We start from the raw sequence: 52,716 nt of genomic DNA, 5'->3' as shown, positions 1-52,716 counted from the left end.
GCGGAGCTGGTTCACCTGTGCCTGGCGGCGCGCGAAGTCGATGAGCTGGCGGGCGTCGGCGACGTGGCCCGCGCTCGCGACGCCGACGTGGTCGTCGGCCTTGTGGAGCTTCTCGATGCTCTCGGGCTCCATGAGGGGAGAGCGGGCGCGCTTGTCGGCCGCGAGGACGACGCCGTCCTCGGCGCGGATCCCGACGCTCGCCGTCCCTCGTTTCACCGCCTCCCGGGCGTACTCGACCTGGTAGAGTCGGCCGTCCGGAGAGAAGATTGTGATGCCGCGGTCGTACGCCTGTTGTTGGGATTGGCCCTGCATGATATCACTCGGTATCGAACGTCGTCGCGCCGACGCGGCCCGACTCGACCCGCACGTCGCACGCGTCTCCGCGCACGACCGCGGGCCGCTCGGCGCCCTCGAACGCGACGTCTCGCTGTGTCGAACTGGGGGTCGCGCGACCCATATATCTTTCCTCACAGGCACGCACCGTCCCCGAAATCCCCCTGACGAGGATTCCGACCGGCTCGTCGTCGACCTCGCTCACGCAGGCGATCGCGGCGCGCGCGTCGTCGACGTGCCCGTGTCTGACGCGGACGACGGCCTCCCCGGTCCCGTCTGCGTGGGCGAACGACAGGAGCGTGAGGTCGGCGTCGGCGCTGCCCGCGTCCCCGAGGAGGTTGCCGGCGCTGTACCACAGCGCGCGCTGGAACGCCCGCCGCCGGATCGATGCCTCCGCCCGCGACTCGATCCCGACCGCGAGGTAGCGCCACCGCGGCCGGAGGTGCTTCGGGAGGTGTTTCACGGGGCGATCACGCCGGGAGCTCCCGGATCCGCTCCGCGACGATCACCGCCACCTGGTCGTGGACGCGCTCGACCGCGGTCACCGCGAACCCCTCGTCGGTGAACGCCTCGACCAGCGTCCCGACCGTCGCGGGGTCGTCGACCTGGGGGCTGTAGAACGGCGCCTCCGGGTCCGGCTCCTCGAAGAAGGCGACGTCGCCGAGGACGATCCGGCGCGTTCCCGTGTCGGCCATCACGCCGATCGCCTCGCGCTTCTCGTCGTCCGCGAGGTGGTGGAGCGCGAAGTTCGAGGTGACGACGTCGACGCGCTGGTCCGGGTCGAGGCCGGGGTCGCGGAACTCGCCGTACGCGAACTCGACGTTGTCGTGCCCGCGCTCTTCGGCCTTCCGACGCCCCTCCTCCATCATCCCCTCGCTGATGTCGCGCGCGAGGACGCGCTCGGCGTCCTCGGCGACCGGGAGCGCGATGGCGCCGGTGCCGGCGCCCAGGTCGAGGACCACGTCGTCGACCTCGGGCGCCGCGTGGTCGATCACGAGGCTCGCGCAGGCGTGGTACTCCTCGCTCTTCGAGTCGTCGTACGCCGCCGCCTTCTCGGAGAACCGCTCGGCGTGTTCCTCAACCGTCTTCTTCATACCTGCCACGTCGGACCCCCGGCTCTATGAAGCCCTCGGAGCGGCGGTCGCGGTTACGCTCGACGAGGTCGCCCCACGCACGGAGCCCCTCGCGGACGAACTCGGCGTCGAACCCGACCGCCTCGCCGACCGCGACCAGTTCGCGGGGCGCCCGGAGTTCGAGGTGCGAGCGCGCGTTCGCGCTCACGACGTACGGCGCGTCGTAGTGGGAGACGATCTCGCGGAGCTTCCGGAGGTCCGCCAGCGCCCGGACGCGCTTCCCGCCGGTCGCGCGCAGCGCCGGGCCGAAGTCGAACTCGACGCGGACCCCGTTGTCGCGCGCCGCCTTCGCGAGGACGTGGTTGAAGTCGCCGCCTCCCGCCATCGGGCGGACGAGGGCGTCGACGCGAGCCTGCTCGACCGCGAACCGGTTCAGGGCGTCGTCGCCCCCGACGACGCAGACCGCGGTCCGGTCGGAGCGGTAGTTCCCGACCGCGCCGGAGGCGCTCGTGGGGTCGTCGGCGTCGATCTCGACCGCGTCGACGACGTCGATCCCGTACTCCTCGCGGAGGGCCTGCGGGTCGCGGACGGGACTCTCGTCAGTGTCGGCGGCGGCCGATCCGCCGTCACCGGCCGAATTTTCTCCGTCGACGGCCGGATCCAGCGCGTCGCGCGTCCGCACCACGATCCCGTCGTAGCCGTGCCGGGCGGCGGTCGCGGCGTGGCGCGCGACGGTCGCCTCCCCGTCGGGGTAGGCGTGAACGGCCTCGTACATGAGGGCCCGTTTCGCGGCCGAGCGTATCGGCGTTGCGCTTTCGGCGCTCCCGATCCGCGGGTCACCCCTCGCGGGCGGACTCCTCCGCCTTCTTCCACTCGCGGCGCGGGTCCTCGCCGGTGAACCACGTCGCGATCTCGTCCGGGTCGTCCTCGCGGGCGGCCCGACGCCGGCCCCACTCGACGACCGCCTTCGCCAGCGTGATCGGGAGGAGGTACGGGAGGAGGACGGCCCCGACGCCGAACGCGTCGGCGACGCGGTCGAGCAGCCCGGGAGCGAGGGCCGCCTCGACGACGAAGACGCCGACGGTGACCGGGACGACGGTGAGCATTCCGATGACGAAGTAGAAGAAGACGACGCGCTGGGCCGCCTCGACGACCATGTACGGCGACCGCTCCTCGTACGCCCGCTCGGCGAAGAACTCCCGGCGGACCTCCGCGACCTGCGCGCCGCAGACGCCGAGCGCCGCGAGTCCGACCGTGGGCGTGAGATACGACAGCGCGTCCCACCCCACCGGGACCAGCGGGAACAGCAGAAACGCGAACACGCCCAGCGACCGACGGACGACGCGGAAGTTCCGCCGGTAGATCGGCGGGAGCCACGAGACGAGGCGAATCGGAGTCGGGTCGCTTTCCCACACCTCGTCGCGCTCCGCGTCCTCGTCGTAGCCGGTGATGTAGAACGAGCGGTCCTCCAAGACGATCGGTCGCTCCGCGAACATCGCGGCGGCGGCGTGAGCGAGGACGAGGGCGGCAACCTCGATCCAGTACACCGCGAGCAGTTCGCCGACGCGCCAGCCGAACGCGACGACGCCGGCGAGGGGGAGGAGGTTCGTCGCGACGACGAGCGCGAGCGCCCCGCGGCTCGTGGGGGCGAGCGGGCGCGACGGGCCGCGGTCGGGCCTCGGCGATCCGTCGGAGGGCATCGTGTCGTCTCCGGTTCGCGCCGAACATAAATCTCGCCACCCCGCCGCCCTTTTTGTCCGCCCGCCGGGACACTCGCGTATGGCCGCCGACTTAGAGGAGAAGACCGACCGCTACGAGCGGATGCTCGCGGACGCGTTGGCGGTCGCGGAGCCCCGCCCTCCGGCCGACACGCCGCTGGGCGAGGCCGCCGCGGACGTGACCGAGATGGCCGAGTCGTACCTCGACGACGGGCGCCACTTCCGCGAGGCCGGCGACCCGGTGAACGCGCTCGCGTCCTACTCGTACGGCTACGGCTGGCTCGACGCCGGCGTGCGCCTCGGGCTGTTCGCGGTGCCCGACGACACCGAGTTGTTCACCACGTGAGATAGCGACCCGGGTTCTCCCCACCGTCGCGAGCGGCCCCGAGGGACGCGCTTAAGCGGTGACGCCCGCCACTGGTGGCATGGACGAACTCGCGGACCTGACCGAGCGGCTCGTCTCGATCCCCTCCCACGAGGACGAGACGGCCGCGGGCGACGCCGTCGAGGAGTGGCTGCGCGCGGAGACGGACGCGACCGTCGAGCGCGACGACGCCGGAAACGTACTCGCGTTCGCGGGCGCGACCGACGACCCGGATGCCGACTCGCTCGCCTTCGTCGGCCACCACGACGTGGTACCGCCGGCGCCCGAGCAGACGACCGGAGACGGACTCGACGGCGACTACGTCGTCGAGCGCCGCAACGGCCGGATCTACGGCCGCGGGACGGCAGACATGAAGGGGTCGGTCGCGGCCGCAATGTGCGCCTTCCGGGACGCGACGCCGCCGGAGGACCGGGAGCTGGTCTTCGCCTCGTTCGTCGGCGAGGAGGTCGGCGGCGAGGGCGCGCGCCACGCCATCGACGCCGGGTTCGCGCCGGACCGAGCCGTCGTCGCGGAGGGGTCGACGAACTACTCGAAGCCCGGCGTCACGGACGTCGTCGTCGCCCACCGCGGACGCCGCGGATCGCGGCTCGTCGCCCGCGGGGAGGCCGCGCACGCCTCGGAGCCGGAGGCGGGCGTGAACGCCATCTACCGCGCCTGCGACGCCATCGACGCGGTCCGCGACCTCGACGTGCCCGACGCGACGGTCCTCGGCAACGACGTGTCGGGGTCGCTCGCGGTCACGATCGTCGACGGCGGCGAGACGTGGAACGTCATCCCGGAGCGTTGCGAGGCGACGGTCGACGAGCGCACGGTCCCCGGCGGCCGTGCCGACCTCGCTGGCGTCGCCGGCGCGACGCCCGGCGTCGAGCTCGTCGTCGACCAAGACCTCCCGCCGATGGCCTGCGACGACGCGGCGTTCGCCGACGCCGCGCTCGACGTTGCCAGCTCGGTCCACGACCAGCGCGGCCTCGACGCGCCCGAACACGTCACCAAGCCGCACGCGACCGACGCGGGGTGGCTCGCGCAAGCGGGCACCGACTGCCTCGTCTGTGGCGCCTCGGAGCCGGGGGAGGCGCACACCGACACCGAGAGCGCGAGTCTGGACGTCCTCGACCGCTGTTACCGGATTTATACCGGGATCGCCGAGCGGGAACTGTAGCAGTCGGAACCGGGGGTCCCGCGCGCGCGGCGCGGCGGTCGAGCGACGGTTCGCGGCCGCCTCGCGCGACCCCGTATGGAAGGGGTTTTATGCGCTCCGCGGAAAGTGTGCGCCACTATGGGAGACAAGTCGAAGGCTCAAAAGAAGCGTCTGGCGAAGGCGGAGCGCCAGAACACCCGCGTCCCCGCGTGGGTCATGATGAAGACGGACATGAACGTGACGCGAAACCCCAAGCGGCGCAACTGGCGCCGGAACGACCTGGACGAGTAAATGTCGACGAACGACTTCGAGGAGCGCGTCGTCACCGTCCCGCTCCGCGACGCCAAAGAGAAGCCCGTCCAGCAGCGCGCCGACTACGCCATGAAGATCACGCGACAGCACCTCGCCAAGCACTTCTCCGTCGACGAGGGCGACGTGATCATCGACGGCTCCGTCAACGAGGCCGTCTGGGAGAACGGGCGACAGAACCCGCCCAGCACGGTGCGGGTCCGCGCGGCTCGGTTCGTCGAGGACGGCGAACCGGTCGTCGAGGCCGAACACGCCGAGTAACGTGTTACGGGCGACCTTCACCGGCTCGTCGTACGTGGGCGTGTTCGCCCGCGCCGTCGACGACATCCTGCTGGTCCGGCCGGACGTCGACGAGGAACTCGCCGAGGGCCTCGGGGCGGAACTCGGCGCGGAGCCGCTGCTGACGACGGTCGGGAGGTCCAACACGGTCGGTGCGCTCGCGACGGGTAACGAGCACGGCGTGCTCGTCTCCTCGCGCGCGACCGAGCGCGAGAAGGACCGAATCGCCGACGCCGCCGGCGCCCCGGTGCGCGAACTGCCGGGCGAGATCAACGCCGCCGGCAACGTCGTCCTCGCGAACGACTACGGCGCGTACGTCCACCCGGACCTCTCGCGCGAGTCGGTCCGGACGATCAAAGAGGTCCTCGAGGTCCCCGTGACCCGGGGCGACCTCGGCGACGTCCGGACGGTCGGCACGGCGGCGGTCGCCAACAACGCGGGCGTGCTCTGTCACCCGCAGTCGACCGAGTCGGAACTTCAGGCGGTCGAGGAGGCGCTCGACGTCCGCGCCGACCTCGGCACGGTCAACTACGGCGCGCCGCTCGTCGGCTCCGGCCTCGTCGCTACCGACGAGGGGTACGTCGTCGGCGAGGACACGACCGGCCCCGAACTCGGCCGGATCGAGGAGACGCTCGGCTTCATCGAGTAGCCCGTCCGCTCGCGGCCCGTCTTCTCCCCGTCGCCTCCTCCCACATTTAAGAGTCGCAGCGGAGTTGGAGACGGTATGTCCGCTATCGAGTGTCGCAACCTCTCCAAGTACTACGGGGACGTCCGGGGAATTGAGGACGTCTCCTTCGCCGTCCAGAACGGCGAGGTGTTCGGCTTCCTCGGCCCGAACGGCGCGGGAAAGACGACCGCGATTCGCACCCTGCTGGGGTTCCTCTCGCCGACGAGCGGCGGCGCGACCCTGCTCGGGAACGACGCGGCGGACCCCGTCGAGTCCCGCCGCGCCCGCGAGCGGACCGGGTACCTCCCCGGCGACCCCGGACTCGACCGCGACCGCACAGCGAAGGCCTTTCTCGACCATCAAGCGGCGCTCCGGGGCGCGTCGAGCCGCGAGGACCTCGTCGACCGGTTCGGGCTCGACGAGTCGCGCCGGATCGCCGAGCTCTCGCGGGGGAACAGACAGAAGGTGGCGCTGGTCGCCGCGTTCATGCACGACCCCGACCTGCTGCTGCTCGACGAGCCCACTTCCGGGCTCGACCCGCTGCTTCAAGAGGAGTTCGCCGCCCTCGTGCGCGAACGCGTGGACGACGGGGCGAGCGTCCTCCTCTCGTCGCACGTCCTCGGCGAGGTGGCCGCGCTCTGTGACCGCGTGGGCGTCCTCCGGGAGGGGCACCTCGTCGCGGTCGAGTCCGTCTCGGACCTCCGGTCGCGCGGCGGAAAACAGGTCCGCGTCCGCGTCGCGGAGGGCGTCGACCGGGACGACTTCGAGGTCCGGGGCATCATGAACCTCCGCGTCGGCGAGACGGTCTCGTTCACGTGGACCGGCGAATACGACGACCTGATCGACCTGCTCTCCGGCTACACCGTGCTCGACCTCGACGTCGTCGACGCGCCCCTCGAAGAGGCGTTCATGACGTTCTACGACGGCGACGTGCCGGGCCCGACGGGGAGCGGGGGCGGCGAGAGCTCAGGTTCCGACGCGGCGGGAAGTGGGGCGGTCGGCTCCGGAGGTGAGGGCCGATGAGCGATCGTCCGGCTCCGTGGCTCGCGATCGCGCGGTACGACGCCACCGGTCGAGCCCGCGGGTCGCTCGTGGTGACGGGGCTGCTCTCCGCGTTCCTGTTGCTCTTCTTAGCCTTCTTCCCCTCGTTGTCGACCGCGGGAATCGACCTCGACGCGTACGTCGACGCGTTCCCGCCGGCGTTTCGAGAGGCGTTCGGGATCATCGCCATCTCCTCCATCGAGGGGTTCCTCGCGGTGGAGTTCTACCAGTTCGCGTGGCTGCTCTTGGTCGGCCTCTACCTCGCGTACCTCGCCGGGGGGACGATCGCCGGTGACGTCGCCTCCGGCCGGATGGACCTCACGCTGTCGGCGCCGGTCGCGCGCCGCGACGTGGTGATCGGACGGTTCCTCGGACTGGTCCCGCTCGTCCTCCTGTTGAACGTCGTGCTCCCCGTCGTCGCGTACGTCGGCGTCCTCGCGGTCGGGGAGACGATCGCGGTCGAACGGCTCGTCGCGGTCCACGCGCTGGCGGTCCCGTACCACCTGACCTGCGTCGCGGTCGGGATCGCCGTGTCGACGCTCGCCTCGCGGCCGGGGATCGCCCAGCGGGTCGCGCTCGGCGCGCTGTTCGCGCTGTTCATGTTCGAGTCCGTCGTCGCGAGCACCGACTACGCCGAGGCGGGAGACCTCAGCCCGACGGCGCATTACGACCCCTCCGGGGTCCTCGTGTTGGGCGAGTACGACGTCACGGGCGCGGCGGTCCTGCTCGCGGCGACGACCGTCCTCGTCGCCCTCGCCGTCGTTCGGTTCCGCCGCGCGGATCTCTCGGGGTAAAAGGCCGCGCACCGAGACCGCTCCGCCGTCGTTCGAGGCCGATCCGTTCCGACCCCGGACGCCTCGCCGCCTGTCCCTTTTTAGGAAGATACTTCCCTGTCCCTGCCGGATCGGGGAACATGAGTACCTACACGGTGAGTGGACGGTTCCAGAGCCGAGACGGCGACCAGCCGTTCACGAAGGACGTTGAGGCGGAAAACGAGGACCTCGCCCGCGAGCGGATCTACACCACGGTCGGGAGTCAGCACAACCGCAAGCGTACCCAGATCGACATCGAGGAGGTGTCCGAGGCATGATGGGTGGCGGACAACAGCAGCTCCAGCAGCTCTCGCAGGAACTTCAGGAACTCGACGAGGAGATCGAGGCGCTCGAAGCCGAGATCGCGGACTACCGCGAGGAGAAGGCCGACATCGACGACGCGATCGAGGCCATCCAGACGCTCGACACGGGCGCGACCGTTCAGGTCCCGCTCGGCGGCGGCGCCTACCTCCGCGCGGAGGTCCAGGACATCGACGAGGTCATCGTCTCGCTCGGCGGTAACTACTCCGCGGAGCAGGAGCAGGACGACGCCATCGACGTCCTCCGGCGCAAGCAGGAGGCGCTCGACGACCGCATCGAGGAGACCGAGGAGGAGGTCGAGGAGCTCGAGTCCGAGAGCGACGAGCTCGAACAGCAGGCCCAGCAGATGCAACAGCAGATGCAGCAACAGCAGATGCAGCAGATGCAGCAGGCCGAGGAAGGCGACGGGGAGTAAGACGGAGACTATACCGTGTTCGACGGACTGAAAGACAAGCTCTCCGGCTTCCGCGAGGACGTCGAGGAGTCGACCGAGGGTGAGGACGAAGCGGCGCCAGACGACGAGGCGGCCGCCGAGAGCGACGAGACCGACGCCTCGACCGACCCCGTCGGAGAAGACAGCGACGCCGCCGCGGTCGAGACCGGTTCCGACGAGCCGACCGCGGACGGCGACTCGTCGTCGAACGACGACGAGCCGAGCACCTTCCAGCGCGCGAAGGCGTTCGCGACCGGCCGGATCATCATCGAGGAAGAGGACCTCGAGGAACCGCTGTGGAACCTCGAGATGGCGTTGCTCGAGAGCGACGTGGAGATGAGCGTCGCCGAGCAGATCCTGGACAGCGTCCGCGAGAGCATGCTCGGCGAGTCGCGAAAGCAGGTCGAGACGACGGGCGAGCTCGTCGAGTCGGCGCTTCACGACGCACTCCTCGACGTGATCGCGGTCGGCCAGTTCGACTTCGAACAGCGGATCTCGGAGGCCGACAAGCCGGTCACCATCGTCTTCACCGGCGTCAACGGCGTCGGAAAGACGACGAGCATCGCGAAGCTCTCGGAGTGGCTCGCCGACCGCGGCTACTCCTCCGTCCTCGCGAACGGCGACACCTACCGCGCGGGGGCCAACGAGCAGATCCGCGAGCACGCCGACCGGCTCGGCCGCGACCTGATCAGCCACGACCAGGGCGGCGACCCGGCGGCCGTCATCTACGACGGCGTCGAGTACGCGGAGGCGAACGACATCGACGTCGTTCTCGGCGACACGGCGGGCCGCCTCCACACGAGCGACGATCTGATGGCCCAGCTGGAGAAGATCGACCGCGTCGTCGACCCGGACATGACGCTGTTCGTCGACGAGGCGGTCGCGGGCCAGGACGCGGTCAACCGCGCGAAGGAGTTCGACGACGCCGCCGCGATCGACGGCGCGATATTGACGAAGGCGGACGCCGACTCCTCGGGCGGCGCGGCCATCTCGGTCGCGTACGTCACCGGGAAGCCGATCCTCTTCCTCGGCACCGGACAGGGGTACGACGACATCACGCTGTTCGACCCGGAAGACCTCGTCGAGAGCCTGCTCGACGAGGAGTAGCGCTCGGTCGCCCCCGAGCGACCGGCTTCTTCGCTCTCCCCGGCTCGCGAGCGGCGGCTCTGGGGGCGCACAGCGGCCCGATCGGTCAACGGTCGACCGGACCGATTCGTCGCTTCGATCAGTCGTCGCCCGCCTTCGGCTTTCGATCCGCCGACGGGCCGTCGAGGGGTTCGGGATCTCCGTCGGTCGACCGCCGCTCGACGCGGGTCACAATCCGCGCCCCGACCGTCGCCGAACCCGCGCCGAGGACGGCGCCGACGACGACGTCAGTCGCCCAGTGGATCCCGAGGAACATCGTCGAGTAGACGACGGCGGCGGCGAGGGTGCCGGAAATCCCGGCCCACCGCGGGAACCGGCGCCGGGAGCGCCACGCGACGGCGGCCACCGCCACCGAGAGCGAGGCGTGGAGCGACGGGAAGACGTTCGTGTTCGACGCGACCGCGGCGGTGAGCTCCTGCGTCTCCGGGTAGAACTGGTACATCAGCCCGTCGACCGAGTCGAGGTACTTGCGCGGCCCGTACCCGATGAACAGCGTGTAACAGAGGGTTCCGACCGCGTAGTTCAGCATGTAGGCGACGAGCAGTTCCTTCAGGTGTCGCCGTCCGCCCGCTCCGGCGAGGAAGTACACCGTCGGCCCGGCGACGAGGAGGACCGCGAACCCGAGCATGTACGCCACCGAGAAGGGTTCGAGCGTCGCATCCGGCGTCGCGCGCTGAAGCGCGGCCACGAACTCTCCCTCGATCGCGTACAGCTCGCCGGTGATGCGCCAGTCGAGCGCGCGGGAGAGCCGAATGCGGTACCCCTGGGTGAGCTGTTTGACCGCTAATAACCCCAGCGCCGCCGCGAGGTACGGGGCGACCTCGCGAGCGCGGCCGCCGAGGTCGTTCGTCGCGCGAGACAGCTGTCGAGGCCCGACACAGAGGAGGGCTGTGACCGCCGTCCCGACGGCTACCGAGAGGCCGGTGAGGGCGGTCACTCTGAGGAGCGCCATCGTCGTTTCCTCATCGTCTTCGCGACACATGAGTGACACGATGTTCGAGTACACCCGTCCAATTCGCTCAAGATCAGCGCGAGCGGCCGACCGAGCCGCTGATTCCCGCACCTTCGGCTGTGGCGGAGAGATCTCACCACTGCTGTGTGCGATGGCCCCGGCGTGACGAGGCACAACCTCGGAGGATGGATTCGATGCGTGCCTTCTATTCACGTCAGTCTGGCAGAATCGAAAGGAGAGCTGGTATATTAGCATCTGTTGTAATCCTCAGATGCTGACAGTAACCAGCTGCTGAATACAGAGGATACAACTGTCACCGACCGGTTGCGCTCAGTTATATTCCCACGCAGCGTTCAAGGCCGTATGGTCACGTGGCAGCAACGCTCGGTGACGTGGTGGTGGGATATGGGTGCCGGGGTCGTCACGGCGGCGGCGGCACTCGCCGCCTCCCTCCTTTATTTGCTCGTGGCGATGGTTGTCCCGTTACGGCTGTCGCCAGACGCGCAGTACTGGGTCGGACACGCGCCACAGTTCGCGTTTGTCGCGGGATTTGTGCTGGGCGCAATCGTCTGGCGACGGGTCATGTCTCGGGTATCTACTCCGGAACAGGGGGCCTTCGTGGGTAGCGCGATGGCCCTCGGAATCGTGGCACTCGTCCCAATACTGGCAGGAGTGTACGTACTACTGTTTCCACTCCTCTTCAGTATCGTTACCGGGCAGGGGTTACACTACGCAATACAGCTCTATCCGGAACCGCTGTGGACTGCTGTCGATGTTATTCGAACCGTCGCTACTGCGTGGAGTCCGCTGGTCGGTGCCCTGCTCGTTCCCCTCGGAGCGGTCACAGGGTGGGCCTCTCAGCGTCGCCGTCGGTTCAGTGGGCACTGACTGTGTTGACTCGTGAGCGGGCCGGTGTCCGCGGGCACGTTTGCCACTCACCTAACCGACTCGCGCGATATATTTAGTATGCCGCCGAAAACAAATCATCGTTTGAGGATTCCAACAGAGCCGCTTGCGATTATCAAGGTGACTCACAGGTGCGGTCGCCTCGATTGTCTTCGTGAACCCTCCCGTTTCGCCTCTGGACATATCGCTGCCGACAGAGCTCGGATCGATATTGAATGGAGCGAATTGGAGACCGATTCATGCTGACTGATGGAGGGTAACTCCCATTGAGACGTACGCGGCGTCGCGAACAGCGAACTCAATCGGTCGTCATCGAATCCGGGAGTTGCTTAGGCGGCAGGAGCAAGCAGACGGCGTTTCCCCCGGAATTCCGCGATTCGAACAACACCTCTCCGCCGAGCGATTCGACGCACCACTTCATCACGAACAGGCCGATCCCGGAGCCATGGGACGTGCTCGTAGTGACGGTCGGCGAAAACAGCGCGGCGATCTCCTCGGGTGGGATCGGCGGATTCGTGTCTTCGATGCGGATCTCCGCGCGACCGGTGTTGGGCGACGGGCCGACCGTTATCTCGACTGCCGGCGCCTCGTCGTTGCTGTGGACAATCGCGTTCTCAACGGCGTGTGCGAGCGCGTACTCGAACGCATCGTTGACGTCTATCCACATCCGTTTCCGTTCGCTGACTCGGATGTCCGCGTCGGGGTGTTCGGCGCCTATCCGATTCGCGATGTCCCGCACGGCGCCCGCGGCGGAAACCCGGGCGACGCTCGTCTGCGAGTCGGTCACCGCGTGTTCGATTTGTTTCACGGACGTCGCAATGTTCCCGAGCTTCTCTCCTCTGGAAAGAATGGTTGAGACCACTTCTTTGGGCGGTTCGCTCTCAGAGCCGTTCATCAACTGCTCCGCACATCCGATGATAATCGCGGCCTCGTTCCGGAGGTTGTGCCGAAGGACCCGCCAGAACAGCTCCGCTCGATGGTGGGTGTCGTAGTGACGCGTAATGTCCCGTACCTCGACGTGGACACAGCGGTCCGCCGTCGGACGCTGTCGAGAAGTAAACACCTGAATCCAGATGAGTTCGCCGTCCGCTCGTTTGGCTCGCCACACGAACTGCTGCGGGCTTCCGTTGGCGGCCCTAGAGAGTCGATTGTGGAACTCAGACTCGGTGTGTGGGTACGTGTTTGCCGTGTATTCGGCCACGGAGAGCTCACGCAGTTGGTCCGAACTGTAACCGAGGATTTCCTCCAGTCGCGCATTCGCGTCGATAACAGCCCCGGAGGCGGCGTCATAGATCGCCACACCGGTGTGGAGCGTATCGAGTACCGGGGATAGCGTCCCGCATTCGGGCGAGGACATACACCTGGGGATTTCACCGAGGCACGGTTTTCGTTGCTATGAGTGATATATATCGCTCCGTACGAAATCAGCGGCCGAACGGGCGTTCTCTGATCAAGAGAGAATCGAATTTGTATCAAACCGACTACGACATGATCGCCAATCTCCGGAGTTCCATCCGGATCCACGCCATAGCCGGATCATTTCAATCTGAAAAACCGTGATCTAAATGTCGGAGTGGACTCGTCTTCGTCGAGCGAGAACGGGCACCAAGGACCGGTCACGACGAGTATATATCCCACCGGTCGGCTTCTGACGCGTCCGTTCGCCTATTATAAGGGTTCAAGCACAGGCTGCCGAATAACTCGAACGAGTAACAGATGACAACAGATACCAACCGGAGGTCGAAGAACGACGAGACGACCGGGCGGAAATCGGTGAGTCCCGCGTTCACCGGTCTGGTACACCAAGTCGACAGGCGGTCGTCGGGTCCCGATCGGGTCACGGTGTTCCCGGCTGAGGCGACCGATGACGAGCGGCTGTCGACGTGGGTGACGGTGGATGTCGACTCCGTCGTCAAGCCCGAATGCTTCCGATAACCCCCCGGATGTACCGCGACTGCGGCGGGCGAGACGGTCGCGAAGCCCGACGCTGCCGGTCCCCGTCGAATCCGAAGCCCCGATCGACGCGGACTCGGATCTTTCGCCCGCCACCGATTCGGACGCCTCTACCGGTGACGGACGAATCCGAGGTGATCCGTCGGTGGGCATGAAACGACGGGAACTCCTCAACAAAACGCTGGACCGAGTCGCGCTCGGGGTCGTCGCTTCCTCGGTCCTCGAACTGTCCGATCTGTGGTCTGTGGCGCTGTCTCTTTCTGCGAGCGAGCCGACGCGGCCGACACCCATCGACGGGAAAGATTCGGTCGCTCGGGAACGGACCGCGGACGGCTACGCCATGACGTACGAGTGGACGGACCGGTCCGGGCGTGAGTGGCGTCTGGAGTTTCCGATCGAACGGTCCGCGTACAGAGAAGCGGCCGACGAGACGCACGGATATCTGAGTGGCTTCGAAGCGGCGAAGGCGAGCGCTCATGCCGAGCGGCTCACGGAGACGCTCGTCAACGCGAGCGCGATGGGCGAGAGTGCTCGACGGTCGCTCCCTGAGTCGGTCCTTCTCGACGGAGCGATCGGACTTGTACACTCGCTCGAATACGCGACGGATGCGGAATCGATGGGAGCGCCGGACTATATCCGAACCGTCGAGGAGACGCTTGTCGATGGCTGCGGTGACTGCGAGGACCTCACGTATCTGCTTGTCGGGATGCTTTCGCAGCCGGCGATCGGCTACCGGACCGCGATGGTGATCCTTCCCGGTCACATGCTGGTCGGCGTTCACAGGGACGACCTCCCGGCGGTGTACGCGGACGCGCCCACCCTCCCGGGAGGGACGTACGTCGCAATAGAGTGCACCACGTCTCGCCCGATTGGTGAGTTCAAAGACGAGCCCGTGCTAGCGGTGTACGGCGACGGCGTCGAATACATCGACCAGTCGGCGATCACCGACACGGGTGAGGAGTTCCTCCGAGACCCGACGCAGTTTCAGACGATTGCTGACGCGTCGGCGAAGCGCCCCCACTGACCGGAGCAACCGTGGTCAACAACTCCACCTTACTTCGCTCAGTCTACCGACTTCGCTCGGTGGGGGAGGATGTTATCCGTGAGCTTAGCCTCGATACGGACGGTTTCAAATATTATATATTAGTATATACAACTATTGATCGGGCTTCTTGTAGTTAGCGTAGCATCTGTAAGTCATGGAATCGGCTATGGTCCTTAGCTGTCCAGTTTGTAACGCCGTTCGCGCGCTCGAAGGGCGACGAAGCGAGTATTCGAAACAGGATCTGTACGCTCGCGTGAAGCCACATCTAGGTAGACACGATCTCAACGAGCCCAAAATGGCGATTCGAAAGTACGGGATCATTTCTAACGCTACTGAAATTGTCATCCCCTCAGAGACTACTCAGCGACTTCCGATCGGAGAGTGGATGGAACGCGACGACACATGGCTTCCCGATGGTGCCCTGTCCGGTGGCGAAGGGTCTCTGTCAGCACCCGAACCGTCAGTCGAGATCTCATCCCGCTAGTCCGATGTCGAAAGATAACCGATCCCAGTCAGGTGAACCCGAAAAATGAGTGCTACTCTCTCATTTGTAAGGTGTCGTTTCCGCTGACTCAAAAATGATAGGAATCTTTTAGTTTGACAGATACAGGAGCCGCGTCACGGTATCCACGTTCTCCTTGCGGGTGATTCTGTGACCGACAGAGACCTCACAGACCCAGAGTACTACCTCAACAGAGAACTCTCCGAACTGGCGTTTCAGGAGCGAGTTCTTCGAGAGGGAATGGACGATCGGAATCTGCCGCTCGAACGGCTCCGATTTCTCGCGTTCTTCACAAAAAACACGGACGAGTTCTTCATGAAGCGCGTCGGCGGACTCAAACAGCAGATCGACGCCGGCGTGACGAAGACGACGCCCGATGGACGGACACCGAAAGAGCAGTGGGTCGAAGTACTCGACACCGCACGCCCGCTCTTTGCGCAGCAGTCGGAATACTGGCAGTCTGTTCTCAAACCGACGCTCGCCGACGAAGGGATCGAGATCTGTACCCCTGACGAGTTACCCGAAGGAGATCAAGAACAGCTGCGGACGCACTTCGAGGAGTCTATTCTGCCGACACTGACGCCGCTCGCATTCGATCCCGCTCACCCGTTCCCGTTCATCTCTAACCTCTCGCTTTCGCTCGCTGTGCTCTCGTCGAACGGGGGCGAAGAGCCGACATTCACCCGGATCAAGATTCCGCCGAATCAACCCCGCCTCATCAGCGTTTCTGGCGAGGCTGACAGGTACGTTCTCATCGAAGACCTCATCGAACGTAACCTTGACCTGTTGCTCCCTGATCTCGATATCCGTGACGTATCGAAATTCAAGGTGACGCGAAACGCCGAGGTGCGGCGGAACGAAGAGGTCGCCGAAGACCTCGTCGATATGGTTGAGGAGGTCATCGAACAGCGACGCTTCGCGACGGTGGTTCGGCTGGAGGTTGACGCCGATATGCCCGATGAGTCACTGACGATTCTCAAAGATCAGCTCGGGGTCGACGACCGAGAAGTGTTCCACCGTGAGGGACCGATCGACTTCGAGGACTTCTTCGAGCTCATCGATCTCGATCGCCCCGATCTCAAGCCGCCGGCGTGGTCACCAAAGCCTCATCCCCGATTAGGCTCACTGGCGAGTGATACTAGAGACGAGACGAAGAGTATCTTTGACGAAGTTAAACACGGGGACATTCTCGCGCACCACCCGTATCACTCGTTCGAGGGGACGGTTCAGCGATTTCTCAACGCGGCCGCGACCGATCCCGACGTGCTCGCGGTGAAGGCGGCGATCTATCGAACCGCGAGCGACTCGAAGGTAATTCAGAGCCTTATAAATGCCGCCGACAACGGCAAGCAGGTCGCGGTGATGGTCGAACTGAAGGCTCGGTTCGACGAGAAAAACAACCTCGAATGGGTTCGGCAACTCGAAGAGGAGGGCATCCACGTCGCGTACGGGACTGTAGGGTTGAAGACGCACACGAAGACGGCGCTCGTCGTGCGTCGAGAGGACGATGGCGTTCAGCTCTACTCGCACATCGGCACCGGAAACTACCATTCAGGAACTGCGAAAGGGTACTCCGACCTGGGGTTGTTGACCGCTGATCGAGACATTGGGTTCGATCTCACGAAGGTGTTCAATTTCTTCACCGGACCGACGCTCGACGACCGCTTCCGAAAACTCTTGATTGCACCCGTAACGATGCGTGAGCGGTTCACGGAGATGGTCAGACGAGAGGCCGAGCATGCTCGTGCTGGTCAGCGGGCACGGATCGTGGTCAAAATAAACGGGCTTGAAGACCCGTCGATGGTCGAGGAACTCTATCGTGCTTCGATGGCCGGCGTCGAAATCGATTTGATCGTTCGAGATATCTGCCGGCTTCGTCCCAGTATTGAAGGACTAAGCGAGAATATCACCGTCCACTCGATCGTCGGCCGATTCCTCGAACACGCTCGGATATTTTACTTCGAGAACGGAGGCAGTCCCGAGTGGTACATCGGCTCCGCCGATTGGATGACCCGGAATCTCGATTATCGAGTAGAAGCGGTCACGCCGGTCGAAGACACGCAACTGCGCGAACAGCTCCGATTCATTTTGGAGGCGTCATTAACAGACAATCGCCGTCGGTGGGTGATGCAGAGCGACGGAACCTACGAAGCGGTCTCTTCGGACGACGACCCGGTTCGAGACATCCAAGAGATACTGATGGCAGCTACGGAAGCAGCACTCGATCACGGCTACGGACCGGGGATGATTGTCGATACGGATCTAATCGAGGAAGCGCTTCTCGTTGAAGATGTCACGGAGATCGAGACGGACGCGAGATCCGAGGTGTCGGACGAAGCCGATCTCGATACCGATGAAAAACAAACTCACTCGGATGGGGGAGACGTGTCCGTGTTCGACGTATACTCCGATCACTGATACCGTCCTGATAGCGAGACGTACGACTGGGCTGTTCGGACGGCGGAGGGCGACCGACGATACTTCAAAACGCGCGACGGAGCACGGAACCGTCTTCAGACTGAGTACAAGTGACTACGTTCATGAGGAGTTCGCTATTTGAGAGTCAGATACTCTCCGATCGATCCTTGATCGATGAAGGTCTCAGTGTCGCTACCGGTGTACTCGTTCTTTGTGCGGCAACCGTAGTAGCGTACGCTGTCCTTCGAATCGGCTACGCTGGTGACGGAATCAGCGCCGGGGCCTACAATTTCGCTTCGAATGTCGTTCTGTCCGGTAGCGTCCTCGGTGGGGCCCTGATCGCTGGAGTGCTCGGTTGCGAGCGTGTGAGCATCTTGATCAGCGTTCTGTTGGGACTGGCTCCAGTTGTGGGAATCTGTCTCGGCTCATTGGTGACTGTTGCTCTCGGTATCGGGTATTACGACTCGGGACCGGCTTCTCTTTTCACCGGCCTCCTTCTGTTCTGTTCCGTGGCGAACGGAATCGCATGGACACTAGGCCGAGTGTTTCGTTAATCGCCCGCTATCGTTCCACTTCGGATAGTGGCTAAGAGGGTCACAAAAGAACTAGTTTGGGAAATATCTCTCTTCTATCGAGGATCGAATAAATAGAGCCGCTCAGGCCGGATCGACAATTTTCGAGTTGGCGCGTTCTTGATGCGTCTTCGCCTCTACGGTGTGGAATTCGTCATTCCGGTAGTCGTACGCGGTGAGCGTTCCGCCGTAGACGCAGCCGGTATCAAGGCCGACGGCATGTTCTCGCTCCACCGGGTGGTCATGAACAGTGTGGCCGAAGAAGACGCGATAGGGCCCCTCATAATCATCATACCAAAACGGTCCGTCGTACCCATCACCATGCGGGGAACGCATCGTCAGCAGCTCTTCGACGGTGTGGTCAGCCAGCGACCGTTGAGGATCGATGCCACCGTGGACGACGAGCACTTCGTCGAATGAGATGGCAACCGGAAGTGATTGGAAATACTCGCGGTCACTCTCGCGGAGCCAGTCCGGGTTCTTGTCGCCGCGCACAATCTTCTGCTCATTGTTTCCACGGACACTGACGAGACGCGAATCCTCACGAACGAGATCGATAACACCAGGACTGTCCGGCCCTTTTCTGACGAGGTCACCGACGAAGACGACAAGATCGTCGCCCGCTAATTCGAGGTCGGTGAGGAGCCGTTCGAGAATCTTTCGGCTCCCGTGGACATCTCCGACGATGTAGATCTTCCCGTAGCTGTCGATTTTGAACCGTTCATGTTGTGCTTCAACACCGTTACCGAACTGTGGTTTCGTGTTCATGTGGGTGGGTCCAGAGCCGAAACAGTTCGTCTGAGGATCGGACTCAAATAGAGGTATTACGCTCCCGAATTAATCAGTTTGTATTAGTAGACTATACTGCTATGTAGTTCTCGATGGCGAAGTGTGCGGGTTGACTGACCCTTTCTCGACTGTTCTATTGCGTTTATTCTGCGGCTCTAACATCGAGGTAAGAGCTTGAGGCCGCCTACCGCGACGGGTCGTCTACTAAGACTGTCATCCGTGATCCGCCGCTGCGGCCGCGCTCTCGCTCGAAGCGTACGACTCGGAGTGATAGAGCGCGTCACCGGACTCTGGATCGAACAGGTGTAGCCGAGCTGGGTCGTACGCGATCGAAACCGTGTCGTCGGGGCGGATCTCGGACCGTGCCTTCGCCTGGATCTTACAGGGTGTCTCCCCGATCGAGCAGTGTAACAGCAGGCTATCACCGAGCGGCTCGGTCACGTTCACGGTCGCGTTGAGCGTCTCGTCGCCCGTGTTGGGCCGGTCGGTCGCCATGTACAAATCCTCCGGACGCACGCCGAGTACGGCCCGCTGTCCGTCGCGAATCGACGCATCTCCGCTCTCCTTCGCGCCGTTCCGAACACCCCCGTCGGCGTTCGGAAGCTGGATCGTAAACGCGTCGTGAACGGCGGTCCCGTTCTCGATGTCAACAGGGAGCATGTTCATCGCCGGGTCGCCAATAAACTCGGCGACGAACCGGTTTGCCGGGAAATCGTACAACGTCTGAGGCTCGTCGACCTGCATGATCCGCCCGTCGTTCATCACGACGACGCGCTCGCCGAGTGTCATCGCCTCCGTCTGGTCGTGGGTCACGTACACGGTTGTTGTCCCGAGTGAGGTGTGTAGCTGTGCGAGCTCTGCGCGCATCTGGATGCGGAGCTTCGCGTCGAGGTTCGAGAGCGGCTCGTCCATCAGGAACGCGTCGGGATCGCGAACGATGGCCCTCCCGAGGGCCACTCGCTGGCGCTCCCCGCCAGACATCGCCTGCGGCTTCCGGTCGAGCAGGTCGGCGATATCGAGCGTCTCCGCGGCCTCCTCGACGCGCCGGTCGATCTCCTCGTCAGTGAAGTCGCCGCTCGATTTCATGCCGAAGGTGATATTTCGCCGCCCGGTCATGTGCGGGTACAGCGCGTAGTTTTGGAACACCATCGCGACGTTCCGGTCCTTCGGTTCGACGGCGGTGACGTCTCGACCGTCCATGACGATCTCGCCGTCGGTCGCGTCTTCGAGGCCGGCGAGCAGCCGGAGCGTCGTGCTCTTGCCGCAGCCGCTCGGGCCAACGATGACGAGGAACTCCCCGTCGACGATCTCGAGGTCGATCCCGTTGACTGCGACGACGTCGTCGAACTCCTTCCGGAGGTTGTGTAGTGTTACGGTTGTCATTGTCACTTCTGTTGGATACTGAACGTCTCTAACAGCGGCTTTCGGAACACGATCATCAGGAGCAGCGGGGGTAAAAGCGTCAGCGTGGAGCCGGCCATCACGAGCGACCACGAGAGCTGTCCGCCCTGTACGTCGCCCTGTAACAGCTGGAGGCCGACCTGCGCGACCTGGTTCGCCTCGGAGTCGATGATGATCAGCGGCCAGAGATACTGGTTCCACGCGTAGACGAACATGATGATCGAGACGCCGACGAGGACCCCCTTCGACATCGGAAGCAGCACGAACAGCATGAACTTCAGCGGGCCGACGCCGTCCAGCTTCGCCGTCTCGACGATGGACGTCGGGATCGACAGGAAGTGCTGGCGGAGGATGAACACCGTCGTCGCGCTCGCGAGGTATGGGACCGTGATTGCGAGGATCGTGTTGCTCCACCCGAGGTCGTTCATCAGCTGGAACAGTGGGATGAACCGGACGGGAACCGGCAGAAGCAGTGTGAACAAAATAAACAGGAACACGAGGTCCTTGTACGGGACCCGGTAGTAGACGATCGCCATCGCTGCGAACACCGAGATGATGAGCTTCCCGACGACGATCACGACCGACATCGCCAACGAGTTCCACATGAAGCGGCCGAACTGATAGTCCACGAGCACTTCGCGGTAGTTCTCAACGGCGTAACCCCCGGGGAGGAGGTCGACGACGCTGGTGACGACCCCGGACTGTTTCGTGCTGACGGCCAGCGCGACGGCGATCGGGAACACCACCGCCACGACGAGGAGCAGGAGCTGGAAGTGGGTCCCGAGATCGTCTTCGTGGATCCGCTGCGTCTCGTAGTTGCCTCTCAGCGCGTCGACCCGCTGTTTCGCGTATTGGAGTACTCCAACCATCTTAGCCACCGTAATATGAGTATTTGTCCGTAATCTGGAACTGGACGAACATCAGCACGCCAACGATGACGAACAACACGACCGACTTCGCGGAGGCGATGCCGAAGTTGAAAAAGGAAAATCCTTCTTGGTACAGGTTGAATATCAGGATGTTCGTCGCGTTCGACGGCCCGCCGCTCGTGAGGAGGTCGACGAACGCGAACGTGCCGAAGAAGGCGTAGATCGTGTTGATGATGACGAGGAAGAATATCGTCGGCGTCATGATCGGGATGTACACAGACACGAGCCGGCGCAGCCCGCCGACTCCGTCCAGTTCGGCGGTCTCCGTGAGCGTGTCCGGCACGTTGTTCATCGCGGCGATCATGAATATCACATTGTAGCCGATCTGTTTCCAGATGGCCGCCAACGCCACGACGACGAACGCCTGCGACCCGTTGTTGAACCAGTCGACTTCGACGCCGAGCGACTCGATGGGCCCCGTCAGCACGCCGAGTGTTGGGTGAGTAATAAAGAGGAACACGAGCGCGCCGACCGCCGGCGGAAGCGCGTATGGCCAGATCACGGAAATCAGGTAGAGCCCCTGACCCGTGTCGACCTCGTGGATGAGGAAGGTCAGATACAGCGACACGACGACGACGCCGACGACGACGACGGCCGCGAAGACCACCGAGATGATAATGCTCTGATGGTACCCCGAACTGGTCAACAGCTCGACGTAGTTCTCGAGCCCGACGAACACCTCGGCCCGTCCGAAGCTTGAGTCGAAGAAGCTGGTCCGAAACGCCAGCGCCGTCGGGTAATAGAGGAACACCACCGTGACGAGGAGCGTCGGCAGCAACAGCAACCCCGACTCGATCCGACTGTCGAATATTTCGCGTGTGGACATTCGTGTGAGATGACGTTGTGTGGGTTGGATGGGGCGTGGGTTCGAATTGTTTAGAGCTGGCGTGCGTCGGTCGGCCTCGTCAGTTGTAGTAGCCGTCCAGCACGTCTTCGACCTCCGTTTTGAGCGCTTCAACCTCGGCGTCCATGTCGTCGGCGTTCAGGATGTCGACGGACTTGTCCTGGATCACCGTCTGAACGTTCCGCGCCGGCCCGAGGAGCGCGCGCTTCGTTGCCGGGTCGCTCGCATCCCCGCTCTGGAGCTGATCGAGAGCGACGCCGTACATCGGGTTCTCTTCGAACCAGCCCTCCTCACGAAGCGAGTCGACCGACGGCTGCGTGATCGGGTAGTACCCCGACCCCTTGTGCCACTGCGTCTGGACCTCCGGTTCGGACATGTACTGTAAGAGCTGGCCGATGTCCTCGTACCGCGACTCGGGGAGCCCGTCAGGTACGTAAAACGAGGCGCCACCGATCACAGGACCGACGCGCGTGTCGCTGATGCTCGGATACGGGGCGGCGCCGACCTCGAAACCGTCTGAGTCTGCAATGAGTCCGGCGACTGACGCGGTGCTTGTCAGCAGCATCGCCGACTCCTGTTCGGTGAAGAGCGACGTGGCTTCGCCCCACGCCTCAATCCCCGGATTCGTGTAGAGGTCGTCTTCGGCCATCCCCCTCCACCACTCGAACATGTCGTAGGCCGCGTCCGGCGTTCGGAACTCGGAGGGCTCGCCGGCGTGGCCGTTCTCGGCGTCCGTCATCAGCTCGCCTTCGAACCCGTACCACGTCTCAACGAACCACACGTGGTTCGGCCAGGTGATCCCGAACTGCGTCACGTCTTGGTCGACGAGTTGCTCCGATGCGCTCCTGACCTCGGCCAGCGTCTGCGGCGGGTCGTCGGGGTCGAGCCCGGCCTCCTCGAAAGCGTCCCGGTTGATGTACATGATCGCGTTGGAGTTGTTGAACGGGAGCGAGGCGAGCTCACCGTCAACGGTGAAGAACTCAGCGACGTTGTCGAGGAAGACGCCCGAATCGAAGTTGTCGGGGAGGATCTCCTCGACGGGTCGGACTTGGTCCGTGTCGAGCACCTGCTGTGCGAACAGGCTGTCAACTTGGAGCATGTCCGAGACGTTCCCGGAGTCGAACGCGGACAGGGTGTTCGTCAGGACGTTCTCGTAGCTGTCTTGGAACTCCATGTTAACTGGTTTCCCCGTCTCGTCTTCGAAGTCAGACCCGATCTGGTCGAGCGTCTCCCCGTTCGTCCCGCCCATAGCGTGCCAGACGGTGAGTTCCTCGGCGATCGGAGAGAACTCCGCTCCGCCGCTGCCGCTGCTGCCTCCGAGACAACCGGCAAGACCTGTCGCCGCGGCGAGCGCGGCGCCAGTGGTCGTGAGGGTGTTCCGCCGTGAGATACCATTTGAACTCCCGCGAGTTGGAGCCATACACGCCAACCATTCCGAACGAAGTTCATAACCGTTGATAATAGTTCTCCCGAGCGGCACGGTTCAATCCATGTTAACATACACTAGTCAATAGGTATACATACCTCCACGTATCGCTCCGGAACATAGCCGACGGTTCGGCGGCCGAAGCTCACTCCGACAGCAGCGTCGAGTAGTCGGCGATGAGCCCGTCGACGCCGGCCTCGACGAGGCGTTCCGCCTGATACCACGTCTCGACCGTCCAAACGTTGACCGCGCGGCCGTCTGTCCGAGCGGCTTCGACGATGTCGGTGCCGCCGAACCGCGAGTCGTCGAAGAAGGGAGTCCGTCGGACCATCTCCGCAGGCGGGTGAACCGCCGCGGCGTCGTACCGCTCGGCGATGGAGATCCCGTCCTCAACCGAGTCCCACAGGATCGGCGCGACCGGGTACGTCGACCGCTCGGCTGCGACCGCGACCGCCGCTTCGTAGAATGACGAGAGGAGGACCTCGTGATCGGTCGCGTCCAGTGCTGCGAGAACTCGGTCGACGAATGGGCCCCAGATCGATTTCCGCGCTTCGAGATCCCTCTCAGAGAGCTTCTCCCCGAACCGGAGCGACCCGCTGCCCGGGTTCTTCAACTCGACGTTGACGCCGACATCCGTCGGGATCGCAGCGAGCATCTCATCGAGCCGGGGCACTGTCTCTCCGCTTCCGAGCACCTCTGCGCTCGTGACCGTCTCCGTATCCGTCTCCCACACGACGCCGTCGACGTCCGTAACCCCCGGCTCGTCCCCGTCGCGACCCGCGAGCTCGTCGTCGTGGAACACCACGACATCGCCCTCACTGGTGGCGACGACATCGAACTCGACGAAATCGGCGCGGCCGCCGGGGCCGTCCTCACGCGTTGCCGCCCGCGCCGCTGTAAGCGTGTTCTCGGGGTTTTCTCCCGCAAAACCCCGATGCGCGACGAGCGTCAGGTTGTCCGTTGGCGAGGGAGGTGGGTCGTCGGTCACAGTTTGGGTGTCCTCATTGGTCCCGCCGTCGGTCAGTCGACGTGCGCCACGCGCGACGGCGAGGCCGCCGATCCCCGCCGCGCCCGCGGTCCCGACTAATACTGCTCGACGACGGTGGGAGCTGGCATCCGGGCAGGCGTCCCCGTCGACGCTCCTCACGTCGGCCCCGGCGGCGACGCCTTCTTCAATCTCCTCGCAGCGAGATCCAGACGAGACCCCACACGCTGGACACGCTAACCGATCAAAGCGATCCATAGGCTGATAACGAGATCGTGGTAATTAACGGCTGCTATGAGTGGTATTGACCGATACGTAATCGGCGAGCGAGCGTCCCGTCGACTTGAGAACTTATATGTGATGTATATACGTCTCAATAGCTCAACACGGGTCTGAGAGTACTTCTCAGATTGCCTACCAAGACCGCTATGCCTGAAGTAACAGCTATACCGATCCCACTCGCTTGTGGAGGTGTGACTGAATCCGATGAGCGGACGGACCACCAGATCGCGTTCGTGTGCGTCCAAAACGCAGGACGGAGCCAAATGGCGGCGGCGTTCGCTGAGCGCGAGCGCGACCGTCGCGGTGTGGGCGATCAGCTTACGATCGTTACCGGTGGCACACAGCCTGCGAACCACGTCCACGAGATCGTCGTCGAAGCAATGAGAGAGCGAGACATCGATCTCAGCGACCGAACGCCGCGAGAGGTGACGCCAGACGAGCTACAGGCGGTCGATATCGTCGTCACGATGGGGTGTTCGGCATCGGATGTATGCCCGGCAACGTGGAACGGCGAGAATCGCGATTGGGGGCTCGACGATCCCCACGAGCGCCCGATCGAGCAGGTTCGGGAGATCCGTGACGAGATCGAAGAACGTGTCGTCTCGCTGTTCGACGAACTCCTGTCGCAAACTCCGTCCGCGGAGTGACAATTGGCAGGGTCGTCAGCCGGAATGACCCCTGTCGACCTCCGCTAACAGCAGCCGTCGTCGTCGGCGCCGCAGACGCTCCCGTAGTCGACACCGGTCTCGTCGCCGATCGCTTCGTTACACTGCATCACCATCGTGGTGAACGCGAACTCCGAGGAGGACTCTTTCGCCGCCGCAAGCTCTTCGCCGAGCGCCTCGGCGGCCGCGACGACCTCTTCGTCTGTCACTTCGGACTCGCTGGCGTCCTGACCGGAAGCGCTCAACAGCACCCACCTCCGGTGGACCGCGCGAACTCCTCGCCGATCTCGTCGCTGATGGCGTCGTTCGTTCGCTTGAGCAGTTCTATCAGATCGGCCTGTGCGGCCTGCTGACGCTGGATCGTCTCGTTGTTCGACATTTCGGTCTGGAGCTGCTTCAGCTCGGCCATCACCGACTCGTCGAAACCGCCGCGTTGCATCTGCTGTTGCTTTCGCTGGTACTCGCGGAGCAGCGCCATCGCGTCGTCATCGTCCTGTAACGCCTCGTCGGCCGCGACGAACCGCTGATACGTCTCAGACTCGTCGAGCGTGTCGAGGAACTCGTGGAGCGCCGCCTCAATGTTGGCTTCTACGTCTTCCTCAGTAGACACGCCCACGCTGTCCTCGGCCGCACCTTCCACGTCCTGTGCGTCGCTCACGAGGGCGTCACCTCCGGTGCGTCCGCTTCGACAACGTCTGCGAGTCCGGTAATCTCCTCACCGAAGGCGCTGAGTTCGTCGAGCCCAATCGGTTCGTCCTGCCGGAGCGGCGCCAACATCAACGGCGCGTCGAACCGGTCACGGATCTCGTCGAGATACTGCGCCTGCTGAGCGCGCCGATTCGCGAAGAAGGCGTTGTCGCCGTACTCCTCGGGGAGGAGGTAGTTGGCGACGACCAGCGAGGTCTCGATGCCGACCTGATCTTTGAGGTCGGCGGCGGCCCGGTAGGCTTCCATCATAGGCGTGTACTCGGGGTACATCACGAACGCGAACGTGCTCCGTTCGGGGTCTTTCATCGTCTCGATGACCTCGTCGTACTGGTCGCCTTTGGCGGGGGCAGCCCCCTTCGTCAGCGAGCCGAGGTCCATGAACCCCTTCCAGTCGGAGGGAAGTTCGAGCAAGCGAAGGGTGTGGCCTGTCGGCGCCGTGTCGAAGACGACCACGTCGTAGCCGTCCTCGTCGAAGTAGCTCACGAACTTTTCGAGCGCGGCCATCTCCTCGGCACAGGGCGATTCCAATTCCTCTTCGACGTTCGCGATCGCGGCGTCGACGTCGATCTGCGTGTCCTCTTTGTCCTCGTACATCTCGGTGACATGGTCGAGGACTTGCTCGCGGTACTCCGCAAGCGCTTTTTCTTGGTCGATTCGCGCCGCGTCGAGGTTCTCCTGGCCGACCGAGGTGGGTTCGTGGCCCACGGGCTCACCGAAGATGTCCTCTAAGTGCGCGGCCGGATCGGTCGTGACGACAAGCGTCTCGTGGCCCGCCTCAGCGAGTTTCGTCGCTGCCGTCGAGGCGACCGTGCTCTTGCCGACGCCGCCCTTCCCGGTGAAAAAGAGGTACTCCGTCTCCTCGCCCGGCGTGAGCTGGTCGACAACCGCGTCGGCGTCCGCCATCGAATCGAACTCGACCGCACCGTCAGCGTCCACGTCGGTCGCGGTCCCGACGTCGACGGTCGCCTCCGTGCCGTCGTAGAGGACACCGCCCACGTCAGCGAGCAGGTCGAGCCCGGCTATCTCGCCGGGCTGGAGCGGGTATGTCGCCGTCGCGTCCGCGTCGAACTCCTCGCGGGCGCGCTCGATAACGGCCTGCTCGTCCGCGCGTTTCCCCTCGAAGAAGGGGTCCTCGCACACCGACTCTGGGAGGTAGCCGTTGAGGATCAACAGCTGCGACTCGATCCCGAGGTCGCCGAGGTCGCTCGCGCTGCGTTCGATCTCGTCGATCGAGGAGTCCTCCGGCTTGCCGACGAAGGCGAAGGAAGTGCGCTCGTCGTCCTGGAGCGTGTCGATCGCGCGCTCGTAATCCTGTTTCTTGTCCTCCATCGAGGCCGCCGGCCCGATACAGGTCGAGCCGCCCTTCTCGAGTTCGGCGTTCCAGTCGGAGGGGAGCTCCATCAGCCGGATGGTGTGGCCCGTCGGTGCGGTGTCGAAGACGACGACGTCGTACTCCGGGCTGTCCATGAAGTCGACGAAGTTGTCGAAGGCGGCGATCTCCTCGACGCAGGGGCTGTTGAGCTGCTCTTCGACCGTCTGGATCTCCTCTTCACCGAGCAGTTCGCGCATCGGCTCGATCGTCTCCTGGCGGTACTCCTCGGCGGCGGTGTCCGGGTCGATCTCGATCGCCGAGAGGTTCTCGATCCCGTCGATCGCGGTGACCTCATGGCCGATCGACTGCCCGAAGATGTCCGAGAGATTCGGGGCGGGGTCGGTGGTCACCAGCAGCGTCTCGTAGTCGTTGTCGGCGAGCCACGTCGCGGTCGCACAGCTCACCGTGCTCTTGCCGACGCCGCCCTTCCCGCTGAAGAAAACGAACTCGGTTTCGTCGCTACTCGGTTCGACGACCTCACGCGCGCTCGTCGCTGTCGACTGTGATTGTGCCATTTATTAGGCCTCCTGTGGCGCGGCGTTGCCGTCGATGGCCGCGGTCAGTTCGTCGTACGAGAGGTACTCGCCCTCGGCGACGATCTCGTCGTTGACGACCGTGATAGGGAGAATCGACGGTCCGTCCTCCTGAACGCGGTCGTAGATCCGCTGCGTTTCGAGGAACTGATCGATGTTGTGCTGCATGTTCGCCCGGTTGACTTCGAGCTCGTCGAACGCGTCTTCGAGCTGGTCAAGCGCCGCGCTGACCTCAACGAGTTCGTCGTCGGGGTCGGGACCGCAGACGCCGGTGGAGCAACACATCGCTTCTTCGTACAGGGTAAGTTCGGTCATGATTGAGTCGGATCGCGGTCGTACGTCTGACGTATCGTTCACAGCAGGACACGTTTGTTTGTCCTCTCTGTGGCCGATTCATTTGAACAAACTCTCATACAATTATAAGCTCTTCGGTCGGATATCTCCACATCGGTCGCACAGTCATTTCATCTTGAACGGCCGAGACCCCCCGATCACCCGATAAATCCGTTGGTGGCCCACGATCCTGGGTCGTCGACACACGTCGTGGTTCGACACTTCGACGCCGGGGCACTCACGAGGACGAGCGCACTTTCGACATCACCGTTCTGGATCTGCCGCGCCGCAGTCGGCGGAATCCAAACCGCGTCGCCGGCTTCGAGTTCGACGGATTCGTCGTCGATAACGACGGTAGCTTCACCCTCTAAGAGGACGTATATCTCCTCGTGATCCTCCGCGGCGTGGTCATGCGACTTATTCCGCCATCCGGGTTCACAGCGCGCGATTGACACGCCGACCTGCTCGCTATCGAGCGAGTCAGTAAGCGGCCGCATCGCGCCCGAGGTGGTCTCGATGTCGGTGTAATTGACCCGTTTGTAGGAACCGGTCACGGCGAACACCCTGTAGCGGCGCATTCGGTCGTATCGTTGCTCGAGCCTGCCGAGATGGTCGTTGTCGACCGCCAGACACCTGCCACAAGTCTCGTCTCTTTCACACGAGACAATATTTGAGAGATTACTATATTGTTTTCGCTGTCCAGCTATCAGTTGAGACGGCGCTCCGCAACGTTTAATCCCAGCTTGGTTCAATTGTTTGTATGTCATCTACCGAGCGTTTACAGCGGTACGTCGCCGACGAATGTGGCTCCTGTACAGATGAAGATCTCGCCGACCGGTTAGCGGAGCTAGAAGAACTGAACGAGAGCGTCGGCGGGTCGGACCTGGAGACCGATATCGAGCTACTGTCGGCGCTCGGCAACGAGACCCGATACAAGATCGTTCGGATGCTTCACGCGGCTGATGACGAGGAGCTATGCGTGTGTGAGCTCTCGCCGCTCTTGGACGTGAGCGACAGCGCAATCAGCCACGCCCTCTCGCAGCTCACTGATGCTGGCCTCGTCACGCGCCGGAAGGAAGGGAAGTGGCGGATGTATCGCGCCACGCCGCGTGCGAACGCGGTCCTCGTCGCTCTCGACGGGTCGCGGTCGCTGTAAGAAGGTTCCCGGCTCAGAGTAGCCCGGCGAAGACGGTGTTGAACAGCACACCGACGGTGATCCCGATCGTCACGACCGTCGTCGCGTAGATCGCGAGCAGCCGGCGTTCGAACAGCTTGTTCAGGAGGATCAGGTTCGGGATGCTGATCCCCGCCCCGCCGATGACGAACGCAATCACCGTTCCGATCGGGATCCCCGCCTCAGTGAGCGAGTGCGCGATCGGCAGCATTCCGCTGATGCTCACGTAGATCGGCGCACCGGCGAGTGCGGCGATCGGGGTCGCGAGCGGGTTCCCCGGCCCGGCGATCCGCTGGAGGAGCTCCGCCGGTACGGCGCCGTGGATCAGCGCGCCGATCGCGATCCCGACCGCGATGTACGGGAGTGTGTCGCGGAAGAAGGAGAGCGCGCCCTCCCCCGCGGCAGTCACGCGTTCCTTGTGGGTTCTGTTCGTCGCCGTCGTCCCGCACTCGCTACATCCGCCAGCGTCGGCTGCCCCCGACGTGTCCGAGGGAGTCGCTCCGCCGTCGGTCGCGATTTCACGACCGCCCGCGGTGATCCGGACGTCCTTGATATACCCGTCGAGTTCGAACGTCCCGATGATGAGTCCCGCGACGATCGCCGCGAGCAGCGCCGTCGTCACGTACGCGACGGTCACGCCGGTCCCGAACAGCCCGAACAGCAGGAACACGGCGATCCAGTTGACGATCGGGGAGGCGAGCAGAAACGAGAACGCCATGCCCGTGGGGGCGCCGGCCCCCAACAGGCCCGCCAAGACCGGGACGGTCGAACACGAGCAGAACGGCGTCACCGCGCCGAGGCCCGCCGCGAGGACGTTCCCGCTGCCGTGGTCGCGTGCGCGAAGCATCTCTTCGACGCGCTCGGGCGGGAGGTACTCCTGTGCGAGCCCGACGAGGAACGACGCACCGATGAACAGCGGCGTGAGGACCATCGCGAGGTGGAGGAAGTAGTCCCACGAGTCGAGCAGCGCCGCTTCGGTCCCCGGCGGGATCATCGGTCTTCACCTAGCGCCGCGGCCAGATCGAGCAGCTGGAGACTCGCCGTGTCCGCGATCCGGTAGTACGTCCACTTCCCCTCCTTGCGCGTGGCGACGATGCCGGCGTCACGGAGCTTCCTGAGGTGCGACGCGACCGTCGACTGGGGCGCGTCGAGAACGGTCTCCAACTCGCAGGCGCAGAGCTCGCCCTCTCGGAGCGCGTGAACGACCGCGAGTCGCTTCTCGTTGGCCAGCGCCTTGAACGCCGACAGCTCCGCCTCGACGACCGCGTCGTCCGCCCGTCGAGTCTCCGGGAACGGCCCGTCACAGCAGACGCCCTCCTCCATCCGTCGGAGCGTCCCGCTCGCGGATTCGGAGCCCGCTTGAGCCGCCGCGTTCTGTTCCTGCGACATTATCGATCAGTCCTCCGTACGGTCGGCGCGCTCGTCCGGCGCGTCCGCCTCGTTTTCGTCCGAGTCCACCTCCTCTATCTGCATATCACAGCAGCTCTCATTATCATTCGACTCGCCACCGAGCAGTCGGTCGAGTATCGACATACACATCGATATATCTCGATATGACTTAATTCATTTGGTGTACTGCTCAGGTGTCCCGCGAACGCGCCCAGACCGACATCACATTCAAATGAACGGTATCGGCGCACTCTCTTATTGAGTCGACGGAACGATTCGATACGCAGTAAACAGGAAAAAGAAGCTCTAAAAGCCTTTAATGAGAATTTAGCACTGATTACAACCCCAGCCCGAGTGGTTCACCTTATTCGCGACACGGCGGGACAAGCAGACTCTTTTATATTTGAAGATAAACTAAATCATATGTTGGATCAGGTAGCGGCTCTTGGAGACCCCAGATGGACCACAAAAACGGGATATTGATTGGTGAGTCACTGAGTGAAGAGAGTAAATGCCGGCGCGACGACGTTATTGACACCGGCGCATTCGGCATGCAGGCCAGCGGGTCGGACGTGGTCTTCTTCCAAGGTGTCCTCCCGGATATCAACCGGACAGTACGGGGATCTGAGCCGATCGACAAGCAGATCGAGATGTGTCTGGATCAGCTCGAACTTATGTTAGAAACCGTACCGGGTACCTCGTGGACATCATGAAGGTTGAGAGCCAACTCGGAGACCTAGACGCGGCGGCAGCAATCCCTTTGACGATGAACAGAGTATGTTTGTAGTCATGTTGGTGTGGTAACTTTGCGATCGACCCCACCATTTCTTGAATGAGTGGTTCCGGTAGCCCCCCTTTCAAAGATGGTCCTCGCATGCAGTCTCTGTGCGAAGCGTACCAGCTGGGGATCACTATCCGAAACGAACTCAAAAAAGCCGATCTCGTCACCGCGTTCGAAAACCTCGATCACTCGATAGACACGATCGAAGACGGGTATCCAGCGTGGCATCCTGCGCCACTCTCCTTTCGCGCGATAATCCTCTCATTTGTGTTCATGAAAATAACGGGTGACTCGTACGCCGAGTTTTCTCGACGACTCACCCGGCAACCGGAAGTAGCGACTATCCTCGGCTTCAGTCGAGTACCCGATGAATCAGCGTTCTCGCGGGCGTGGCGAAATCGATTCGACGACGCAGCCCACGAATACGTCCACGCTGCTGCCCATTTCGTTGTTAAAGAAGTCCACGATCGCGACATCTCAGCTCCGAAGGTGCGGCCAAAGGCAGAGATCGTCGACGACACGCGAGAAGATACAGATCCAGTCGAAGACGAATCCTTCTCACAGGAGAAGATTATCCAGACGACGCGCCTCGCGCGTGATCACGCCTATGGACACTTCGACTCTGGTCGGGCGTCGAACGCCTCGTACGAGGACACGCAATTTTTCGAGTTACAGACGTTCATGGGGATGGTCCGCTGTGGCACCTCGCAGGGAGCGACTCGCTTCCAATATCGGCGCGGGAAAGAGTACGGACCGCATGGTGATACCCACCTCCGCGCAGTCAAACAATTTGGCCCCGAAGAACTCGTGAGGGGATTCAACAAAACGACGGATCGCTTACTCTCGGTGATCGCCTCTAAAGCATCGTTCCGGCGTCCAGTCACAGCCGCGATCGACATCACGACTATTCCCTACTACGGAGAGGTCGAAGAGATGCCGATGGTCAGCGGGACCAAGGACAGAGACGGTCGAGCGTTCAAATTCGCAACACTCTCGATCATTGGACAGAATATCCCGCTCGTTCTCGCCGTGGAACCGGTTCGAGAGAGCTCTGAGTGGGATGAGAACCCGTCGAATCAGATCCATCGTACTGTGCGACGGCTCGTTCGACGAGCAAAAGAGCACGTTCCAATCGAGACAGTGCTGTGTGATCGAGAGTTTGACTCGATACAAGTGTTCCAGACGCTCTCAAACCTCGATGTGAACTACCTCATTCCGAAGCGGGTCTCCAGCTCCGAACGGGAGGTGCTTGACCAAATGGACAAAGACGACCAGGAAGTCGCTGTGGAGTCGGCCTCTGTCCATGTGGAATCTGGATCGCATCCAATGCGTCTCCTGTATGTTCCCTCAACGAGTGGCGATGGTACGGCGGTCTTCGCGACGAATCTCCGAGTCGATCCCGAGGAGGCCGAGTCGTTCTGTCAGCGCTACAGCCGCCGGTGGCAGATCGAGAGTGAGTACAAATCGATCAAAGGTGACTTTCTCGCCAAGACCTCCTCGAAAGACTACCGCGTTCGATTGTTCTACTTCGTATTCGCGGTCCTTTTGTACAATATCTGGCGGCTCACCGACTTCTTGCTGAAAGCGGGCGTGGGAGGTGAGATGGACTACGCACCCGTGTTGACTGCGGGTGAGTGTGTTGAACTCGTTGCCTCGTCGTTGATTCCACATGACTAACCGGCTGATCCCCCCTGAGTCCGCCGTTTGGGAGTGACAACCCTAATCAGGAGCGCCAGAATCTACGCAATTTTGAACGCTCGTCTAGTAGATACAACCAATAGGGATCCAAATCAGGACTGATCGGTGAGAAGAACCACGAATTGATGCTAATTCGACCTGAAACTGGCCTATCCTCCGAAACTGTGGGACGAGGAAGACCGCGGCTTTCGATATAGCGACATACAGTTTACTCGCACGCTCTCGAACAGAATGAGTCGCCGTCTAATCGACCGAGTTCGACTGCGTCACGGGAAAAGCCGGTATACGTTCGCCTCGTAAACCTCTCGCACCTGATCCCCCCAGTTGTGGGTGTAGGTGTCGATCACGTCGTCGGCGACGTCGCCGCGGAGGTACTTCACCACGCCGCGGTCGCCCGTCCGGTCCCGGAGGTGCGTCGTGAAGAAGTGTCGGAAGTAGTGGGGCGTGACGTTCTCGTCGGCGCCGCCGCCGGTCCGATACCACCCCTCCTCGCGGGCGTGGCGCTCAACGACGTGTCTGACAGCCTCTGGTCGGAGCCGCTCGCCCCACCCTTCCGCAGTACCGACGAACAGCGGCTCCGCGGGCGACGGCGAATCCGGCCGAACGGCGAGCCACGCCTTCAGCGTCCGACGGAGCTCGTCGTCGACCGGGATCACGGTCCCGCGCTTCCGCTTGTTCGCGGCCGTTCGAACCTCCCCGTTCAGCTCCTCGCCGACGGTCGCCTCGGCGGTCACGAATATCGAGTCCGGCCGCTCGGACAGCGCCGGCCGGCCCCCGAGCGAGTACGCCGCTTCGAGGTCCGGATCGGTGACCGCCAGGTCTCGTAGATCGAGGTTACACAGCTCGCCGACCCGCATTCCGGTCTTCAGGAGGGTGACCACGACCGCGCGATGGAGCGGGTGGCGGATCCCGGCGACGAACGACCGCATCGCCGGGATCGAGACGTCGCGACGCGCCGGGTCCTTGTCGACGGTCTCGTCCATCTCCTCCATCACCAGCGTCATCGGATTGCCGTCGAAGGCGCCAACCTCCGTCATGTACCCGTAGAACCGGTGGAGGTACGCCGCGTACGTCGCGACCGTGCTGTCGGTGACGTCCCCCCGCAGCGAGTGCACGAACGACATACAGTCGCGGTGCGTCGCCGCCTTCGGGTCCGTAGCATCGAGGAACTCCTCGAACCGCCGGAGGACGCGTTCGTACGCCTCTCTGGTCCGGTCGGTCTTCCCGTGATAGGTGAGGTCCTCGAGGAAGTACCCGACCGGGTCGTCGGGGTCGGGGTCGGCGCGCGCGCTACTCATCGGTCAACACGTACCCTCCTTCCCGGCCGCTGTACCGAACGCGGTTGCGCTCCTGGAGCTCGTCGAGCGTCGCCTCCAGTTCGTCCTCCACGTCGCCGACCACGGCCTCGACGAGTTCGTCCCACGAACGGGGTCCCGATTCGAGAGCCGCCCGGACGCCCCTTTCGAGGTCGTGACCCCCGGGGTCAGCGCCCTCGGAAGCGGCTTCCTCGCTGTCGCCGGTGTCGTCCGGCGCGAAGCCTCTGCGTCCGGCCTGTACCATCGTCCTGACGAACTCGCTCAACGACATGTCGAGCTCGTCGGCGTGGTCGCGCCAGACGTCCTTCTGTTCCGTCGGCACGTACGTCTTCACCGACTGTCGATCGCCTCCCATAGCTCTCGGACGACGGTTCTCACGGCCGCGACTTCAATCTATCCCAGATTTACGGATAAGTGACCTTATCTCGGTAAGTGGTACTCTATTTTCCGCGCTGCGGAATACTTATCCGTATTTATAACACTATCCGCAGTGGATTTAGGGTACAGATATCCGGATATATTTTAGGAAACCATCGCCCGCCGAGATTCCTCCCGGGAGACGCGGCTGGATCGTCGCGAAGCCCGGTGCCCACCACCTGTGGCCGGAGTACGGCCCTGGTTGTTCTCGTCGTCCGACGACGACTCGGAACAGATCGTTTGAGGGGCTCTCGGTCGGGCACCGCGACTCGTGTCGTATTGTGGCTCCGAATCGAGGGAAGAATTCGGCCTGACTCGCACACGTATATTCTATGCCGCTATACGATACGCGGAGTCACACGCGGATCTCGGAGTCGGTCGTTTCGCGATCGAGCGCCCGGAGGACGCGAGAGACGGAATCGTCCGTCTCGGCCGCGTTACGCATCAGGACCGTCTCGCTGGGGAAGAGGTGTTCGCCGACGGAGAGGCCGTGCTCGCGCGCCGTGGAGCCGGTAACCGTGAGGTACACGCCGAGGCCGACCCGGGCGATCGCGGCCTCCTCCTCCTCGTCCGCGGCGGGATAGACGAACTCGACCCCGTCGAGCGCGTCGGTACCCAACACCGCGGTGACCAACCGCTCGTATCGCGGGGAAATACACAGCGGCCCCTCGTAGTCGGCGAGGTACGCGCGGTCGAACGTCGTGTTCGGTGCCCGCCGGTCCTCGCGGCCCATCAGGGTGTGGTACACCGTGTCTCCGAGCCCGGTCACGACGCGCACGTCGGTGTCGACCGGGTCGATCCGGTCGTTGATGTCCGAGATGTTGCCGAGCCCGGTGTCTCGAATCCCGACCACCTCTTCTAAGACGAGGTCGGCGGAGTCGAATCCGAGCCCGAACTCGTGGGTTCGAAGCGCGCGAAACGGCTCCTCGCGACCGACGAGCTTGACCGTCACGTCGCCCAGATCGACCGTCGCGGCGTCGAAGACGATCCGTCGCGGCTTCCCGTTCCGGTCGTCGCGCATCAGCGTGAACTCCGGCTCTGCCGTCGTCGTCGGGTCCGAGTACTCGGCGAGCCGGTCGTAGGGGCCCGCCTCGGCGTCGACCGACCCCTTCGTGACGGCCTTCTCGTATCGGAGCGTGTTGCTCACGCTGTCCGCGAGCCGGTCGAGACGTTCGTCGCTTGCGACGGCCGCGATCCGCTCTAAGACCGCTTCGAGCGGGCGACCCTTGCGAGGGACGGCGACCGGAACCGGATCAGTCATTGACCAATCTGCGGCCGCGCGCGTAAAACGGGTTGCGTTTTGAACCGGCTTGATCGAGGCCGACGGCGCCGTTTCACGTCGGCCGTATCTCGTCGAAAATCGTCGATTTAGGGGCCGAAAGCCTCGTTGAGGCGCGAGCGGAACTCGTCGAGCTCGTCGAGGTGGTCGTTGATCTCGTCTAGCTCGGCCGCCACGTCGTCGAGATCCTCGCCGAGGCGGTCCTCGATGTCGGTGAGCCGCGTGTCGACCTCCGCGAGGTCGTCCCACAGGTCGTCGAACTCCTCGTCGAAGCGGTCGAGCCCGGCCTCGACGTCGTCGACGCGCTCCGCCGCATCGGCGGCGCGCTCCTCGGCCCCTTCGGCCCGTTCCTCGGCGTTCTCGGCGCGCTCGGCCGCCCTGTCGACTTCCTCGTACAGCGTCTCGACGTCGTCGCCCAGGTCGTCGACCGCGTCTTCGACCGCGTCGGCCTGCCCCTCGACCCGATCGACGTCGGCGGCGAGGTCGTCGACGTCGGTCTCGACGGTCGAGACGGCACTCTGAACCGACTCGACGGCCTCGTCGACGGACGCGACATCGTCTTCGACCGCCCGCACGTCCGCTTCAACGCCGTGAACGTCGCCTTCGACAGCCTCGACGTCCTCTTCGACGGCGTCCACCCGCCCGTCGACCGCGTCCACCGCCTCGGTGGCGGAGTCGACCGCGGAGTCGACGCGGTCGACGTCCGACGATATCGACTCGCGCTCGTCGGCAGCCGCGTCGAGGCGGTCGTCGAGGGCGTCGACCTCGGACTCGACGTCGTCGACGCGTTCGTCGATCCCGTCGAGGATCTCCCGCGCCGTCCCCTCCCCGTCGATGAATTCGGCGAGCGCGTCGGCGTACGCCTCGATGTCGGCCACGCTCGACTGGAGGCGGGCGATCCGCACGTCGACGCTGCGCGGCACGCCGCCCTCGAACGCCCCTTCGATCGTCTCGATATCCTCTTCGTCGGCCGCCCCAGACCTGATCTCGGCCGCCAGCGCCGCCGCGAGGCCGCCCTCGCCGGGCAGCGTCGCGGGCTCGTCGGTCTCGTCGGCTGGTTCCTCGTCCGCCGCTCCGTCGTCGAGAACCTCTTCTACGGCCGTCTCGTCGGCTTCAGCCGGTTCCTCGGACGCCTCGTCGGCCGCCGGTTCGGGTTCGGTGTCGGTCTCCGTCGCCGCGGTACCGATCGGCCCTCCCTCGTGCGCGGTCACGGCTGCCGTTCCCTCGTCGACCGCACGAGGTTCTGGAGCCTCGGGCTCCGGCTCGTCGCCGTCGTCGGATTCCGCGTCGACTTCCGGCTCGTCTCCGGCTTCCGCTGATTCGTCGGGTTCAACGTCTCTCTTCTCGGTTTCAGACGGCTCGGCGGGTTCTTCGACCGGATCGTCCGGCAGCAGCTCGTCGTCCTCCGCCATGCCGGGGAGCGTCGCGCGGTCGCCGGAGAGCACCTCCCGTACCGCGTCCGTGTCGCCGGCGCCGAGGACGTCCTCTATCTCCTCGCCGACCGGGACGTGTTCGATCACCGGCGTCCCGAGGAACCCGTCGAGGTCGGGGTCGTCGTCGCGGATTCCGAACACCGTCTCCACGCTCTCGTCGGGATCGATCACGCGCTCGAACTCCACGCGGTGGTCCTTGTACGCCGTCCAGTTCTCGCTCTCGTACTCCGGGTGGAACCCGACCCGGTCCATCGGGAACGACTCCGGGATCCGGTCGACGATACGTACCCGTACCGGGTCTTCGCGGTGCGAAGAGAGGGTGTACATCACCGCGGGCACGGGGAACGCGTCGTCCGTGAAGGATTTCTCGACGCGGATCCCGTCCTCGTCGACGGTCGTGGCCGCCTCCGCCGTCCGTTCGCTCATATCCGCACGTCCCGGAGCAGGGGCTTAAATTCCACGGGCCGCGTTTCGTGGTTGATAACCGAAACGTCGCGAAAACGCCCGCTCGGCTCCAGATTACAGGTCGAGCCGGTCGCCGATCTCGACTATCTCCAACCGCTCCGGCGACTCGTAGCTCCGGACGTGGTCGTGGAGCGCGGTCGGGTCGGCGGTCAGCCCCTTCCACATGTCCCAGTGGGTCGGCACCAGCCGGTCGAGCCCGAGGTCGTTCGCGGCCGTCGCGATCTCGTTTTCGTCGCTGTACCACTTCGTCTGGACCGGCTCGCCCGTCGCCTTGTCTGGAACCGTGCCCTCGGAGCCGAACGCGAGGATGCCGAGGTCGATGTCGAACCGATCTGCGAGGCCCGTAAAGGACGGCGAGGGCTTGCTGTCGCCGGCGTGGAACACCGTGCCGGCGTCGTGTTCGATCACGTAGCCGACGGGATGGGTGGCGTCGGCGTCGCGCGTCTCCACCACGTGAACGGTGAACTCGCCGATCCGCAGCTCGTCGCCCTCCCGAACCTCGGTGAAGGCCGCTTCGCTCACCGCGTACTCCTCGGTCCAGCGCTCCTCATCGCGCGCGACCGCGAGCGAGTCGTCGGGTGCGACGAGGTCGGCGTCGGTGTTCTCTAAGATCGGCGCCTGCGACGGACCGTGAACGTGGTCCGTGTGCTCGTGGGTGGCCAGCACGGCGTCGGCGGCCTCGACGTCCGCGGGATCGAACGGGATCGGAACCATGCGGATCGTCCGCGGCGGGTCGCCGGTGCCGACGTACGGGTCGATCCAGAGGACCGTCCCCTCGCTCCCCTTGATCGCGAATCCGTTACAGCCCAGGTACCACAGCGCCACGGTGTCGGGGTTGGCGTCCGCGACCGCGCGCGGCAGCCAGTCTCCCCAGTCGGAGTCGACCATGGGCGTCGATGCGGAAGCTGCGGGGGTAATTATTCCGAAGTGGTCCCGCGTTTTCGAGCCGAGTCCGAATTACGTCGTCTGTTCTACAACGCAACCCTGTCTGGATTCGAACTTATGTATCTCATATCGCTATATAGAAATCGGCAAGCGGGAAGTTGAGACTATACCGGTTTCAGCGGGGCTGTGATGCGTGAATTTGGCCGGGTCAGTCAACGCAGACCACCTCAAATCACTCCCCAAGCGGCCATTCCTATCAGACTTCCAATCGTATGGACGAATTATCGCGACTTTCAACAGTGTAGCCACTCAGACGGCGCGCTAACCTGGGCTGAGTGTCTCTCTACCCAATTCCAGTCTCCTTCTTCAGCAGCGTCAGCGTGTTGTCGGCTGTTACGATCGGTGAATGTTCGTACTCACCAGTCAACTCAACCTGCACGAGCAGATCGACAGCCCGCCAGATCGAGTACAACAGGCAGGCGAATGCGAAGTAGAAGAACCGTAGCCCGAAATCCTTGGATGTCGTCGCCGCCATGAATCGCTTTATCGACCTGTAGCCGCTCTCAATCTCCCACCGATACCCGTACTCCGTGAGGTGCCCACTCCCGCCATTCGTCATGAACACCGAATACTGTCGATAGTCGTCGTGCTCGGAGTCCTCTTTCCGACGGTAGATCAGCGTCGTCTCGTGCCATTCGTTCTTCCCGAGATGGAGCTTCCGGTCGGTCTCGTAGCGGTCCTGACCCCGTTGGAGCAACCGCTTGGCCTGGGCTTTCTCGCTGGTCTGCATCCGCTTGGGAACGACATAGGAAAGCCCGCGCTGGCTGAGCATCTCCAGGACGTGCTGGCTATCGAACTCCCGGTCCATCAAGACGTTATCGACGTGAACGAGGCCCTCAGCCGAATCAAGCAAATCCTCGACGATTTCCAGTCGTGTCTCCCCCTTCCGGACGGGGCGCGCGTCCAGCACAATCGGGACGGCATTCCCGACCAACTGCACCGTCGCCCACTGGTAGGCGTATTCGTCGGTCTTCTCCTTCGTGCCGATAATCTCGTCTTCGTAGCCCGTTCTATCGCCCGTGAACGGGTCAGCTTCGGTAATATCGATGGCGACGATCCCCGCTCGAAAGAACTCCTCTGTCTCCACAACTTCGTTCAGGAGCCGAGTGATGGCCTGCCGGTACATCTCCCTGATCTCCGCGATAGAGAGGTCACGAACTTGCTCGCGATGGGCGTGCCCCAGCGGTGTCCGATCCCGAGTCGACTCGTAGAGGAAACTACGAGCACCTTCGTTCGCAGCCAGCCGCTCGCGAAGTCCGAGATATGTCTGCAGGCCCCAGTAGGCGTTCTCGTGGATCTCACAGCCCTCGCCACGGTCCAAGGAGAATGCCGGGAAGACGACACGGCTGACGTGATTGCTTATCTTCGCTGCTTCTTCCAAAACAGTCTGGTCGTCCGGATCGGTCGCCTCAGACTCGTCATTATGGTACTGGAGCTTCCGTTCTGGGTCACGAGGCACCGTAACACCGGCATTCTGTGCGTTGATGAGAATCGTCTGAGCCGTTCTCTCGACTGTCTCACGGAGGTCGGCACTGAAGCGCTTGTTCCAACTGCGCCAGAGTGTCGACTGATCGGGGACGGAGTCGAACCCGAGCGAGCGACGGGGTCCTGAGCGCTGGTGGAGATACTCGACAAGCGCCGTTTCGTGGCTCCAGCCATGTATCTCTTTCAGCAGGAATGCCCTGAAGAGCTGTGGCATCTCGTATCGAGTCAGACCGGAGTACTGGTCGTGGGGACTGAAATCCACGTAGGACAGTGGATACTGACAGACGAATCCCTCGACCGAATCGTGGGCGTCGTGCTCGAACCAGATTCCCGAGACAGTCCGGAAATCCTCCGTGAGCGCCGTCAGTGAACTCTGGTCGTACAGTGGTGTCGAGTCGTAGGCCGGCCAATCGAGATGCTGTGTTGTCGCTATCGAACGGAAGACATCGCGTCGAGAGACGGCAGTCGGTGCCATCAGGGACACGTCTGCCGTTCTCGACCAATGATATGACGTTCTCCCCAATGCTCACGTGTGGGACTCAGGCCTTCTCAGTTTCGGGGGCGCTCACAGACAGCAACCCCGTCGCTATCAGCCGCCGGGTGATCGCCCACCCCGTTATCGAATCCGCGGCTAAAGACACCTCGTTCGTGCTCACGGCCGTCTGCCCTCGTTTCGGTGAACAAACTTACCCAAATCGCCTCACGGTCGGCCAGTAACGATATGTATGGAGGTTCCCAGTCTCAACTTCTGCCGAGGCTTGCTCGACCTTCGGGGTCAGCGATACTTCGAGAAACGGTACAGGCGGATGCCGAATAATAGCTCTACTTGCTCGGAGCAGCCGTATTACGAAATGCCAAATCGATCATAACACAACATCCATCTCTTCAGAATATCCATCGCCAATATGGCAGTTCCATTCTGGCGTTCGTCTGATCTTCCTCCGGCGAGCGTTCTGAAGTACTACCTCTACAAATCGACGAAGGCTGTCGAGTTTTACCGCCCGATTATGTACCTCTTCTTTCTCGCACAAGGGCTCAATTTCACGCAAATTGCCATCCTCGAAGCGATATACAATCTGACGACGTTGCTGGGTGAAATTCCGACGGGCTACATCGGTGACCGTGTCGGTCGGCGCAACAGCCTCCTGACCGGCACCGCGCTCATCTCGCTCACACTGATTGGCATCGGACTATCTAGTTCGTTCTGGGCGCTCGCGACTCTGTACGTCTGCTGGTCGATGGGCTACAACTTCCGGTCGGGAAGCGAAGATGCCTGGCTGTACGATACGCTCACCGACGACCTCTCCGAAGACCAGTTCGCGCACGTCCGTGGGCGCGGCGAATCCGTCGCCCTGGCAATCGGCGCTGGAGCGGCAATCATCGGGGGGTATCTTGGGAGCATTGACCTCTCGTATCCGTGGTTCGTCGCTGCGGGAGTGACAGCAATCGGCGTGTTCGTTCTCCTGACGATAGACGAGCCCGCGACCTACGAACGAACCGACACCACGGCGTTGAGCTTTCGTCGCACACTCTCGATCATCCGGCGGACGATCTCAGAGCGAAACATACGGGCGTTCGTGCTGTATTACTACGTCCTCTACGCAGCAGTGACGTATCTCGTTTTCGTGTTCCTTCAACCAATATTCGAGACCATCGTTCTCGACTTCGGTGTCTCACAGTCGCAGGTGAGATCACTGCTCGGGTGGTTCTATGCGGCGTACAGTCTCTTTGGTGCCGGGCTGAGCTACTATACTGGGACGATTCGTGCCCGTCTGGGGCTTCGGACGTGGTTTCTGTGGCTGCCCTTCGTCGTCGGCGGCGCGCTAGTGGGGATGTATTTCGTCCCCGTTCTGGCCTTACCGACCTTCCTGCTAATCCGCGGACTCTCCGACGTGACCCGATCATTCGCTGGCCAGTACATCAACGACCGCATCGAGACGATGGGACGGGCGACGATTCTCAGTGCCATGGCGATGGTTAGCGGACTCGCTGTCGTTCCGTTCCAACTTGGGAGTGGTGTCATCTCCGATGTCGTTTCCCCGCTGTTCGCGCTCGCCGTAGCGGGGGTTGTGCTGGTCGTCAGTTCGGCAGGAATCTTACTCTGGGAGGCACCTATCGAGGAATAAGGGCCATCACTGCCGACTCGCGGAGAGCGCATACTCGGAACTCTTGTACAAGCAGTCCGAATCGCACCTGATGCGGACAAGTTTCAACATCCCAGATGCAGTCGTCGAAGAGTTCGATCAAGTCTGGCAAGACGAGGGACTCAACAATCGGTCACGAGCGGTTCGTGAGGCGATGCAGGAGTACATTGAGACTCATTCCCGACTCGAAGACCTCAGCGAGAACATTATCGCGCTCGTCGCCTTCGACTACCGCCATCACGAGGTGATCGGGGAACTCCACGGTGTCCAGCACGACTATCAGGACGTGATTCTCAACACGAGTCACACCCACCAGGGGGAGTGGTGTCTCGAGTCCTTGTTCTGCCAGGGCGCCGGCGAACGCGTCCGGGAGCTGACCTACCGCCTTCGTGACTTCGACGGCGTGAATCGGGTGAAAATTATGGTGATTCGAGATAACTGAGCGAGATAGACATCCCGTGAATTCGCACGCTCAGTCCGCTGCCGTTGCTGTGTTTCCGGCTGAATCGGACGACGTGTTCAGATAGAGGTAGATCAACACAAGGATCAAGGCGACCTGAACCGCCTTGTCAACGTAGTCGACCATTCCGTATTCTGACTTGGCTACGATCCAGAGGGGGAATTGCACGGCCGTATACGGAATCCCGGTCAGGTAGAGCAGTCGCCGCCGATAGTCGAAGAAGAACAGCACAAGTGCACCGGCGTAGCCGACACCTGCGAGTGCAACGGGAATCCGTCCCTCGACGATACCAGCATACACGTGGAGAACGCCAGTGACCACGACTAACGCAACTGCTAGCCACTGGAGTTGGGTGAGCGATCCGATCCGACCCGCGGACCTATTTTGTGCGTTCATCACAATACTACATCTTCCGGGATAGGAGATAAGTACTGTTATTATCAGACTCTTGGTGTCGTCATACGACGCGAGTTAAGCGGTTGTGCCGGTTTCTCAGTCACGTGGTTGTAGCTACGCTTTCGCTCGGAAGAGGGCAGTATTCACACAACCGATTCGTTCACTCACTACCAGCTATGCATTAATAGCCCCAGTCTCAACTTCTGAGACCCCGAAGAAGTTGTGACTTCGGGAGAGTAGCCAGATATTCACTGGCGTGTTTGTCAGCAAGGGTTTCAACACGGCTAAATCATTCTATGAAAGGCATATTAGAAATGTAAAGATTGATCCGAACTCAGGTCTGGCTCTGATAGAGAAGAACCAGGATGGCAAGTCCGATGAAGAAGTCCGGGAGAAACACGAACGCGCCGATATTTGGGCGAGGGTGGAAGCCGAAGACGTTGTGTACTACTGGATTTGACGTACCCGCGTATAGGAGCAGCGCGAGACTTAGCACAAGTAGGCTTGCTGTGTACTTGTTCGGAAGGTCGCGATAAAGCTGTACGTAGATAGCTGCGAGTGTCACCAGCAACACGAGGTTCAGGGTTGTAAAGAAAACCTCCATCCGAATGAGCAGTTCAACCTGTGAGGACAGCGCCCTCGACGGAGGGCCATGGGACGGAACTGATGTGAAGAGTGCGACTAAGAGTGCGATACCACTCGCGATGGTCGCACTCGCTACTGTCGTTCCAAGTGGACTCTCGATCCAGTTACGCATCATCATCAACTCCGGCCTGTTCCGCCACGTCTTCCATGATATCGAGGTTGTTCATCATTCTGTCTGAGAGGAAGTACATCTGCCCGTAATTGTCGCCCTCCGTGGTCACGATATTGCTCTCTTGGAGGACTTCGAGGTGGTGCTGCACTGTTTTGTAGTTCAAATCTAGGTCATTCGACAATTGATTGGTGTTTCGTGGCTGGTCGTTGAGTGCGCGGAGGATACGAAGCCGATTTCGGCCTCCACGAGACCCACCAATGAGCCACCAGAGCAACTGCCGCATCTATCGAGTATTCATTTGGTCGGGGCAAATACATTCTGTCTCGGTCCGAACGATACTATACCCCCGAATTAGTCACTAATCCAGGAGATAATCCGATCAGCGATTTCACCGTTATTGTCGTCTTGCATCATGAGATGTGTATTTCCGGATATCCCTTCGTCCGGAAGGTTAAGCAGCGTCGATGCGGGACTTGTCTCTCCTGCGAGCTCTGCAGTTGTCTGGGTCGCTTCCTTGCGACCAGTCTGCCCACGCTCGTCGACATAATCGCCATACACACCCATGAACGGTGCATCACCACCCATCTCCGCCACAGTTTGCGGGTCAGTCGGCGCACCGACCGGCTCAACTGCGATGATCCGTTCAACGAGGTCTGGCACAGCTTGTGCAACCGTGAATCCGGAACTACCGCCCGCTGAGTGAACGAGCAGTACTGCCGGACCAACACGATTGAGAAGCGCCTCTAGAGCGGCAGTCTCTTGGGGTGATGCGAACTGACTCCCACCGCCACCTCCGGTAGTCGACCCAGTCTGGGTTCCATCTGTGGTCTCAGTGGAATCCGCAGATGTAGAGTTCTGGTTGCCGCCACGTCTGCCGGTCTGGCTTCCACCTTGCCTACCGCCACCTCCGCCACCAGTGCTAACGTATGCGGGGAATGACGCAACGAGTTGGTCGACCGACTCAACCGGGTATCGAACGTCCTCGTATGGGTCACCGACTTCAGGTCCGAACCCCCACGTCGGCCATGCTCGATCGATAGACCACCGAGAGAGTGACGCAGAGTCAGAGCTCTGGAGGGCAGCAGTGTCTAAGCCACCTGAATCGACGTTTCGAGGCGGGTTGAATACATACACTGGGTGGCCAGCTTCGGCAAAGTACTCCACCCAGCCGCGTCGACCGTCAGGTGTCGTCCGGTAAATATACGGTGACAACCCAAGGCCAGGCACCATTACGACGGGTGACTTGTCGGTGGCCGTATCGGGCCGTGTATATACGACTTCAGCACGTCCGTCGATGACCGTACTACTGCTTGTGTCTGCGTTGCCGACGTAGAAGTTACCGAACGTCGGAGAGTCGTCATTCTGTTGTTCGGATTGCGGAGAGGTCTGTGTATTGGTGTTCGGTCCGCTGTTGTCTGTTGTGCTGTTGCACCCTGCGATAGTCGCAGCAAGTGTGACTCCAGTTGCGCGAAGAAACGCTTTCCGAGAGATACCCGATAACATACAGGTCGTACTGGCCGGGGATCTAACTTAGTTGATTGCCGAAATCGGCCACAGGTTAGGCACAAATTCATTCCAGTTCATACAGAACGCCCGATATTGACAGGTGATAGTAATTTAAGGTAATACTGTGTCGCCCAGAGCGTATACATTGAGAGTGCCAGTCTCAACTATCACGGCAAGCGGTGCGAAATCACGCACAGCCACGAGACGCAGAGTGAGGCCGCTTCGGTCGTCCGTGGCGGCCTCGGCGACACTCATCCGCGAAAGAGGTTCACCACTTCGTCGACGACGTCCGACTCGACGGCGAGAATGTACTGCTCCGACGGCTCCAGCATCGTCTCGGGGCCGGCGAGGGCCTCCCGATCCGACGTGGAGATGAGGAGACTGCCGGACGGGAGCGCTACCTCGTCGAGTCGGTGGCCCGCCACGGGAGCCGACTCGGCGACGGTCAGCTCGACGATGTCGAGATCCGCGGTGGGGAACACCAGCGTTCGAATCTCCTCGCCCGTGAGCATGTCCGCCGCGTGGTCGCCACTGAGCGACTGCGGGAGGAGCGTGGCATCGACCACCTCGTCGTGTCCCTGCTCGGTCCGGGTCTCAGACCTGGCCAGCGTGCGGATCGACGGCGCGAGGTAGTGAGCCGTCATACAGATCTCCGTGTTCGTTTCTGTCTTGTCGGTGAGCGCGGCGATGGCGTCGGCGTCGGGTAAGTCCGCCTGCCTGAGGATCGACTGGCTCGTGGCGTCGCCGTGGATCACCGGGCCGAGATATGCGTCGGAAAGCTCCTCGACCCGGTCCTCGTCTCTCTCGATCAGCAAGACCTCGTGACCCTGTTCGGTGAGGTTCTCCGCGGTCTGTAGTCCGACTCGCCCCCCGCCGGCGATAACGAACCGCTTCGTTTGGGTCATCGTGCCGCGCCTCGGCGCGTGGCGTCTTTAATCCGCCCCGGAGTTCCTATCTGTTCGGAACGTCGATTCGGAGAAGGTATCCTCAAACAGCGGGTTATCAGCACCCGTCACGATTCCTACGTCTGGAAAATTCCCCCCGAAAATAAAGTGATTAAATCAGATGGGTGGGAGCGTACGATGGACGACGCGGGACACGCAGAACCGAACCGATGAGCGGGAGTCAAACTCGGTCCCCGGAGGCGGAACTGGGGCTGCTCGACGCGACGATGATCGGCATGGGAGCGATGATCGGCGCGGGGATCTTCGTGTTGACCGGGTTGGCTGCCGAGATAGCCGGTCCGGCGGCGATAATCGTCTTCGCCCTGAACGGCGTCGTCACCGCGTTCACGGGGCTCTCGTACGCCGAACTCGCCAGTTCGATCCCGAAGAGCGGCGGCGGGTACGCGTTCGTCCGCGAGATATTCGACGACCTCTCGTCGTTCATCATGGGGTGGATGCTCTGGTTCGCCTACATGATCGCGGGCGCGCTGTACGCCCTCGGGTTCGCCCCGAACTTCCTCGAACTGCTCCACGTGTACGGGTTCGTCCGCCCGCCGCAGGAGGTCGGCGCTGTTACCTTACCGGTCGTCGACGCGACGCTTTCGGCCGGCTTTCTGCTGGCGTTCGTCGCAGTGTTCGGGCTCGTAGCGCTCAACGCCGTCTCCACTGCCGCCAGCGGGAAAGCCGAGACGGTGTTCACGATAATCAAGGTGACAATTCTGGTTGTGTTCGTCGCCTTCGGACTGGCCTCGCCGATGTTCTCCGGCGCCGAGTTCCAGCCGCTGTTCCCCGAAGGGAGCGGCGCCGCCGCCGTGCTGCCGGCGATGGGGCTCACGTTCATCGCCTTCGAGGGGTACGACCTCATTACCACCGTCACGGAGGAGGTGAAAAACCCCCGCGAGAACATCCCGAAGGCGATCTTCGCGAGCCTGGCGGTGACCGTGGTCGTCTACCTGGCCGTCGTGACGGTCGCGGTCGGGACGCTCGGGGCGGAGGGACTTGCCGACGCGGGAGAGGCGGGGATCGCCACGGCGGCGACCTCCTTCATGCCGACCGGGCTCCCTATCATCCAGAACGGCGGCGCGCTCGTCGTCTTCGGCGCGGTGTTCTCGACGCTGACCGCGCTGAACGCGGTCGTGATCGCCTCCTCGCGGGTCGCGTTCTCAATGGGGCGCGAGGGACAGCTGCTCCCCTCGTTCGGCCAGATCCACCACCGGTACGGAACGCCGTTCGTCGCGATCCTCGCCAGCGCGGTGGTGATGCTCGGTTCCGTCGCGCTGCCGACCCAGAGCGCCGGCAACATGTCGAGCCTCTTCTTCCTGCTGTCGTTCGTCATCGTCAACGTCGCCGCGATCAGGCTGCGCCGCGAGCGGCCCAACATGCACCGTCCCTACGAGATGCCGTTCTACCCGGCCCCGCCGCTGATCGGCATCGCGCTCAACCTGGTCCTGACCGGGGTGCTCGTCGAATACCTGCTGCGGACGGACCCGTTGGCGTTGGCGCTCAGCGCCGGGTGGATCCTGCTCGGTGTCGTCGCGTACCTCACGCTCAACAGGATTCGCGCGGAGCCGGAGGCGGGGCCGGCGGTCGCCGACACCGACATCACCCCGGAGACGGAGGACTGAACCAATGCCAAGCGCACTCAACATCGTGATCGCGGGCGGCGGACGCGTCGGCTTTCAGACGGCGGAGATCCTCGCGGAGCGCGGCCACGAGGTGACGATCATCGAGCGCGACGAGCGGATCGTCTCCGAAATCGCCGACGAGTACGTCGCGACGGTGATACGGGGCGACGCGACGAACCCGGACATCATCGAACAGGCGGGGATCGATCGGGCGGACGCGATCGCGGCGCTCACGGGGGAGACCGGACTGAACCTCGCCGTCTGTCTGGCCGCGTCGGAGTTGGCTCCGGAGATCCGGACGGTCGCGCGCATCGACCGGGCCGCCGGCGAGGCGTACACGCGGTTCGTCGACGCCGTGCTGTTCCCCGAGCGGGCCGGTGCCCGGGTGGCGGCGAACGAGGTCCTCGGCAGCGACGTTCAGACGCTGGCCGACGTGACGGGGGACCTCGACATCATGCTCATTCGGGTCGCAGAGGGGGCGCCGGCCGCGGGGAAGTCGCTCGCCGAGGTCCGCTTCCCGGCGGGAGCTCTGGTCGTCTCCGACGCCGACGGCCACCGGATCGCCGGCTCAGACACGTCGCTGACCCCGGGCGAGCGCTACGTCGTCGCCGTCGAGCCCGACGTCGCCGACGAGGTGCTAAACCTCCTTCAGGGCTGAAGCCGGTCGGGCCCGGGGGTCGGCCCCGGCTACCTCCCGCCCGGCGTCCACTCGGCGCCGTCGAGGTCGCGGTGCGTGAAGGGGAGCGCGTCCTCGCCGCTGTAGCTCGCGACGAGGTGGCCGTCTCCTTCGAGGTAGTACTTGTACGTCGTGAGCCCGTCCAATCCCACCGGACCGCGGGCGTGGATCTTCCCGGTGGAGATGCCGACCTCGGCGCCGAGCCCGTAGCGGTAGCCGTCCGCGAACCGCGTCGACGCGTTGTGGAAGACGCTCGCGGCGTCGACGCCCGTCATGAACGCCTCGGCGGTCTCGGCGTCCTCGGTGAGGATCGACTCCGTATGCTTCGAGCCGTGCTCGTTGACGTGTTCGATCGCGTCGTAGGCGTCGTCGACGACCTTGATCGACAGTTCGAGGTCCCCGTACTCCGTGTCCCAGTCGTCGTCGGTCGCGGGGCCGACGTCGACGACCTCGCGCGTCCGCTCGTCGCCGCGCAGTTCGACGCCCGCCGCCTCGTAGCGCGCGACGAGGTCAGGGAGGACGGCGTCGGCGACGGACTCGTGGACGAGCAGCGTCTCGACCGCGTTGCACACCGCCGGGTACTGGACCTTCGCGTCGAAGGCCACGTCCTCTGCCATCGACAGGTCGGCGTCCGCGTCGACGTACACGTGGCAGATCCCCTCGGTGTGGCCCAACACGGGTATCTGGGTGTTCGCCTGGATGTAGGAGACGAACTCCGAGGAGCCGCGCGGCATCACCAGGTCGACCCGGTCGTCGAGCTCGAGCAGGCGGTCGACCTCCTCGTGGGCCTCGACGAGCGCGGCCCACCCGTCCGGGAGGTCGGCGGTCGCCTCGACGATCGCCTCGTGGAGGATCCGGTTCGACTCGCTCGCCTCGCTGCCGCCCTTGAGGACGACGGCGTTGCCGGACTTCAGCGCGAGCGCCGCGATCTGAACCAGGGCGTCGGGCCGCGACTCGAACACCGTCGCGACGACGCCGATCGGCACCGCGACCCGGTACAGCTCCAGGTCCTCGTCGAGCTCGCGCGCCGCCAGCGTCTCGCCGAGCGGGTCGTCCTGTTCGGCGACCGCCTCGACCATCGACGCGATATCCTCGATCTTCGCCTCGTCCAGCTTCAGCCGGTCGACCAGGGCCTGCGTGTACTCGCCGTCCGCGAGCATCGCCTCGGCCTCCTCGACGTCGACCGCGTTCGCCTCGAGGATCTCGGCCTCGCGGTCGCGGATCGCGTCGGCGATCGACCGGAGCGCCTCGTTTCGGGTCGCCTCGTCCGCGTTCGCAAGGCGGAGGGCGGCGCGCTCGGCCCGGCGGGCCAGCTCGTCCGTGTCGGCCTCAACGTCGCTTCCCGTGTCGGCGTCTGTCTCACTCATCGTCGTCACCAGTCTTCGGCACGAATAGCGTGCCCGTCGGCTTACCCGCTGCGATCCGCTCCAGCACGTCGCGCTCGGCCGAGCCCGCGATGATCGCGGGGATCCCGTGGCGGCTCACGTCGTGAGCGCCCTCCACCTTCGTGCGGATCCCGCCGAAGTCCGTCTCGGTGCCGTCGCCGACGATCTCCCGCAGCCGCTCGTACCCGTCGTCGACCGCCTCGATCAGCTCCGCGTCGTCGTCCCGCTTCGGGTTCCGGGTGTAGACGCCGTCGACGTCGGTGAGCGTCACGAGGAGGTCGGCGTCGAGCCCGATCGCGATCGACGCCGACAGCATGTCGTTGTCGCCGATCCGCAGCTCGTCGGTCGCCACCGCGTCGTTCTCGTTGACGACCGGGACGACCCCCCACGACAGCAGCGTCTCGACGGTGTTCGTGAAGTTGTCGAACCGCTCGGGCGCGTCGAGGTCCGTCCCCGTCACGAGGATCTGCGCGACGTCCTGGTCGAACCGCTCGAAGCTCTGCGTGTAGTGCCGCATCAACAGGCCCTGGCCGACCGTCGAGAGCGCCTGATTCTCGACGATCGAATCGACGCCGTCGCGCGACTCAGGCCCCTCGTCGAGCCGGCCCGTGCCGGCGCCGACCGCCCCCGAGGAGACCAACACGACTTCCGTGCCGCGCTCGCGGAGGTCCATCACGTCGGCGACGAGCTTGTCGAGCTTCACGCGGTCGAGCCGGGAGTCCTCGTCGGTCAGGGAGTTCGTCCCCGCCTTGACGATCACGCGGTCGGCCGCGGCCGCCGCCCGTCGCGCGGCTTCGACCCGCTCGCCGTCGGTCGCGCCGACCCGCTCGAGGCCCGCGTCCTCAGGCATCGTCGAACGCCTCGGCGAGCTCGCGGGACCGGCGCTCTGCGGCCGCGACGGCGTCTTCGACCGCCGCGTCGGCCTCGCTGTCCCACAGCACTTCCATCCCCTCGATCGTCGTCCCGTTGGGCGAGCAGACCGCGTCGATGAGCTCGTCGACGCTCCGGTCGTCGCGCAACACCGTCTCGGCGGCCCCCTTGAACGTCTGGGCGGCCAGCGTCTCCGCCTGCTCGGGGTCGAGCCCGCTGTCGATACCGCCCTGCTTCATCGCGTCGATCAGGTAGAACGCGAAGGCGGGGCCGCTGCCGTTGACCGCGGTCGAGACGTGCATCAGCGACTCGTCGACCTCGACGAACTCGCCGACCGCGTCGAGCATCGCGCGGACCTCGTCGGTGAGGCCCTCGTTCGTCGCGGCCGCGGCCATGTCGCCGGTCTCCGCCGCGAGGTTGGGCATGATCCGGACGACGGGCGCCTCGGTCCGCTCGGCGACGAACTCGCGGGGGAGGCCCGCGGCCAGCGTCACCAGCTGCTGGTCGGCGCGGAGGTCGAGGTCGTCGAGGACCGCCGGCGCCACGTCGGGCTTCACCGCGAGGACGACGATGTCGGCGTCGCGCGCCGCCGCCACGTCCTCGGTCGTCTCGTCGGCGGCGTCTTCGATCGCGGCGAGCGCCTCGGGGTCGAGGTCGATCGCCGTCAGGTGGTACCCCTCAACGCGGGAGAGCCCTCTGAGAAGGGCACCCCCCATGTTGCCGCAGCCGATAACGCTCACTCGAGTCATTTGGCTCTACGGAATCAATGGGCGGACATACCAACTGCGGTTTTCGCAAGATTGTCGGCTCAGAGCCCCCGTCGAGAATCCCATACTAACAGATCCCCGCTCTCGACCGCCCAATACCGGGAAAACGCCACCGAAACGGGGGATCGACGGGGTCGGTATCGAGAGAACGGACGTGGGTTATCGGAAACGTACGCTGGAATATTCGAATCCAACTGGATGACCGCGGGATGCGGCGTCAAAATTCGCAGCGGATGAACGCCACTCCACTATATCGAATCCAGCCCGTCCCCGAATCGATAGATGGCTGCGATCGAACCCGTCGAGAGGGTGACCGCACAGACCATCGCCCAAGCGAACATCGCGTCCGGGTCGTCGCCCAGCAGCGCGCCCGCCGTACCCGCGACGAGCAGAATCGCAATCGTCACGCCGCTGCCGACCACCCGGACGAATAGATCTTCGTTCATACGCTCTTGTGTAGCACATTGTTGATTTCAGAGAGTGGCTTTGACGGCGTGTTTGAGCGCTTTTCGTCCGGGTTTGTGGTAGAGTTCT

The 52,716-nt window shown here is 63.3% G+C and carries 57 protein-coding genes and 1 pseudogene; 22 read left to right on the top strand and 36 right to left on the bottom strand.

Translation table 11 applies throughout. The features are described 5' to 3' along the window. The 5 genes and pseudogenes from C466_RS11980 to C466_RS11960 form a co-directional block, all read right to left on the bottom strand. Positions 1 to 312 (bottom strand): annotated as a pseudogene (locus C466_RS11980) (proteasome subunit alpha); the annotation flags it as partial. 4 nt (positions 313 to 316) lie between these two features. After that, entirely contained in the window at positions 317 to 796 is a 480-nt protein-coding gene (locus tag C466_RS11975; protein WP_004595720.1) for an Rpp14/Pop5 family protein, read from the bottom strand. Between the two features lie 7 nt (positions 797 to 803). After that, a complete protein-coding gene (locus tag C466_RS11970; protein ID WP_004595721.1) occupies positions 804 to 1,427 on the bottom strand; it encodes a class I SAM-dependent methyltransferase in 624 nt (207 codons plus the stop codon). After that, positions 1,411 to 2,181 (bottom strand): RNase P subunit p30 family protein, encoded by a 771-nt coding sequence (locus tag C466_RS11965; protein ID WP_004595722.1) that lies wholly within the window; start codon positions 2,179 to 2,181, stop codon positions 1,411 to 1,413. Before C466_RS11965 ends, C466_RS11970 begins: the two co-directional genes overlap by 17 nt. A gap of 61 nt (positions 2,182 to 2,242) precedes the next feature. After that, positions 2,243 to 3,106: a DUF6498-containing protein gene (locus C466_RS11960; RefSeq protein WP_004595723.1), complete on the bottom strand. Its 864-nt coding sequence runs from the start codon at positions 3,104 to 3,106 to the stop codon at positions 2,243 to 2,245. 79 nt (positions 3,107 to 3,185) lie between these two features. Between C466_RS11960 and C466_RS11955 the strand changes: the two genes are divergently transcribed. The 10 genes from C466_RS11955 (at position 3,186) to ftsY (ending at position 9,616) form a co-directional block, all read left to right on the top strand. After that, on the top strand, positions 3,186 to 3,470 hold the full coding sequence (locus C466_RS11955; protein WP_004595724.1) for a DUF357 domain-containing protein: 285 nt from the start codon (positions 3,186 to 3,188) through the stop codon (positions 3,468 to 3,470). A gap of 79 nt (positions 3,471 to 3,549) precedes the next feature. Next, positions 3,550 to 4,668 carry a M20 family metallopeptidase gene (locus tag C466_RS11950; RefSeq protein ID WP_004595725.1) on the top strand — a complete coding sequence of 373 codons (1,119 nt, stop codon included), beginning with the start codon at positions 3,550 to 3,552 and terminating at the stop codon, positions 4,666 to 4,668. A 117-nt stretch (positions 4,669 to 4,785) separates the two neighbouring features. Beyond that, positions 4,786 to 4,938 carry a 50S ribosomal protein L39e gene (locus C466_RS11945; protein WP_004050128.1) on the top strand — a complete coding sequence of 51 codons (153 nt, stop codon included), beginning with the start codon at positions 4,786 to 4,788 and terminating at the stop codon, positions 4,936 to 4,938. Further along, positions 4,939 to 5,217, top strand: a complete 279-nt coding sequence (locus C466_RS11940; RefSeq protein ID WP_004595726.1) for a 50S ribosomal protein L31e — start codon at positions 4,939 to 4,941, stop codon at positions 5,215 to 5,217. A gap of 1 nt (position 5,218) precedes the next feature. Next, a complete protein-coding gene (locus C466_RS11935) occupies positions 5,219 to 5,884 on the top strand; it encodes a translation initiation factor IF-6 (protein ID WP_004595727.1) in 666 nt (221 codons plus the stop codon). A gap of 75 nt (positions 5,885 to 5,959) precedes the next feature. Then, positions 5,960 to 6,925 carry an ABC transporter ATP-binding protein gene (locus C466_RS11930; RefSeq protein ID WP_004595728.1) on the top strand — a complete coding sequence of 322 codons (966 nt, stop codon included), beginning with the start codon at positions 5,960 to 5,962 and terminating at the stop codon, positions 6,923 to 6,925. Then, positions 6,922 to 7,737: an ABC transporter permease subunit gene (locus C466_RS11925; RefSeq protein ID WP_004595729.1), complete on the top strand. Its 816-nt coding sequence runs from the start codon at positions 6,922 to 6,924 to the stop codon at positions 7,735 to 7,737. Before C466_RS11930 ends, C466_RS11925 begins: the two co-directional genes overlap by 4 nt. A 119-nt stretch (positions 7,738 to 7,856) precedes the next feature. Continuing rightward, positions 7,857 to 8,033: a 50S ribosomal protein L18Ae gene (gene rpl18a, locus C466_RS11920; protein ID WP_004595730.1), complete on the top strand. Its 177-nt coding sequence runs from the start codon at positions 7,857 to 7,859 to the stop codon at positions 8,031 to 8,033. Continuing rightward, on the top strand, positions 8,033 to 8,491 hold the full coding sequence (pfdA, locus tag C466_RS11915) for a prefoldin subunit alpha (RefSeq protein WP_004595731.1): 459 nt from the start codon (positions 8,033 to 8,035) through the stop codon (positions 8,489 to 8,491). The genes rpl18a and pfdA overlap by 1 nt, the downstream gene beginning before the upstream one ends. A gap of 15 nt (positions 8,492 to 8,506) precedes the next feature. Then, a complete protein-coding gene (gene ftsY / locus C466_RS11910) occupies positions 8,507 to 9,616 on the top strand; it encodes a signal recognition particle-docking protein FtsY (RefSeq protein ID WP_004595732.1) in 1,110 nt (369 codons plus the stop codon). Between the two features lie 118 nt (positions 9,617 to 9,734). Here ftsY and C466_RS11905 read toward each other — a convergent pair whose 3' ends face one another. Further along, positions 9,735 to 10,607 (bottom strand): phosphatase PAP2 family protein, encoded by an 873-nt coding sequence (locus C466_RS11905; protein ID WP_049908339.1) that lies wholly within the window; start codon positions 10,605 to 10,607, stop codon positions 9,735 to 9,737. 363 nt (positions 10,608 to 10,970) lie between these two features. Between C466_RS11905 and C466_RS11900 the strand changes: the two genes are divergently transcribed. Beyond that, positions 10,971 to 11,495, top strand: coding sequence for a hypothetical protein (locus C466_RS11900; protein ID WP_004595734.1), 525 nt, complete (start codon positions 10,971 to 10,973; stop codon positions 11,493 to 11,495). 316 nt (positions 11,496 to 11,811) lie between these two features. On the opposite strand, the gene C466_RS11895 is transcribed toward C466_RS11900, so the two are convergent. Next, positions 11,812 to 12,870 carry a PAS domain-containing sensor histidine kinase gene (locus C466_RS11895; protein ID WP_004595735.1) on the bottom strand — a complete coding sequence of 353 codons (1,059 nt, stop codon included), beginning with the start codon at positions 12,868 to 12,870 and terminating at the stop codon, positions 11,812 to 11,814. Positions 12,871 to 13,229: 359 nt separating this feature from the next. Here C466_RS11895 and C466_RS17670 point away from each other — a divergent pair, with 359 nt between their 5' ends. From C466_RS17670 to ppk1, 3 genes are all read left to right on the top strand, one after another. Continuing rightward, positions 13,230 to 13,448, top strand: a complete 219-nt coding sequence (locus C466_RS17670) for a DUF7511 domain-containing protein (RefSeq protein ID WP_004595736.1) — start codon at positions 13,230 to 13,232, stop codon at positions 13,446 to 13,448. After that, entirely contained in the window at positions 13,411 to 14,490 is a 1,080-nt protein-coding gene (locus C466_RS11885; protein WP_239641225.1) for a hypothetical protein, read from the top strand. The genes C466_RS17670 and C466_RS11885 overlap by 38 nt, the downstream gene beginning before the upstream one ends. A 673-nt stretch (positions 14,491 to 15,163) precedes the next feature. Next, positions 15,164 to 17,431 (top strand): polyphosphate kinase 1, encoded by a 2,268-nt coding sequence (ppk1, locus tag C466_RS11880; RefSeq protein WP_080505957.1) that lies wholly within the window; start codon positions 15,164 to 15,166, stop codon positions 17,429 to 17,431. A 656-nt stretch (positions 17,432 to 18,087) separates the two neighbouring features. Here ppk1 and C466_RS16165 read toward each other — a convergent pair. The 6 genes from C466_RS16165 to C466_RS11845 all read right to left on the bottom strand — a co-directional run bounded on the left by C466_RS16165 (position 18,088) and on the right by C466_RS11845 (position 24,539). Then, complete coding sequence (locus C466_RS16165; RefSeq protein ID WP_004595739.1) at positions 18,088 to 18,771, bottom strand: metallophosphoesterase family protein; 684 nt, start codon at positions 18,769 to 18,771, stop codon at positions 18,088 to 18,090. 234 nt (positions 18,772 to 19,005) lie between these two features. Beyond that, a complete protein-coding gene (locus C466_RS11865) occupies positions 19,006 to 20,175 on the bottom strand; it encodes an ABC transporter ATP-binding protein (protein ID WP_004595740.1) in 1,170 nt (389 codons plus the stop codon). A 2-nt stretch (positions 20,176 to 20,177) separates the two neighbouring features. After that, entirely contained in the window at positions 20,178 to 21,062 is an 885-nt protein-coding gene (locus C466_RS11860; RefSeq protein WP_004595741.1) for a carbohydrate ABC transporter permease, read from the bottom strand. 1 nt (position 21,063) lies between these two features. Continuing rightward, positions 21,064 to 21,948, bottom strand: coding sequence for a carbohydrate ABC transporter permease (locus tag C466_RS11855; RefSeq protein WP_004595742.1), 885 nt, complete (start codon positions 21,946 to 21,948; stop codon positions 21,064 to 21,066). A 79-nt stretch (positions 21,949 to 22,027) separates the two neighbouring features. Next, positions 22,028 to 23,215, bottom strand: a complete 1,188-nt coding sequence (locus tag C466_RS11850) for an ABC transporter substrate-binding protein (protein WP_004595743.1) — start codon at positions 23,213 to 23,215, stop codon at positions 22,028 to 22,030. Between the two features lie 322 nt (positions 23,216 to 23,537). Beyond that, on the bottom strand, positions 23,538 to 24,539 hold the full coding sequence (locus C466_RS11845) for a glycerophosphodiester phosphodiesterase (RefSeq protein ID WP_239641223.1): 1,002 nt from the start codon (positions 24,537 to 24,539) through the stop codon (positions 23,538 to 23,540). A 311-nt stretch (positions 24,540 to 24,850) separates the two neighbouring features. On the opposite strand from C466_RS11845, the gene C466_RS11840 reads away from it, so the two are divergent. After that, positions 24,851 to 25,306: an arsenate-mycothiol transferase ArsC gene (locus C466_RS11840; RefSeq protein ID WP_004595746.1), complete on the top strand. Its 456-nt coding sequence runs from the start codon at positions 24,851 to 24,853 to the stop codon at positions 25,304 to 25,306. 44 nt (positions 25,307 to 25,350) lie between these two features. Here C466_RS11840 and hcsS read toward each other — a convergent pair whose 3' ends face one another. The 5 genes from hcsS to C466_RS11815 all read right to left on the bottom strand — a co-directional run bounded on the left by hcsS (position 25,351) and on the right by C466_RS11815 (position 28,848). Further along, positions 25,351 to 25,575 carry a halo-CC-star protein HcsS gene (hcsS, locus tag C466_RS11835; RefSeq protein WP_004595747.1) on the bottom strand — a complete coding sequence of 75 codons (225 nt, stop codon included), beginning with the start codon at positions 25,573 to 25,575 and terminating at the stop codon, positions 25,351 to 25,353. After that, on the bottom strand, positions 25,566 to 25,982 hold the full coding sequence (hcsL, locus tag C466_RS11830; protein ID WP_004595748.1) for a halo-CC-star protein HcsL: 417 nt from the start codon (positions 25,980 to 25,982) through the stop codon (positions 25,566 to 25,568). Before hcsL ends, hcsS begins: the two co-directional genes overlap by 10 nt. Continuing rightward, on the bottom strand, positions 25,979 to 27,919 hold the full coding sequence (gene arsA, locus C466_RS11825) for an arsenical pump-driving ATPase (RefSeq protein WP_004595749.1): 1,941 nt from the start codon (positions 27,917 to 27,919) through the stop codon (positions 25,979 to 25,981). Before arsA ends, hcsL begins: the two co-directional genes overlap by 4 nt. A 3-nt stretch (positions 27,920 to 27,922) precedes the next feature. Further along, positions 27,923 to 28,252 (bottom strand): arsenite efflux transporter metallochaperone ArsD, encoded by a 330-nt coding sequence (arsD, locus tag C466_RS11820; protein WP_004595750.1) that lies wholly within the window; start codon positions 28,250 to 28,252, stop codon positions 27,923 to 27,925. A 176-nt stretch (positions 28,253 to 28,428) separates the two neighbouring features. Beyond that, entirely contained in the window at positions 28,429 to 28,848 is a 420-nt protein-coding gene (locus C466_RS11815) for a cupin domain-containing protein (RefSeq protein WP_004595751.1), read from the bottom strand. Between the two features lie 182 nt (positions 28,849 to 29,030). Between C466_RS11815 and C466_RS11810 the strand changes: the two genes are divergently transcribed. Continuing rightward, positions 29,031 to 29,426 carry an ArsR/SmtB family transcription factor gene (locus tag C466_RS11810; RefSeq protein WP_004595752.1) on the top strand — a complete coding sequence of 132 codons (396 nt, stop codon included), beginning with the start codon at positions 29,031 to 29,033 and terminating at the stop codon, positions 29,424 to 29,426. Between the two features lie 13 nt (positions 29,427 to 29,439). Here C466_RS11810 and C466_RS11805 read toward each other — a convergent pair whose 3' ends face one another. Genes C466_RS11805 through C466_RS16800 form a run of 3 tightly spaced genes read right to left on the bottom strand, consistent with a single transcriptional unit; the run spans position 29,440 to position 30,977 of the window. Continuing rightward, positions 29,440 to 30,438, bottom strand: a complete 999-nt coding sequence (locus tag C466_RS11805; protein ID WP_004595753.1) for a permease — start codon at positions 30,436 to 30,438, stop codon at positions 29,440 to 29,442. Beyond that, complete coding sequence (locus C466_RS11800) at positions 30,435 to 30,833, bottom strand: ArsR/SmtB family transcription factor (RefSeq protein ID WP_004595754.1); 399 nt, start codon at positions 30,831 to 30,833, stop codon at positions 30,435 to 30,437. The genes C466_RS11805 and C466_RS11800 overlap by 4 nt, the downstream gene beginning before the upstream one ends. Before the next feature lie 6 nt (positions 30,834 to 30,839). Then, a complete protein-coding gene (locus tag C466_RS16800; RefSeq protein WP_159358229.1) occupies positions 30,840 to 30,977 on the bottom strand; it encodes a hypothetical protein in 138 nt (45 codons plus the stop codon). A 314-nt stretch (positions 30,978 to 31,291) separates the two neighbouring features. Between C466_RS16800 and C466_RS11795 the strand changes: the two genes are divergently transcribed. Then, a complete protein-coding gene (locus tag C466_RS11795; RefSeq protein WP_004595755.1) occupies positions 31,292 to 31,546 on the top strand; it encodes a hypothetical protein in 255 nt (84 codons plus the stop codon). 161 nt (positions 31,547 to 31,707) lie between these two features. After that, a complete protein-coding gene (locus tag C466_RS11790; protein WP_004595756.1) occupies positions 31,708 to 33,291 on the top strand; it encodes a transposase in 1,584 nt (527 codons plus the stop codon). A gap of 287 nt (positions 33,292 to 33,578) precedes the next feature. Here C466_RS11790 and C466_RS11785 read toward each other — a convergent pair whose 3' ends face one another. The 6 genes from C466_RS11785 to C466_RS11760 all read right to left on the bottom strand — a co-directional run bounded on the left by C466_RS11785 (position 33,579) and on the right by C466_RS11760 (position 41,127). After that, positions 33,579 to 34,610 (bottom strand): tyrosine-type recombinase/integrase, encoded by a 1,032-nt coding sequence (locus tag C466_RS11785; protein ID WP_004595757.1) that lies wholly within the window; start codon positions 34,608 to 34,610, stop codon positions 33,579 to 33,581. Further along, complete coding sequence (locus C466_RS11780; RefSeq protein WP_004595758.1) at positions 34,603 to 34,983, bottom strand: DUF5805 domain-containing protein; 381 nt, start codon at positions 34,981 to 34,983, stop codon at positions 34,603 to 34,605. Before C466_RS11780 ends, C466_RS11785 begins: the two co-directional genes overlap by 8 nt. 417 nt (positions 34,984 to 35,400) lie before the next feature. Then, positions 35,401 to 36,306: a hypothetical protein gene (locus C466_RS11775; RefSeq protein WP_004595759.1), complete on the bottom strand. Its 906-nt coding sequence runs from the start codon at positions 36,304 to 36,306 to the stop codon at positions 35,401 to 35,403. Between the two features lie 107 nt (positions 36,307 to 36,413). Beyond that, positions 36,414 to 38,183 (bottom strand): alanine-zipper protein, encoded by a 1,770-nt coding sequence (locus C466_RS11770; protein ID WP_004595760.1) that lies wholly within the window; start codon positions 38,181 to 38,183, stop codon positions 36,414 to 36,416. A 93-nt stretch (positions 38,184 to 38,276) separates the two neighbouring features. Next, entirely contained in the window at positions 38,277 to 39,110 is an 834-nt protein-coding gene (locus tag C466_RS11765) for an MBL fold metallo-hydrolase (RefSeq protein ID WP_004595761.1), read from the bottom strand. A gap of 340 nt (positions 39,111 to 39,450) precedes the next feature. Then, complete coding sequence (locus C466_RS11760; protein WP_004595762.1) at positions 39,451 to 41,127, bottom strand: transposase; 1,677 nt, start codon at positions 41,125 to 41,127, stop codon at positions 39,451 to 39,453. Positions 41,128 to 41,659: 532 nt separating this feature from the next. Here C466_RS11760 and C466_RS11755 point away from each other — a divergent pair. Both C466_RS11755 and C466_RS11750 read left to right on the top strand, forming a co-directional pair. Then, positions 41,660 to 42,778 (top strand): MFS transporter, encoded by a 1,119-nt coding sequence (locus C466_RS11755; protein ID WP_004599809.1) that lies wholly within the window; start codon positions 41,660 to 41,662, stop codon positions 42,776 to 42,778. A gap of 70 nt (positions 42,779 to 42,848) precedes the next feature. Beyond that, a complete protein-coding gene (locus C466_RS11750) occupies positions 42,849 to 43,238 on the top strand; it encodes a CopG family ribbon-helix-helix protein (RefSeq protein ID WP_049908337.1) in 390 nt (129 codons plus the stop codon). Positions 43,239 to 43,268: 30 nt separating this feature from the next. Here the strand turns inward: C466_RS11750 and C466_RS11745 are convergent, their stop codons facing one another. From C466_RS11745 to C466_RS11730, 5 genes are all read right to left on the bottom strand, one after another. After that, complete coding sequence (locus tag C466_RS11745) at positions 43,269 to 43,652, bottom strand: hypothetical protein (RefSeq protein WP_049908341.1); 384 nt, start codon at positions 43,650 to 43,652, stop codon at positions 43,269 to 43,271. A 334-nt stretch (positions 43,653 to 43,986) separates the two neighbouring features. Continuing rightward, a complete protein-coding gene (locus C466_RS17365; protein ID WP_239641222.1) occupies positions 43,987 to 44,409 on the bottom strand; it encodes a hypothetical protein in 423 nt (140 codons plus the stop codon). Further along, a complete protein-coding gene (locus tag C466_RS11735) occupies positions 44,402 to 44,692 on the bottom strand; it encodes an ArsR/SmtB family transcription factor (RefSeq protein ID WP_049908338.1) in 291 nt (96 codons plus the stop codon). The genes C466_RS17365 and C466_RS11735 overlap by 8 nt, the downstream gene beginning before the upstream one ends. A gap of 68 nt (positions 44,693 to 44,760) precedes the next feature. Then, positions 44,761 to 45,069 (bottom strand): alpha/beta hydrolase family protein, encoded by a 309-nt coding sequence (locus C466_RS17360; protein ID WP_238992162.1) that lies wholly within the window; start codon positions 45,067 to 45,069, stop codon positions 44,761 to 44,763. A gap of 1,097 nt (positions 45,070 to 46,166) precedes the next feature. Further along, complete coding sequence (locus C466_RS11730) at positions 46,167 to 46,820, bottom strand: potassium channel family protein (RefSeq protein WP_004595769.1); 654 nt, start codon at positions 46,818 to 46,820, stop codon at positions 46,167 to 46,169. Between the two features lie 209 nt (positions 46,821 to 47,029). Between C466_RS11730 and C466_RS11725 the strand changes: the two genes are divergently transcribed. Together C466_RS11725 and C466_RS11720 are read left to right on the top strand one after the other, a co-directional pair. After that, the gene (locus C466_RS11725; RefSeq protein WP_004595770.1) at positions 47,030 to 48,484 is read left to right on the top strand and encodes an APC family permease; all 1,455 of its coding nucleotides are present in this window, start codon (positions 47,030 to 47,032) and stop codon (positions 48,482 to 48,484) included. A 4-nt stretch (positions 48,485 to 48,488) separates the two neighbouring features. Continuing rightward, the gene (locus C466_RS11720) at positions 48,489 to 49,142 is read left to right on the top strand and encodes a potassium channel family protein (protein WP_004595771.1); all 654 of its coding nucleotides are present in this window, start codon (positions 48,489 to 48,491) and stop codon (positions 49,140 to 49,142) included. Positions 49,143 to 49,171: 29 nt separating this feature from the next. Here the strand turns inward: C466_RS11720 and C466_RS11715 are convergent, their stop codons facing one another. The 4 genes from C466_RS11715 to C466_RS11700 all read right to left on the bottom strand — a co-directional run bounded on the left by C466_RS11715 (position 49,172) and on the right by C466_RS11700 (position 52,628). Continuing rightward, positions 49,172 to 50,536, bottom strand: a complete 1,365-nt coding sequence (locus C466_RS11715) for a glutamate-5-semialdehyde dehydrogenase (RefSeq protein ID WP_004595772.1) — start codon at positions 50,534 to 50,536, stop codon at positions 49,172 to 49,174. Then, positions 50,520 to 51,395, bottom strand: a complete 876-nt coding sequence (gene proB / locus C466_RS11710; protein ID WP_004595773.1) for a glutamate 5-kinase — start codon at positions 51,393 to 51,395, stop codon at positions 50,520 to 50,522. The genes C466_RS11715 and proB overlap by 17 nt, the downstream gene beginning before the upstream one ends. After that, on the bottom strand, positions 51,388 to 52,164 hold the full coding sequence (gene proC, locus C466_RS11705) for a pyrroline-5-carboxylate reductase (RefSeq protein ID WP_080505958.1): 777 nt from the start codon (positions 52,162 to 52,164) through the stop codon (positions 51,388 to 51,390). The genes proB and proC overlap by 8 nt, the downstream gene beginning before the upstream one ends. A gap of 266 nt (positions 52,165 to 52,430) precedes the next feature. Then, positions 52,431 to 52,628: a hypothetical protein gene (locus tag C466_RS11700; protein WP_004595775.1), complete on the bottom strand. Its 198-nt coding sequence runs from the start codon at positions 52,626 to 52,628 to the stop codon at positions 52,431 to 52,433. Between the last annotated feature and the right edge of the window lie 88 nt (positions 52,629 to 52,716).

The organism is Halorubrum distributum JCM 10118 (assembly GCF_000337335.1).
GTDB classification, from domain to species: domain Archaea; phylum Halobacteriota; class Halobacteria; order Halobacteriales; family Haloferacaceae; genus Halorubrum; species Halorubrum distributum.
Note: the sequence above shows the minus strand (reverse complement) of the source record. Positions and strands in the feature narration are given on the sequence as shown.

Excerpts from the sequence above, each read along its gene's own strand:
- C466_RS11970 (WP_004595721.1), bottom strand. The coding sequence starts at position 1,427 with ATGAAGAAGACGGTTGAGGAACACGCCGAGCGGTTCTCCGAGAAGGCG.
- C466_RS11965 (WP_004595722.1), bottom strand. The coding sequence starts at position 2,181 with ATGTACGAGGCCGTTCACGCCTACCCCGACGGGGAGGCGACCGTCGCG.
- C466_RS11960 (WP_004595723.1), bottom strand. The coding sequence starts at position 3,106 with ATGCCCTCCGACGGATCGCCGAGGCCCGACCGCGGCCCGTCGCGCCCG.
- C466_RS11955 (WP_004595724.1), top strand. The coding sequence starts at position 3,186 with ATGGCCGCCGACTTAGAGGAGAAGACCGACCGCTACGAGCGGATGCTC.
- C466_RS11950 (WP_004595725.1), top strand. The coding sequence starts at position 3,550 with ATGGACGAACTCGCGGACCTGACCGAGCGGCTCGTCTCGATCCCCTCC.
- C466_RS11945 (WP_004050128.1), top strand. The coding sequence starts at position 4,786 with ATGGGAGACAAGTCGAAGGCTCAAAAGAAGCGTCTGGCGAAGGCGGAG.
- C466_RS11940 (WP_004595726.1), top strand. The coding sequence starts at position 4,939 with ATGTCGACGAACGACTTCGAGGAGCGCGTCGTCACCGTCCCGCTCCGC.
- C466_RS11930 (WP_004595728.1), top strand. The coding sequence starts at position 5,960 with ATGTCCGCTATCGAGTGTCGCAACCTCTCCAAGTACTACGGGGACGTC.
- C466_RS11925 (WP_004595729.1), top strand. The coding sequence starts at position 6,922 with ATGAGCGATCGTCCGGCTCCGTGGCTCGCGATCGCGCGGTACGACGCC.
- rpl18a (WP_004595730.1), top strand. The coding sequence starts at position 7,857 with ATGAGTACCTACACGGTGAGTGGACGGTTCCAGAGCCGAGACGGCGAC.
- pfdA (WP_004595731.1), top strand. The coding sequence starts at position 8,033 with ATGGGTGGCGGACAACAGCAGCTCCAGCAGCTCTCGCAGGAACTTCAG.
- C466_RS11905 (WP_049908339.1), bottom strand. The coding sequence starts at position 10,607 with ATGGCGCTCCTCAGAGTGACCGCCCTCACCGGCCTCTCGGTAGCCGTC.
- C466_RS11900 (WP_004595734.1), top strand. The coding sequence starts at position 10,971 with ATGGTCACGTGGCAGCAACGCTCGGTGACGTGGTGGTGGGATATGGGT.
- C466_RS11895 (WP_004595735.1), bottom strand. The coding sequence starts at position 12,870 with ATGTCCTCGCCCGAATGCGGGACGCTATCCCCGGTACTCGATACGCTC.
- C466_RS17670 (WP_004595736.1), top strand. The coding sequence starts at position 13,230 with ATGACAACAGATACCAACCGGAGGTCGAAGAACGACGAGACGACCGGG.
- C466_RS11885 (WP_239641225.1), top strand. The coding sequence starts at position 13,411 with ATGTCGACTCCGTCGTCAAGCCCGAATGCTTCCGATAACCCCCCGGAT.
- C466_RS16165 (WP_004595739.1), bottom strand. The coding sequence starts at position 18,771 with ATGAACACGAAACCACAGTTCGGTAACGGTGTTGAAGCACAACATGAA.
- C466_RS11865 (WP_004595740.1), bottom strand. The coding sequence starts at position 20,175 with ATGACAACCGTAACACTACACAACCTCCGGAAGGAGTTCGACGACGTC.
- C466_RS11860 (WP_004595741.1), bottom strand. The coding sequence starts at position 21,062 with ATGGTTGGAGTACTCCAATACGCGAAACAGCGGGTCGACGCGCTGAGA.
- C466_RS11855 (WP_004595742.1), bottom strand. The coding sequence starts at position 21,948 with ATGTCCACACGCGAAATATTCGACAGTCGGATCGAGTCGGGGTTGCTG.
- C466_RS11850 (WP_004595743.1), bottom strand. The coding sequence starts at position 23,215 with ATGGGCGGGACGAACGGGGAGACGCTCGACCAGATCGGGTCTGACTTC.
- arsA (WP_004595749.1), bottom strand. The coding sequence starts at position 27,919 with ATGGCACAATCACAGTCGACAGCGACGAGCGCGCGTGAGGTCGTCGAA.
- arsD (WP_004595750.1), bottom strand. The coding sequence starts at position 28,252 with ATGACCGAACTTACCCTGTACGAAGAAGCGATGTGTTGCTCCACCGGC.
- C466_RS11815 (WP_004595751.1), bottom strand. The coding sequence starts at position 28,848 with ATGCGCCGCTACAGGGTGTTCGCCGTGACCGGTTCCTACAAACGGGTC.
- C466_RS11810 (WP_004595752.1), top strand. The coding sequence starts at position 29,031 with ATGTCATCTACCGAGCGTTTACAGCGGTACGTCGCCGACGAATGTGGC.
- C466_RS11805 (WP_004595753.1), bottom strand. The coding sequence starts at position 30,438 with ATGATCCCGCCGGGGACCGAAGCGGCGCTGCTCGACTCGTGGGACTAC.
- C466_RS11800 (WP_004595754.1), bottom strand. The coding sequence starts at position 30,833 with ATGTCGCAGGAACAGAACGCGGCGGCTCAAGCGGGCTCCGAATCCGCG.
- C466_RS16800 (WP_159358229.1), bottom strand. The coding sequence starts at position 30,977 with ATGTCGATACTCGACCGACTGCTCGGTGGCGAGTCGAATGATAATGAG.
- C466_RS11795 (WP_004595755.1), top strand. The coding sequence starts at position 31,292 with ATGGACCACAAAAACGGGATATTGATTGGTGAGTCACTGAGTGAAGAG.
- C466_RS11790 (WP_004595756.1), top strand. The coding sequence starts at position 31,708 with ATGCAGTCTCTGTGCGAAGCGTACCAGCTGGGGATCACTATCCGAAAC.
- C466_RS11785 (WP_004595757.1), bottom strand. The coding sequence starts at position 34,610 with ATGAGTAGCGCGCGCGCCGACCCCGACCCCGACGACCCGGTCGGGTAC.
- C466_RS11780 (WP_004595758.1), bottom strand. The coding sequence starts at position 34,983 with ATGGGAGGCGATCGACAGTCGGTGAAGACGTACGTGCCGACGGAACAG.
- C466_RS11775 (WP_004595759.1), bottom strand. The coding sequence starts at position 36,306 with ATGACTGATCCGGTTCCGGTCGCCGTCCCTCGCAAGGGTCGCCCGCTC.
- C466_RS11770 (WP_004595760.1), bottom strand. The coding sequence starts at position 38,183 with ATGAGCGAACGGACGGCGGAGGCGGCCACGACCGTCGACGAGGACGGG.
- C466_RS11765 (WP_004595761.1), bottom strand. The coding sequence starts at position 39,110 with ATGGTCGACTCCGACTGGGGAGACTGGCTGCCGCGCGCGGTCGCGGAC.
- C466_RS11760 (WP_004595762.1), bottom strand. The coding sequence starts at position 41,127 with ATGGCACCGACTGCCGTCTCTCGACGCGATGTCTTCCGTTCGATAGCG.
- C466_RS11755 (WP_004599809.1), top strand. The coding sequence starts at position 41,660 with ATGTACCTCTTCTTTCTCGCACAAGGGCTCAATTTCACGCAAATTGCC.
- C466_RS11750 (WP_049908337.1), top strand. The coding sequence starts at position 42,849 with ATGCGGACAAGTTTCAACATCCCAGATGCAGTCGTCGAAGAGTTCGAT.
- C466_RS11745 (WP_049908341.1), bottom strand. The coding sequence starts at position 43,652 with ATGAACGCACAAAATAGGTCCGCGGGTCGGATCGGATCGCTCACCCAA.
- C466_RS17365 (WP_239641222.1), bottom strand. The coding sequence starts at position 44,409 with ATGCGTAACTGGATCGAGAGTCCACTTGGAACGACAGTAGCGAGTGCG.
- C466_RS11735 (WP_049908338.1), bottom strand. The coding sequence starts at position 44,692 with ATGCGGCAGTTGCTCTGGTGGCTCATTGGTGGGTCTCGTGGAGGCCGA.
- C466_RS11730 (WP_004595769.1), bottom strand. The coding sequence starts at position 46,820 with ATGACCCAAACGAAGCGGTTCGTTATCGCCGGCGGGGGGCGAGTCGGA.
- C466_RS11725 (WP_004595770.1), top strand. The coding sequence starts at position 47,030 with ATGAGCGGGAGTCAAACTCGGTCCCCGGAGGCGGAACTGGGGCTGCTC.
- C466_RS11720 (WP_004595771.1), top strand. The coding sequence starts at position 48,489 with ATGCCAAGCGCACTCAACATCGTGATCGCGGGCGGCGGACGCGTCGGC.
- proB (WP_004595773.1), bottom strand. The coding sequence starts at position 51,395 with ATGCCTGAGGACGCGGGCCTCGAGCGGGTCGGCGCGACCGACGGCGAG.
- proC (WP_080505958.1), bottom strand. The coding sequence starts at position 52,164 with ATGACTCGAGTGAGCGTTATCGGCTGCGGCAACATGGGGGGTGCCCTT.
- C466_RS11700 (WP_004595775.1), bottom strand. The coding sequence starts at position 52,628 with ATGAACGAAGATCTATTCGTCCGGGTGGTCGGCAGCGGCGTGACGATT.